Annotated in this window: 50 protein-coding genes and 7 tRNA genes (1 of these 57 running past the window's edge); 42 read left to right on the forward strand and 15 right to left on the reverse strand. The window is 43.2% G+C overall.

Annotated elements, in window-relative coordinates; genetic code table 11:
• The first annotated feature begins 177 nt into the window (after window positions 1-177).
• Both WKT01_RS03360 and WKT01_RS03365 read left to right on the forward strand, forming a co-directional pair.
• On the forward strand, window positions 178-1392 hold the full coding sequence (locus WKT01_RS03360; protein ID WP_147337195.1) for a hypothetical protein: 1215 nt from the start codon (window positions 178-180) through the stop codon (window positions 1390-1392).
• Window positions 1382-3424: a hypothetical protein gene (locus tag WKT01_RS03365; protein WP_340311445.1), complete on the forward strand. Its 2043-nt coding sequence runs from the start codon at window positions 1382-1384 to the stop codon at window positions 3422-3424. Before WKT01_RS03360 ends, WKT01_RS03365 begins: the two co-directional genes overlap by 11 nt.
• 257 nt (window positions 3425-3681) lie before the next feature.
• On the opposite strand, the gene WKT01_RS03370 is transcribed toward WKT01_RS03365, so the two are convergent.
• Window positions 3682-4944, reverse strand: coding sequence for a Glu/Leu/Phe/Val family dehydrogenase (locus tag WKT01_RS03370; RefSeq protein WP_059068020.1), 1263 nt, complete (start codon window positions 4942-4944; stop codon window positions 3682-3684).
• A 3-nt stretch (window positions 4945-4947) separates the two neighbouring features.
• Entirely contained in the window at window positions 4948-6237 is a 1290-nt protein-coding gene (locus WKT01_RS03375; protein ID WP_059068022.1) for an aminotransferase class I/II-fold pyridoxal phosphate-dependent enzyme, read from the reverse strand.
• Between the two features lie 140 nt (window positions 6238-6377).
• On the opposite strand from WKT01_RS03375, the gene WKT01_RS03380 reads away from it, so the two are divergent.
• Together WKT01_RS03380 and WKT01_RS03385 are read left to right on the forward strand one after the other, a co-directional pair.
• On the forward strand, window positions 6378-7328 hold the full coding sequence (locus WKT01_RS03380; RefSeq protein WP_340311446.1) for a LysR family transcriptional regulator: 951 nt from the start codon (window positions 6378-6380) through the stop codon (window positions 7326-7328).
• A gap of 52 nt (window positions 7329-7380) precedes the next feature.
• A complete protein-coding gene (locus tag WKT01_RS03385) occupies window positions 7381-9267 on the forward strand; it encodes a PEP/pyruvate-binding domain-containing protein (RefSeq protein ID WP_117974129.1) in 1887 nt (628 codons plus the stop codon).
• A gap of 23 nt (window positions 9268-9290) precedes the next feature.
• Here the strand turns inward: WKT01_RS03385 and WKT01_RS03390 are convergent, their stop codons facing one another.
• Window positions 9291-10178, reverse strand: coding sequence for a LysR family transcriptional regulator (locus WKT01_RS03390; protein WP_340311447.1), 888 nt, complete (start codon window positions 10176-10178; stop codon window positions 9291-9293).
• Between the two features lie 160 nt (window positions 10179-10338).
• On the opposite strand from WKT01_RS03390, the gene WKT01_RS03395 reads away from it, so the two are divergent.
• From WKT01_RS03395 to WKT01_RS03480, 18 genes are all read left to right on the forward strand, one after another.
• On the forward strand, window positions 10339-11118 hold the full coding sequence (locus WKT01_RS03395) for a carbon-nitrogen hydrolase family protein (protein ID WP_270395136.1): 780 nt from the start codon (window positions 10339-10341) through the stop codon (window positions 11116-11118).
• Between the two features lie 23 nt (window positions 11119-11141).
• Window positions 11142-12458, forward strand: a complete 1317-nt coding sequence (locus tag WKT01_RS03400) for a purine-cytosine permease family protein (protein WP_117974042.1) — start codon at window positions 11142-11144, stop codon at window positions 12456-12458.
• Window positions 12459-12496: 38 nt separating this feature from the next.
• Entirely contained in the window at window positions 12497-13564 is a 1068-nt protein-coding gene (locus WKT01_RS03405; RefSeq protein ID WP_270395137.1) for an aminopeptidase, read from the forward strand.
• A 57-nt stretch (window positions 13565-13621) separates the two neighbouring features.
• Window positions 13622-14686: a hypothetical protein gene (locus WKT01_RS03410; RefSeq protein WP_117974044.1), complete on the forward strand. Its 1065-nt coding sequence runs from the start codon at window positions 13622-13624 to the stop codon at window positions 14684-14686.
• A gap of 93 nt (window positions 14687-14779) precedes the next feature.
• Window positions 14780-16375, forward strand: a complete 1596-nt coding sequence (locus WKT01_RS03415) for an OPT/YSL family transporter (protein ID WP_117974046.1) — start codon at window positions 14780-14782, stop codon at window positions 16373-16375.
• A 78-nt stretch (window positions 16376-16453) separates the two neighbouring features.
• A complete protein-coding gene (gene pepD / locus WKT01_RS03420; RefSeq protein ID WP_117974048.1) occupies window positions 16454-17884 on the forward strand; it encodes a beta-Ala-His dipeptidase in 1431 nt (476 codons plus the stop codon).
• A 140-nt stretch (window positions 17885-18024) separates the two neighbouring features.
• Window positions 18025-18468: a DUF1700 domain-containing protein gene (locus WKT01_RS03425; protein WP_059068036.1), complete on the forward strand. Its 444-nt coding sequence runs from the start codon at window positions 18025-18027 to the stop codon at window positions 18466-18468.
• 248 nt (window positions 18469-18716) lie between these two features.
• Complete coding sequence (locus tag WKT01_RS03430) at window positions 18717-18902, forward strand: hypothetical protein (RefSeq protein ID WP_059068038.1); 186 nt, start codon at window positions 18717-18719, stop codon at window positions 18900-18902.
• A gap of 128 nt (window positions 18903-19030) precedes the next feature.
• Window positions 19031-20179 carry a THUMP domain-containing class I SAM-dependent RNA methyltransferase gene (locus WKT01_RS03435; RefSeq protein WP_117974050.1) on the forward strand — a complete coding sequence of 383 codons (1149 nt, stop codon included), beginning with the start codon at window positions 19031-19033 and terminating at the stop codon, window positions 20177-20179.
• 11 nt (window positions 20180-20190) lie between these two features.
• On the forward strand, window positions 20191-20805 hold the full coding sequence (rdgB, locus tag WKT01_RS03440; protein WP_117974052.1) for an RdgB/HAM1 family non-canonical purine NTP pyrophosphatase: 615 nt from the start codon (window positions 20191-20193) through the stop codon (window positions 20803-20805).
• Window positions 20802-21284 carry a metallophosphoesterase family protein gene (locus WKT01_RS03445; RefSeq protein WP_117974054.1) on the forward strand — a complete coding sequence of 161 codons (483 nt, stop codon included), beginning with the start codon at window positions 20802-20804 and terminating at the stop codon, window positions 21282-21284. Before rdgB ends, WKT01_RS03445 begins: the two co-directional genes overlap by 4 nt.
• 139 nt (window positions 21285-21423) lie before the next feature.
• Window positions 21424-21498: transfer RNA gene (locus WKT01_RS03450), tRNA-Pro, on the forward strand.
• Between the two features lie 7 nt (window positions 21499-21505).
• Window positions 21506-21576, forward strand: a tRNA-Gly gene (locus WKT01_RS03455).
• Between the two features lie 51 nt (window positions 21577-21627).
• Window positions 21628-21701: transfer RNA gene (locus WKT01_RS03460), tRNA-Arg, on the forward strand.
• A gap of 5 nt (window positions 21702-21706) precedes the next feature.
• Window positions 21707-21780, forward strand: a tRNA-His gene (locus WKT01_RS03465).
• 52 nt (window positions 21781-21832) lie between these two features.
• Window positions 21833-21904: transfer RNA gene (locus WKT01_RS03470), tRNA-Gln, on the forward strand.
• A 24-nt stretch (window positions 21905-21928) separates the two neighbouring features.
• Window positions 21929-22001 (forward strand) — tRNA-Lys (locus WKT01_RS03475).
• Between the two features lie 48 nt (window positions 22002-22049).
• Window positions 22050-22130 (forward strand) — tRNA-Leu (locus WKT01_RS03480).
• A gap of 468 nt (window positions 22131-22598) precedes the next feature.
• On the opposite strand, the gene WKT01_RS03485 is transcribed toward WKT01_RS03480, so the two are convergent.
• Window positions 22599-23822: a 6-phosphofructokinase gene (locus tag WKT01_RS03485; protein WP_117974056.1), complete on the reverse strand. Its 1224-nt coding sequence runs from the start codon at window positions 23820-23822 to the stop codon at window positions 22599-22601.
• A gap of 234 nt (window positions 23823-24056) precedes the next feature.
• On the opposite strand from WKT01_RS03485, the gene WKT01_RS03490 reads away from it, so the two are divergent.
• The 4 genes from WKT01_RS03490 to WKT01_RS03505 all read left to right on the forward strand — a co-directional run bounded on the left by WKT01_RS03490 (window position 24057) and on the right by WKT01_RS03505 (window position 28299).
• Window positions 24057-25073 (forward strand): glycosyltransferase family 2 protein, encoded by a 1017-nt coding sequence (locus WKT01_RS03490; RefSeq protein ID WP_059068065.1) that lies wholly within the window; start codon window positions 24057-24059, stop codon window positions 25071-25073.
• A 77-nt stretch (window positions 25074-25150) separates the two neighbouring features.
• Window positions 25151-25747, forward strand: coding sequence for a rubrerythrin (gene rbr / locus WKT01_RS03495; RefSeq protein ID WP_059068067.1), 597 nt, complete (start codon window positions 25151-25153; stop codon window positions 25745-25747).
• 65 nt (window positions 25748-25812) lie between these two features.
• Window positions 25813-27576 carry a S8 family peptidase gene (locus WKT01_RS03500; RefSeq protein WP_340311448.1) on the forward strand — a complete coding sequence of 588 codons (1764 nt, stop codon included), beginning with the start codon at window positions 25813-25815 and terminating at the stop codon, window positions 27574-27576.
• 48 nt (window positions 27577-27624) lie between these two features.
• Complete coding sequence (locus tag WKT01_RS03505; protein WP_340311449.1) at window positions 27625-28299, forward strand: zinc ribbon domain-containing protein; 675 nt, start codon at window positions 27625-27627, stop codon at window positions 28297-28299.
• Here WKT01_RS03505 and WKT01_RS03510 read toward each other — a convergent pair whose 3' ends face one another.
• Window positions 28300-28722 (reverse strand): XRE family transcriptional regulator, encoded by a 423-nt coding sequence (locus WKT01_RS03510; RefSeq protein ID WP_340311450.1) that lies wholly within the window; start codon window positions 28720-28722, stop codon window positions 28300-28302.
• 59 nt (window positions 28723-28781) lie between these two features.
• Here WKT01_RS03510 and WKT01_RS03515 point away from each other — a divergent pair, with 59 nt between their 5' ends.
• A complete protein-coding gene (locus WKT01_RS03515) occupies window positions 28782-29498 on the forward strand; it encodes a serine/threonine-protein kinase (RefSeq protein WP_340311451.1) in 717 nt (238 codons plus the stop codon).
• 60 nt (window positions 29499-29558) lie between these two features.
• Here WKT01_RS03515 and WKT01_RS03520 read toward each other — a convergent pair whose 3' ends face one another.
• Window positions 29559-29786 carry a helix-turn-helix domain-containing protein gene (locus tag WKT01_RS03520; RefSeq protein WP_340311452.1) on the reverse strand — a complete coding sequence of 76 codons (228 nt, stop codon included), beginning with the start codon at window positions 29784-29786 and terminating at the stop codon, window positions 29559-29561.
• Window positions 29787-29916: 130 nt separating this feature from the next.
• Between WKT01_RS03520 and WKT01_RS03525 the strand changes: the two genes are divergently transcribed.
• Window positions 29917-30381, forward strand: a complete 465-nt coding sequence (locus WKT01_RS03525; protein WP_117974062.1) for a zinc-ribbon domain-containing protein — start codon at window positions 29917-29919, stop codon at window positions 30379-30381.
• Between the two features lie 26 nt (window positions 30382-30407).
• On the forward strand, window positions 30408-31790 hold the full coding sequence (locus WKT01_RS03530) for a zinc ribbon domain-containing protein (RefSeq protein ID WP_059068080.1): 1383 nt from the start codon (window positions 30408-30410) through the stop codon (window positions 31788-31790).
• Window positions 31791-32018: 228 nt separating this feature from the next.
• Here the strand turns inward: WKT01_RS03530 and WKT01_RS03535 are convergent, their stop codons facing one another.
• Genes WKT01_RS03535 through WKT01_RS03555 form a run of 5 tightly spaced genes read right to left on the reverse strand, consistent with a single transcriptional unit; the run spans window position 32019 to window position 37268 of the window.
• Entirely contained in the window at window positions 32019-32603 is a 585-nt protein-coding gene (locus WKT01_RS03535) for an ANTAR domain-containing response regulator (RefSeq protein ID WP_059068082.1), read from the reverse strand.
• A 31-nt stretch (window positions 32604-32634) separates the two neighbouring features.
• On the reverse strand, window positions 32635-33846 hold the full coding sequence (locus WKT01_RS03540; protein WP_059068084.1) for a glutamine synthetase family protein: 1212 nt from the start codon (window positions 33844-33846) through the stop codon (window positions 32635-32637).
• Window positions 33847-33892: 46 nt separating this feature from the next.
• Window positions 33893-34615, reverse strand: a complete 723-nt coding sequence (locus WKT01_RS03545) for a GltB/FmdC/FwdC-like GXGXG domain-containing protein (RefSeq protein WP_059068085.1) — start codon at window positions 34613-34615, stop codon at window positions 33893-33895.
• A 53-nt stretch (window positions 34616-34668) separates the two neighbouring features.
• Complete coding sequence (locus WKT01_RS03550; RefSeq protein ID WP_267304083.1) at window positions 34669-36174, reverse strand: glutamate synthase-related protein; 1506 nt, start codon at window positions 36172-36174, stop codon at window positions 34669-34671.
• The gene (locus WKT01_RS03555) at window positions 36174-37268 is read right to left on the reverse strand and encodes a class II glutamine amidotransferase (protein WP_117974066.1); all 1095 of its coding nucleotides are present in this window, start codon (window positions 37266-37268) and stop codon (window positions 36174-36176) included. The genes WKT01_RS03550 and WKT01_RS03555 overlap by 1 nt, the downstream gene beginning before the upstream one ends.
• Window positions 37269-37670: 402 nt before the next feature.
• Here WKT01_RS03555 and WKT01_RS03560 point away from each other — a divergent pair, with 402 nt between their 5' ends.
• The 13 genes from WKT01_RS03560 (at window position 37671) to WKT01_RS03620 (ending at window position 54965) form a co-directional block, all read left to right on the forward strand.
• Window positions 37671-39767 carry a glutamine synthetase III family protein gene (locus WKT01_RS03560; protein ID WP_117974070.1) on the forward strand — a complete coding sequence of 699 codons (2097 nt, stop codon included), beginning with the start codon at window positions 37671-37673 and terminating at the stop codon, window positions 39765-39767.
• 30 nt (window positions 39768-39797) lie between these two features.
• The gene (locus tag WKT01_RS03565) at window positions 39798-41513 is read left to right on the forward strand and encodes an ammonium transporter (RefSeq protein WP_117974072.1); all 1716 of its coding nucleotides are present in this window, start codon (window positions 39798-39800) and stop codon (window positions 41511-41513) included.
• Between the two features lie 289 nt (window positions 41514-41802).
• Complete coding sequence (gene asnB, locus WKT01_RS03570; RefSeq protein WP_340311453.1) at window positions 41803-43383, forward strand: asparagine synthase B; 1581 nt, start codon at window positions 41803-41805, stop codon at window positions 43381-43383.
• 229 nt (window positions 43384-43612) lie between these two features.
• Window positions 43613-44911: an O-acetylhomoserine aminocarboxypropyltransferase/cysteine synthase family protein gene (locus WKT01_RS03575; RefSeq protein WP_117974076.1), complete on the forward strand. Its 1299-nt coding sequence runs from the start codon at window positions 43613-43615 to the stop codon at window positions 44909-44911.
• A gap of 187 nt (window positions 44912-45098) precedes the next feature.
• Window positions 45099-46712, forward strand: coding sequence for a CTP synthase (locus WKT01_RS03580; RefSeq protein ID WP_117974078.1), 1614 nt, complete (start codon window positions 45099-45101; stop codon window positions 46710-46712).
• A gap of 4 nt (window positions 46713-46716) precedes the next feature.
• The gene (purF, locus tag WKT01_RS03585) at window positions 46717-48132 is read left to right on the forward strand and encodes an amidophosphoribosyltransferase (RefSeq protein WP_117974080.1); all 1416 of its coding nucleotides are present in this window, start codon (window positions 46717-46719) and stop codon (window positions 48130-48132) included.
• A gap of 47 nt (window positions 48133-48179) precedes the next feature.
• Complete coding sequence (locus WKT01_RS03590) at window positions 48180-49367, forward strand: LL-diaminopimelate aminotransferase (protein WP_117974082.1); 1188 nt, start codon at window positions 48180-48182, stop codon at window positions 49365-49367.
• A 484-nt stretch (window positions 49368-49851) separates the two neighbouring features.
• Window positions 49852-50340: a MarR family winged helix-turn-helix transcriptional regulator gene (locus tag WKT01_RS03595; RefSeq protein WP_117974084.1), complete on the forward strand. Its 489-nt coding sequence runs from the start codon at window positions 49852-49854 to the stop codon at window positions 50338-50340.
• 10 nt (window positions 50341-50350) lie between these two features.
• On the forward strand, window positions 50351-50998 hold the full coding sequence (locus WKT01_RS03600; RefSeq protein WP_340311454.1) for a cytidylate kinase-like family protein: 648 nt from the start codon (window positions 50351-50353) through the stop codon (window positions 50996-50998).
• Window positions 50970-52301, forward strand: a complete 1332-nt coding sequence (locus tag WKT01_RS03605; RefSeq protein ID WP_340311455.1) for an MATE family efflux transporter — start codon at window positions 50970-50972, stop codon at window positions 52299-52301. The genes WKT01_RS03600 and WKT01_RS03605 overlap by 29 nt, the downstream gene beginning before the upstream one ends.
• Window positions 52302-52502: 201 nt before the next feature.
• Window positions 52503-53537 (forward strand): NUDIX domain-containing protein, encoded by a 1035-nt coding sequence (locus WKT01_RS03610; protein ID WP_117974088.1) that lies wholly within the window; start codon window positions 52503-52505, stop codon window positions 53535-53537.
• 140 nt (window positions 53538-53677) lie between these two features.
• Window positions 53678-54304 carry a GTP pyrophosphokinase gene (locus WKT01_RS03615; protein ID WP_340311456.1) on the forward strand — a complete coding sequence of 209 codons (627 nt, stop codon included), beginning with the start codon at window positions 53678-53680 and terminating at the stop codon, window positions 54302-54304.
• 73 nt (window positions 54305-54377) lie between these two features.
• Window positions 54378-54965: a nicotinate-nucleotide adenylyltransferase gene (locus WKT01_RS03620; RefSeq protein ID WP_117974090.1), complete on the forward strand. Its 588-nt coding sequence runs from the start codon at window positions 54378-54380 to the stop codon at window positions 54963-54965.
• 60 nt (window positions 54966-55025) lie between these two features.
• Here the strand turns inward: WKT01_RS03620 and trhA are convergent, their stop codons facing one another.
• From trhA to WKT01_RS03640, 4 genes are all read right to left on the reverse strand, one after another.
• Window positions 55026-55685, reverse strand: a complete 660-nt coding sequence (gene trhA, locus WKT01_RS03625; RefSeq protein ID WP_059068112.1) for a PAQR family membrane homeostasis protein TrhA — start codon at window positions 55683-55685, stop codon at window positions 55026-55028.
• 177 nt (window positions 55686-55862) lie between these two features.
• Window positions 55863-56792: a carbamate kinase gene (arcC, locus tag WKT01_RS03630; protein ID WP_117974092.1), complete on the reverse strand. Its 930-nt coding sequence runs from the start codon at window positions 56790-56792 to the stop codon at window positions 55863-55865.
• Between the two features lie 171 nt (window positions 56793-56963).
• Window positions 56964-57503, reverse strand: coding sequence for a prolyl-tRNA synthetase associated domain-containing protein (locus WKT01_RS03635; RefSeq protein ID WP_117974094.1), 540 nt, complete (start codon window positions 57501-57503; stop codon window positions 56964-56966).
• 14 nt (window positions 57504-57517) lie between these two features.
• On the reverse strand, window positions 57518-57671 hold the final stretch of the coding sequence (locus WKT01_RS03640; protein ID WP_117974096.1) for a DUF975 family protein. It continues 1424 nt past the right edge of the window; 154 of the gene's 1578 nt are visible here — the last part of the coding sequence; the start codon falls outside the window, past its right edge; its stop codon occupies window positions 57518-57520.

Here is a 57671-nt window from a genome sequence, read left to right on the forward strand (position 1 = left end):
ATTAAAACTATAGTATTCATAAAAAAGTACTTGCATTTTTACTTTTCTTAAAGTATGATACAAGTACTTTCTATTATTTCTATTTCATGTAAAGTATTTTCAATATCGGGTCTGATAAAATTTCAAAGAGGAAAATGAAAAAAAGATTGTTTGTAAACGTTGCGGCGGGAAAATGTATTGAGCAAAGAGCAGACATATGAGGTATTTCGGTTTATTGAGTATGGCACACAGTGCAGGCAGAGTCTGGATTGTGTACAGGGTTTTTTGCTGATCGACTATCTGAAAGAATATCCAAGAGTGGAGAAAGATTGTCTTTTCAGATGGTTCAGACAGCTGGGACATTTGTTGGAGCAGTATCAGTGCTGTAAAAAAGGGCGCTGCTACCGATATCTGAATCCATACAGTGTATTAGTGATGGATGGAAATGTATTTCTTCTGGATCTGGAGTCACCAGAGAATGAAGAGGCGCTTAAAAATATGCAGAAAAGGACAGTGAGCAGTCATTTTGTAAGGCCGATATTTGAACGGAAGACAGATACGGCAGTTCAGATCGATCTGTTCTGCATGGGGAAGATCATGCAGTTTATTCTGTCCTATGCAGAGGTGTATCCTGCGTTGGGAAGACGAGAAGAACATTTGCTCAGGCGGGTGATACAAAGATGTTTGGGAGAATCGGTGAGAAATTATGAGAGTTTTGCACAGCTGCAAAAGGCTTTGCCTCAAGTAAAGGAAAAAAGGAATAAAAAGGGCGTAAGGTACAGATACATTGTTTTTATAGGGAGTTTTGCGGCATTATGCATAGGAAGTGTTTTGTTTATATCCGGAAAAGACGAAGGAACTAAAAAAGAGGAAGCTGTGCAGAAAGACATACAGGAAGATGTGTCGGAACATATGCAAGAAAGCGGTACGGCTCAGCAGAGAGCGGAAAAGAAGAAGGATGAAACACAGATGGACAGTATGCGCGAGGAAGGGCAGGAAGACAAAATAAAAGAAGGGGAAGAAAGCCTGTCAACGGATGAGACTGAACAGATCGTCGCGTCATTGAAGGAAGGACTTTTGTTAAATACCTCTGCGGAAAACCAAGAGGTGATCGTAAAAGGAAAGGAATTGGAAGCAGAGATATTGCGGTGTTTAGCCGCTGCGTATGAGCGAGAAGAAATGTTATTGGAAGCGGCAGGGGCTTATGCAAGGCTGTGTGAAATAGAAGAACAGCCGGAGCGTGTGGAGATGGCAGGCATAAAGAAGATGAAGTTGGAAGCAGGGGCGGGACAGTATGCGCAGGCGATACTGACAGGTGAAGAATTGCTTAAGAAATTGGAAGATTCCGAAGAGATCGAGGCGTTGATCAGGGAGTATGAAAAAGAAGGAGGAAAAGAGCACAATGAGGAATAAAAAAGTACAGCGCATTTGTATATATGTTATCCATGTTATCTGCGCAGCAGTGGCAGTTTGGCTGTGCATGGGTCTTTCTCCTGTTAAGGAAGAAACGCACGGAAAAGAGAAGGAAGAAATGGAGGACACAGAAGAAAACTGTGAAAAACCACAGATCCTTTGCTCTTCACCGGACGGGGCAAATGGATGGTACCGGTCGGCGCCAAAGGTGCAGATCATCCATACGGATGAGAATACGGTCACGCGATATGAGATCAAGTCTGAGTCGGGCAAACAGATAGACGGAGAATTAAAGTGGGGAGAGGTGATAGAATACACCGTGCCGGAAGACTTCTGGGAGGAAGGGGAACATACGATCCGGGTGTGGATGACAGATGCCGAAGAAGAAATCTACAAAGAAGAACGGAGCGTGAGAGTAGACAGAATAGCTCCTGTGGTACCGGAAATCTCCTATCCGACTGTAAGTGAGTATATGTTCTGTACAAATACAGAGTTGGAGATTGCAGCGAGCAGCGCAGATCAAGTATCCGGGATCGAGAAGATTGTTTTTATGCAGGAGGAGACAGAGTTTGGATGTATAGAGGAAAAGAAGGGAAGCATAGTCGTCTCACCGCCGTTCTATGGAAAGCTGCATGTATATGCGGTAGATAAAGCAGGAAACAAGAGTATAGACTGTAGTACAGAAGAAATTTTGTGCGAGGCCGAGGAACCGGAGATTTCCATAAGCATGCCGGAGACAGAAAGTGGATGGTATACAGATGGAGTGGATATTATTGTGGATATATGGGAAATGGTCAGCGAAATGGAAAAATGTGCAGGGCTCAAAGAAGTCTGCTGTTTTGTCAATGGAAACGGCGTATGGGAAAAGTCGTATAATCGGGAAGACAATATTAAGCAGGAGCATATACTTCTGCGAGCAGAAGAAAGGTCGTTTTCAAAGGAGCCGGTTCAGATTGTGATAGAAGCAGCGGATCATGCAGGAAACACAGCGGTGCAAAGCAGAGAGATATACATAGACGGACAAACGCCTTTGATCAGGGCAGAAGGGCTCTATGAAGATATGATCACAGCACAGGCACAGACGGTCAGGATCTATATAGAAGATGAAAATATAGTAGAAGATTTTCATATAGAGATCAGCAGGACAAGTCCGGAAGGAGAAGTATATACAGAGGCCGGAGGAACACCGGTGGTTTATAAAGAGACGGAACAGGCAAGGGAGATCGGATATACATTGACAGAAGAAGGGGAGTATCGATGTGTGGTGACAGCGGAAGATCAGGCAGGGCATATGCATACAGAGGAATATCATTTCATTTTGGACAAAACGAGCCCGGTCATACGATATGTCAGTCAGCTCAATGGGATATATATTCCGTATTTTGAATGGAATTATGGAAAAGAGGAATTGATACAGGATTTTACAGACTATACCTATCATATATATATGGATGGCATGCCCTATCTTGCGGGAGAGAGGATAACAGAGGAGGGGGTGAAGATTTTGCAGGTGACAGCAGAAGACAAGGCGGGCAATGTATCAAATGCATATGCTGTATTTATAATCGATCATACAGCGCCGGATATTCGATGGAAAGGTGTGGAAAATGGGAAGATATATAAAGAAAAAGCGGTTCTTTCTGTCTGGGTAGACAAAGAAGGGGAATGGCTGCGAAAGATCGAGATCAATGATGAACAGCAGAAGATCGGCCCTGGCAGTCAGATCATACAATATGAGTTTTCTGCAGCCGGACAGTATCAGATCACGGCAGAGGCAGAAGACTTGGCAGGTAACAGAAGTAAGAGCGAGATGACCTTTACCGTGCAACAACAGATGACGGCGGCAGAACGTATGGCAGAGCCGGTGAGAAATCTGTTCAGAGAGGAGAAGGACAGTGGGCGAAGAAAGGAAAAAGATGTGAATGACAGCCTTCATGTTCTGTGGGGCTTGGGGATTCTTTTGCTGGGAAGCGTGCTGATAATTGTTGGGAGAATACATAGAGGCTGGCACAGAAAAGATCCTAAGGAATAAAGGGGATAAGAACCCCCATAAAAGGGAGGATGCCAGGCGGCTGGTCATCAGCCCCTGGCATGTATTATGAAAAAGTTTATTCAAAATAGTATGATTCATACTTGATAGCGTCAATCGTAATTGTTTCTTAATTGATATCTATAGTATAGGAAATATAGATGAAGAAACAATGATGAGAAAGTGAATGTTTTTTAAAAGATAAATGAACAAAATATGAACGTGAGACTGCCGAAGCAGTCTCACGTTCATTAGGGGATTTATGGCCAGATAGCTCTTGCTTTTTTTGCTTCTACGACCCGCTTAACTGCGATCAGATAAGCACCGGTACGTAAAGTAGTATTCTTGTTCTGTGCAATGTCCCAGACAGCTTCAAATGCCGGATCCATAATATTTTTGAGTTTTTCATTTACTTCAGCTTCCGTCCAGCTTACAGACTGGATGTTTTGTACCCATTCAAAATAGGAAACAACGACACCGCCTGCGTTGGCAAGGATATCAGGAACTACAGTGATACCTTTTTTGTTCAGGGTGTCATCTGCATCAGAGGCGATCGGTCCATTTGCTGCTTCAACGATGATCTCCGCTCTGATACGATCGGCATTCGAAGCGTTGATCTGGTTTTCTAAAGCTGCAGGAACTAATACTTTGACATCCAGTTCCAAAAGTTCCTCATTGCTGATTCTTGTCATGCCTGGTTCTTCATATCCGGAAAGCAGATTTTTCCTGTCTTTGGACAGATAGTCGATGATCGCCGGAATATTTAATCCGTCTTTATTATAGATGCCGCCGGATACATCACTGACAGCAACGACTTTCATTCCTTCTTTGTCAAGCAGTTTCGCTGTGATGCTGCCGACATTTCCCATACCCTGTACAGCCACAGATGTGCCTTCAACAGGGACATTTAATTTATGCAGGATATTTTTGGTTGTGAACATAACACCGCGTCCGGTCGCTTCATTTCTTCCGAGAGCGCCGCCCAGTTCGATCGGTTTGCCCGTTACGACGCCGTGTACACAATGTCCTTTGAGCATACTGTACGTATCCATCATCCATCCCATAACAGTGGCATTGCTTCCTACGTCCGGAGCTGGGATATCCTGTTCTGGTCCGATCAATGGAGCGATGGCAGCTGTAAAACGGCGTGTGATCGCGCGAAGCTCGCGTTCGGATAATTTTGTCGGATCACAGACAACGCCGCCCTTGCCGCCGCCGTAAGGAATGTTCACGACTGCGCATTTGAAAGTCATCCATGCGGCAAGTGCTTTTACCTCGTTTTCATTGACTGCCGGATGAAAACGAATTCCGCCTTTTGCGGGACCTCTGGAAGTGGAATGTTGGATGCGGTAGCCTTCAAATACACGTGTAGTTCCGTCGTCCATACATACGGGAATAGCAACTTTGAGTTCACGCTCCGGATATTTGATGGCTTCTATATCACTGTCTGAATAGCCAAGGATATCTGCTGCGTCTTTTACTGTTTTCAATACGTTATCATAAGGATTATATGTATTTGCCATGATTTATTCTCCTTTATCATTTAATAATTTTTCGATTCCTGCAATTTGTACACATACAGTGAAAATATCCATTGCCTGTTCCAATTCGCCAAGAGTGGGATAGGTAGGAGCAATACGGATATTGCTGTCTTTGGGATCCTTTCCGTAAGGATAGGTGGCTCCGGCTCCCGTCATGATCACGCCGGCCGTCTTGGCAAGCTCAACGGTACGTTTCGCGCAGCCCGGGATCGTATCCAGTGAGACAAAATAGCCTCCTTTTGGATGACTCCATGTGGCAAGTCCGCTTTCTGCTAGGTTTGTTTCCAGTTTATCTAGTACAGCGTCGAATTTAGGCCGAAGCTGTTTGGCGAGAAGTTTCATATGAGCCTTCAAGTTTTCCGGAGTTTTAAAAAATTGTACATGCCGCAGCTGGTTTAATTTATCGTGACCGATTGTTTGTGCAGACATATGCTTCTTGAGTTCTTTTATATTATCCGGACTGGAAGCGGTCAAAGCGATGCCGGCTCCTGGGAAACTGATCTTAGAAGTAGAGAAGAAGTAATACGCACGGTTTGGATTGCCGACGCGGCTACATTCATCCAGGATATTTTTTAATGGTACTTCCTCATAAATATGATGGATCCCATAAGCGTTATCCCAGAAGATACGAAAATCTTCTGCGGCAGTTTTCATAGAAGCCAGTTCTTCTACGACACGGTCACTGTAGCAGATACCCTGTGGATTGGAATGTAGAGGTACGCACCAGATTCCTTTAATGTAAGGATCACTGCCGACAAGTTCTTTGACTACATCCATATCAGGTCCGTCTTCAAGCAGCGGAACAGGGAGCATCTCAATTCCCAGTTCTTCACAGATTTTAAAATGTCTGTCATACCCGGGTACCGGACAGAGAAATTTAACCGGATGCCCGGCAAATTTGTGGAAGAGCCAGGGCTTTTCTCCTTGTGTCCCAAACATGCAGAGGAAAGAAAGTGTGTCAAACATGACATTTAGGCTGGAATTTCCTCCTATGATGATCTGTTCGGGAGCGATTCCCAGTGTCTCGCCTAAAAGCCGGCGGCATTCTGGAATGCCGTCCAGAATACCATAATTGCGCGCGTCTGTTCCGTCCTCTAATGTATAGGTGTCCATGGCTCCTAACAGAGGAGCGCTCAGATCGAGCTGTGAAGGCGCCGGTTTTCCGCGTGCCATGTTTAACTCCAGGTTTTGGGCACAGAAGGCATCATATTGTTTCTTGAGTTCACGAAGCATAGTTTTTAATTCTGTAGTAGAAGCCTCTGTAAATTTTTTCATAAGATCCTCCTTTGAAATATTCCGAAAATATCTATTTCGTTTTTTCTTGCTTTTATTATAAAAAAGCTCTAAAATAGAAGCAAATATTTATATTTATATGTTAAATATAACCAAATACTTATAATGAGGAGGAAGTCCTTATGTTTGGCGGAATGAATTACGTATATGAGGTGTATAAAGAAAGAAGTTTTTCAAAAGCAGCTGAAAAATTATACATATCTCAGCCGGCATTGAGCGCTATGATCAAAAAAATTGAGACGAAGATAGGGATGCCGTTGTTCGATCGCAGTATGACTCCTGTCCAGCTGACAGAATGTGGGAAGAAATATATCAAGACAGCAGAAAAGATTATGGATCTGGAAGATGAATTTGCCTATTATGTAGGGAATCTTTCTGAATTGAAGACAGGGCACTTGTCGGTGGGCGGGACATATTTGTTTTCTGCATTTATCATCCCCCCGATCATCAAGAAGTTTGGAGATACCTATCCTCACGTGAAAATCAGTTTGTTTGAGGGAGATACGCCGCTTCTGGAAGAAAAAATATTCGCGGGAGAATTGGATATACTGATCGATAACTACATATTGGATGAAAAAATCTATGAAAAGAAGATTTTTATGGAAGAACATCTTATCTTAGCAGTGCCTGCCGCGTTTGAGAGCAACAAAAAGGTGAGAAAATACCAGATGACAGCAGAGGATATACGAAACGATCTGCATCTGGATCCCATCTTTCCGGGAGTTCCCCTGCAGAATTTTAAAGAGGTTCCGTTTGTCGTGCTTCGTTCTCACAATGATACGCGGGAACGGGTTGAGGCAATCTGCCGCAGAGCGGGAATGCAGCCCAAATATTCTCTGAAACTCAATCAGCTCCTTACTACGTATCATCTGACAGAATACGGTATGGGTGCGTCTTTTGTCAGTGATACAGTGGTTAAGAGTCTGCCGGCCGATGCAGGCGTTGTGTTTTATAAAATAGATGACCCGAAAACGGTGAGGGAAGTGTATTTGTATTACCGGAAAAACAAATACCTGACACGGAGTATGTCGGAATTTATCAAGTTTGCGATACCAGAGATCGAGCTGCAATGAGAACAGGAATGAAGAGTATGTCATGAAATGGCGCAGAAAAGAGGAGGAAGAGATGACTGCATGGGAAAAATTATGGACAGATGAAAAACTGACAGAGGAAGAAAGGCGGGAAATATGCCATGAAATGCTGACTACAGAAGCGAGGATGGAGAGACTGATCTTAAAGAATTTTACGGAAAAAGATTTTCAAAAAATAGCAAAGCGCAGAATAGGAGACGGATTGATCGGCGGAAAGGCCTGTGGACTTCTGACGGCGAGGAAGCTGATCGAAAATATTCTGCCGGAATATATGCCCTTTCTAGAGCCCCACGATTCGTATTTTATCGGTTCGGATGTGTTCTATGGTTATGTGAAAGACAATGACTGTATCGAACTGCGGGAAAAGCAGAGAAGAGAAAAAGAACGCTTCAAAGACAGCGAAGTATTAAAAGAACGTCTTAGAAACGGCGGCTTTTCAGAGAAAATCAAAGAAGGATTTCGCAAGATTATCAGATATTATGATAAAACACCGATCATTGTACGCTCCAGCAGTTTTTTGGAAGATGGATATGGCAATGCGTTTTCAGGTAAATATGAATCGGTTTTTTGTATGAGTCAGGGAACGGAGGAAGAACGGCTGTATGAACTGGAAGAGGCGGTGCGGAAGGTATATGCCAGTACGATGAATCCGTCGGCGCTGGAATACAGAAGAAAGAGAAAGCTTTTGGGGGCGGATGAACAGATGGCCCTTTTAGTACAGAAGGTAGAAGGACAGAGGTATGAAAAATTGTATATGCCTGTAGCGGCAGGGATGGGGTGCTCTTATAATCCCTACAAATGGATGGAACATTTAAATCCGGATGCCGGAATGCTGCGCCTCGTAGCAGGGCTTGGCACAAGAGCGGTAGAGCGTACACCGGGAGATTATCCAAGACTGATAGGACTCGACAGAGCACAGGCGAACATGCGTACCACGATCGCAGAACGTCATAAATTCTCCCAAAGGCAAGTAGATGTATTAGATCTGGAGCAGGGAAAGCAGAATACGGTTTCTTTAGATAAGATCATAGAACTGCTTCCTTCATGGCAGAAGAAGATGATCCTAAGCCATGATACAGAGGCGGAATATCTTCTGGCGCAGAGAGGACGTTATCGAAAAATTTATTTTTCAGATTGTCAGGGAATCGTAGATAACACTGAGTTTATACGCATGATGCGAAAAATGCTTAAAATGCTGGAAAAAGAATATGAACGTCCGGTAGATGTCGAATTTGCTTTGTCCAGTCCACAAAAAGAAGTGTGGAGGGTAAATCTTTTGCAGTGCAGACCGCTGCAGACATCTGCGTCTGAACAGATAGAGATACCGGAAGAATGGGAAGAAGAATTTTTATTTGATGTGAGGCGCACTTCCATGCGCCGCTCAAAGAAAGAACGATTGGATCGGATTGTTTGGGTGGATCCACAGAAATATTATGAATGTCCGTATGTGAAGAAGCCGGATATAGGACGGCTGATAGGCAGGATCAACCAGTATTACGAGGAAGAAGACAAAAAACTAATGCTGTTGGTGCCGGGAAGGATAGGAACCTCATCACCGGAACTGGGGGTACCCGTCGTCTATGCGGATATCAGTCAGTTTGCCGCGATCTGCGAAGTAGCCTACAGCAAAGCAGGATACAGACCGGAACTGTCGTATGGGAGCCATATGTTTCAGGATCTGGTAGAGGCAGACGTATACTATGGAGCAATCAACGAAAACAGTAGGACAAAGATATACCGTCCAGAATTACTGAAAACATGCAAAGAAATCCTGCTGGATCTTTTCCCTGATGAGACAGAACTTTCCGAGATCGTAAAGATCTATGATATCTCAGACCGGGACGCTAGACTTATTTTAGATGCCAGAGAAGGCAGAGCGGTCTGCCTTCTCCACAAGAAAGAAGGAAACTGTTGTCCGTAAAAAGGCAAAAAGTTTAGCTTTTGTCATACGACGGTCTTGCATATTTCCAAAAATTTCAGACTGCCGGCGGTAAAAAAACTGTTCTTCATCCATGCAAAACTAAAAGTATTGCGGGAAGAAAAATTCCGGATATAAATTTGTTTTAGGGTTCCGTTATCTAAATTTTCCTGTACGACAAAACGATAGATAAAAGAAATTCCCATATTTTCCATGACTAGTTTTTTGACGGCATTGATCGTTCCGATCTCTATATAAGACTGAAAATTTCCCAATTCCTGATTGTGTGCCTGAAGGATATGCATCAGATTTCGATGAGAGTTTGTATCATTCTCACGGAATATGAGACGATAAGCGTTCAAATCCTGAAAATCCACCGTTTGTCCGGCAAGAGGATGCTGCGGGGAACAGACACAGATCGTTTCCACTTCAAATAACTCTTCACTCTCATAGGTAGAGGAAGGGCAGTAGGCATCTGTTAGACAGCATTGGACACGTCCTTCCTGGAGCCATGTGAGGAGTGTGTCGGCTTCGCCCAAATACAGGCTGACCTTCATGTCCGGATATTTTTTTAAGTATTGCGCGATCATATGCGGAACGAGAGACTCGCCGGCAGTTGTCACGGTGCCGAGTTTCAGTTCGTTGTCTTTTTCGGGAGGCGCCATCATTTTCTCCAGGATCAGAGCGGAATCCGAACGAATAGTCTGAGCAAAGGAACGGAGAAGTTTTCCTTTTTCCGTAAGATGGAGACGTCGCTTTTCATCATAATAAAAAAGTTTGGCGTCATAATATTTTTCCAGATATTTGATGTGCTGGGATACCGCCGGCTGTGTGATATTTAATTGGCTGCCGGTCTGTGTATAATTCCTTGTCTCACAGAGGGTTAGAAATGTTGCTAGTTTTAAATCCAACATAAAAGAACCGTCCTTTCCTTGCTATATCGACGTTATAAATCGTACTTATCAGGGTATAAAATAATACGATTTCATTTTAGATGAATCTTTTGGTATAATCAAGGAAAATGTAAAGGGTTTTACAGCAGTTTATTTGTGGAAATTGCGGAAAGAAGGAAAAATGCTGAAATTAGGGATTGTGCAATTTGCTGCAATAGAGGGCGATGTAGAAGGGAATTGTGCACATTTTGAACATGAGGTAAAAAAGTATTCGGGGAAAGACCTTGATCTACTGTGTTTCCCGGAGTTATGCATCAGCGGATACAAGTTTGAAAAAGGAAAGCTGTTGGACGAAAGGGCATATGTATCTGGTTTGGCGGCACGGTATGCGCAGCCGATCCTTGCAGGTGTACAGTCTGTCCATGAAGGGAAATGCTACGATGCAGTCTGTCTTTGGGATGAGACAGGAGAACTGGTAGGGGAATATAAGAAGATTCATCTGTGGGCTACGGAAAATGATTATTTTGACAGAGGCGATGAATTAATCACAGTGGACTTCAGAGGCTGGAAGATTGGCATGCTGATCTGTGCAGATCTGGGCTTTGCGGAGATTTCTACCCCTTTGGCGCTTGATAAAGGCGCGGATGTGATTTTTTATCCGAGTGCATGGGGATATGGATGGGAAGAACTGTTTTCTGGATGCGGAAGGACGAGAGCCGCGGAAAATCAAGTCTATACAGTGGCTTTAAACCGTGCATGCGGGGATGAAAAATATTGTGGCAATTCAACGGTATCAGGACCGGACGGGACAGTGCTTTTGCGTCTGCAGACAACAGGAGAGGCTTATGGAGAAGTAATCCTTGAGAAAGGAAAGCTGGAGGAAGCAAGAGAAGGAATTCCATGGAGGAAGATGAAACAGCCGGAAATCTATAGACAGATAGCTGAAAATACAAAATCTTAGTAGAAAACAGGAGAAAATGAGATATGTTTGATGAAAAACCGATGAAAAATGAGGGGGCGGTTGCGGCAGACGAGCCAATGACTCCGATACCGCTGGAACAAAGAGAAAAATGGGTGACTCCGGCGGTCGTATTCGGCGGCTTGGAGTTTAGTGTATCCGTGCTGATGATCGGGGCGACATTGATCGGCGCATTCGGGCTGAAAGGAATGATACCGGTCGTATTATTTACATTTCTGGTCCTTACATGGGGTGGAAATACAATCAGTGGGTATATGGGAGCAAAAACGGGTTTGTCATCCTCTGTTATCGCGAGGCAGGGGTTTGGAGATAAACAGGCAAAATTCATCATTGCCCTTGTGATCGGTGTGATCAGTATGGGATGGTGGGCAATCCAGACATCTGTGACAGGAAATGCCCTTTGCGTGATCTTGGGGATCGACTATACGGTAGAAAAAGTACCGTGGGCAATCGTGACGATCATAGTAGGCGCATTGTTTGCGGTTCCGGCGATCATCGGATATTCTTCTATGAAATGGACAGATTATTTGGCGGTACCGTGTGGACTTTTGCTTTGTATTGTAGGAATCTACCTGGCTTTAAAGAATGTTGGCTGGTCTCACATTATGAGCTATCAGGGAAGCGGGGAACTGACTTTTGCAGCAGGTGTTACAACACTTCTGGGAATGAATGTTTCACAGTTTGTTATATCCGCAGACTATACAAGATATGCAAAACCAAAATGGAAAGATAATATTTTGATCCCGCTGGGAATTATTGCTATTGGTATTCCGCTTGTGTTTATCGGAGGAATTATGGCAGCAGGAAACGGAACGGCGGACATCGTAGCAGTTATGCAGGGCTTGGGCTTCCCGATCTGGGGCTTCATTGTACTGTGGTTGGCTTCCTGGACAAGTCAGCTTGTCAATAACTATACAATGGGACTTTCTTTTTCCAATATCCTGAATGTAAAGACAGGAAAAGGAAGAGCAATGGTAACATTGGGCGCTACAGTCATCTCTATTATTCTTTCTTTGTGGGGGATCTTGGATCACTTTACAGATTTGCTGAATCTGGCTGCGCTGCTGTATCCGGCTATTGCAGGTGTTATGTTTGTAGATTTCTTTGCGAGAAAAGAAAAATGGGAAGACAAAACAGGTTGGAACTTTATTGCTACATTGGCAATGGTAATCGGCGCGGCAGTCGGCTATGTGACAACTTACGTAGTAAGTGTTGGAATCCCACCTCTTCAATCTTTGCTTGTTACAGGAATCGTATATTATGTTGCAATGAGAATTAAAGCAAAAGCAGCGCCGGATAAATTTACAGAAGGCATGTTTTAAGATTTATTAATAGGAAAAAACAGAGAGGAAGGATGATTATGGAATATCCAATAGGGATCGAGATGACAGAAGAGTATCTGTCCTATGAAGTACAGAGCGCAGCTATGAAGCTTGTGCGGGATGTGATGCTTGTAAAGCCCGGAGAAAATGTTGTGATAACAGCAGATACATCGACAGATATGCGGGTGGTAGAAGCTGCTATGAAGGCGGCCTACACAATTGGGGCATTTCCGGTATTGATCAAGTATCCGACGACAGGCAAGGCATTTGAAGAACCGGCGCTTCCGGTAGCAAATGCAGTAGCGGCTGCGGATGTATGGATTGAATTCGCATATTACTGTGTGATGCATTCTCCTTGCTTCCAGAAAGCGATTGCGAATGGAGCGAGATATACATGTCTGTGCGGTATGGATACGATCATGCTTGTTAATACAGTCGGAAAGATTAATTATCCGTTGGTGGTAGAATTTGGCGAATACTTGACCCAGAGAGTACAAAAAGCGGATGAGGTAATCATACGGGATGCTAATGGAACAGACTTAAAAGCCTATAATCGCGGAAGAAAGGTAAAACATTCCGGACAGTTAGCAACGAAGAAAGGCTATCCGATCATGCTGGGCGGACAGGTAAGCTGGTGTCCGGTGGAAGAGACGATCGAAGGCACGATCGTATTTGACGCGGCATTATTCCCGCCTGCTGAGATCGGGATTTTAAGAGATCCTGTAAAAGTAACTTTCCACGAAGGAAGAGTAACAGATATAAGCGGCGGAGCACAGGCGCAGATTTTCAAGAAATGGATCGATTCCTTCAATGATCCGAATATGTATCGTCTGGCACATTATTCTATCGGTTTTAATCCGGGCGTACGCAAGGCGACGGGAAGGATTGTGGAAGACGAACGAATCTTTGGCTGTATCGAATTTGGAATCGGAAGCCAGGGAGCCAGCTTAAACGGTGCGTTCTGGGATGCGGCTGCGCATACGGACGGCGTAGTATCCAAACCAACGATCATCCTGGACGGCGAAGTGATTGAAGAAAACGGCGTCTATAAAGATCCGGTGTGTGCAGAGTACTGCAGAAAACTGGGGATTGCGGAATATCAATAACCGTAGTATAGAGGAAACAGAAAAAAAAATAAATTTATATAAAAGGAGGATTTCATTATGGAGTACCCAATTGGAATCGAAATGTCACCAGATTATTTGTCTTATGAAGTGAGCAAGGCAGCCTACAAGCTCGTAAAAGAAATGATGCTTGTAGAGCCTGGCGAGAACGTGGTAGTAACAGGAGATACTTCCACAGACAAGCGAGTATTGGACGCGATCATGAACGCAGCGTATATCGTAGGCGCTAATCCGGTACTGGTATATTGCCCGACATCAGATGCTGCATATGCAGAACCGGTCGCTCCACTTGGAAATGCAGTGGCAGTAGCAGATGTATGGATCGAGCTTTCCTATGCATCCATTATGTTGTGTGAATCCTGGAGAAAAGCAATCGACTTTGGCTGCCGTTATATCAACCTGACAGGTATGGATGTGACGATGATCGTAAACTGTATCGGAAAAGTTGACGTAGCAGGAGTTGTAGAATTAGGAGAAGCATTGAAGGCAAAAATGGAAGCCGGCAATGAGATCATCATCAAAGATGAAAACGGTACATACCTGACAGCAAAGAATGAAGGAAGAAAAGTACGTCACTCCGGACAGCTTGCTACATTTAAAGGGTATCCGTTCATGATGTGCGGACAGATCAGCTGGTGCCCGATCGAGGAGACGATCAATGGAACATTAGTATTTGACGCAGCGATCTTCCCGCCGACAGATATGGGAATCCTTTCCGAACCAGTGAAGCTGACGCTGGAAAATGGTCGTGTGACAAAGGTAGAGGGCGGCAAAGAAGCAGAACGCTTTGACGCATGGCTGCATTCCTTCAATGACCCGAATATGTTCCGTCTGGCGCACTATTCCTTAGGATTTAATCCAGGTGTATCCAAAGCGACAGGAAGAATCGTAGAAGACGAGAGAATCTTCGGCTGTATGGAATTTGGAATCGGAAGCCAGGGCAAGATGATCAGAGGAAGTTACTGGACAGCAGCATCTCATACAGACGGTGTAGTATCTAAACCTTCTATTATACTGGACGGCAAAGCAATTGAAGAAAACGGAAAATATGTAGACCCTGAACTTGCGGCAATCTGTAAGAAAATGGGTGTAGCAGGATATTAAGATCCTGCCAAAGAGGGAAGAAGGAAGGAGGGGTACCCGTATTTTTTACGCGTACCCTTCTTTTGAAAATGGGATGGTTAGAAAGGAGAATGTATGAGGGATAACAATACAAATACGGAAAAGACGACGTTTGAAAAAATAAAATTTTCAGAGCCGGTAACAATTATTTTTGGTTCTCTTCTGGCAGTTTTATCAGGTATCATCTGTATGCAGATCATGGGAAAAGTAGGCGTATCTGCCAACACATCTATTCTGGGGGCAGTATTCGCAATGTTGATCGCCAGAATACCAATGACGATATTCAGTAACTTTAAGAGTAAAGAGCGTCAGAATTATATTCAGACGATTGTATCAGGAGCAGGTTTTTCAGCGGCAAACTGTGCGTTTGTGGCTGTTGCGATCTTGTTCGTGATGGGAGAGACGAAGGCGATCATTCCGATGGCAATCGGAACGATTTTCGGAACCGTTGTTTCTGTTTATACAGTCGGAGCACTTTTTGATTCTCCACTGTTCCCGGCAAAAGAAGCGTGGGCGCCGGGAGTAGCGACTGCAGAAGTGATCGAAGCCGGAGATGAAGGCGGAGAGAAAGCGAAAAGAGTTGTACAGGGAATCGTAGTCGGTATCGTGGGCAGTATCTTCAAGCTTCCTGTAGGCGCGGTTGGTATTGTATTTATTGCAAATATTGTTTCTATGCTTGCGCTTGGCATAGGACTTCTAATCAGAGGCTATGCGATGCCGATAGCAGGCTTTGATATTGGCGCGACAAATATTCCGCAGGGTATCATGGTAGGTGCCGGACTGGTTGCATTGGTGCAGTCGGTATATTCTATCTATCAGAGTTCTTCTAAGAAAAAACGTGCGCAGGCAGAACGTATGGAAATGGAAGAAGGACTTACGGTATCAGCAGCCAGCACAAAAAAGACATTGGTCATCGCATTGCTTACCCATGTGGGAGGCGGTGTACTCACAGGAATCATCTGCGGTATTTTCACAGGAATGTCACCGGCTACAATGGTTCTGTGGATCGCATGGACGGCATTTTCTTCGATCGCTTCCATGGTCATCATCGGAAAAGCAGCAATGTATTCTGGATGGTTCCCGGGATTTGCCGTTACAACGATCTTTATGACACTCGGCGTCCTGATGGGATTCAACCCGATCGCAGTAGCGGTTATGACAGGGTACATCAGCGCTGTAGGTCCATGTTTTGCGGATATGGGATATGACCTGAAAACAGGATGGATACTTCGTGGAAAGGGCGAGAACAAAGACCGGGAAGTATACGGAAGAAAACAACAGGTGTATATTGAGATGCTTGGCGCAGTGATCGGTATCATCGTGGTTATGTTCTTTGCGGACATGACGATGAAAGACGGACTGATCCCGGCTACAAGTTATGTATTTGCTACTGCGGCAGAAGCGGGAACGAACCTGGCATTAGTTAAAGAACTGGCGATCTGGGCAATCCCTGGAGCAATTATTCAGTTTATCGGAAGAAAATATATGTTCGGCGTACTGCTGGCAACAGGTCTTTTGATCAACAATCCAATCTATGGAATCGGCGTTGTTATCGCAGTCATCATCCGTAAGATCATTGGAGATGAATTTATGAATTGTCGTGACGCTGGTTTGATCGCAGGAGATGGTCTGTACGGCTTTTTCTCCAGTCTGATTAAGATGTTTATGTAATAAAGGCGTCCTTTTTGCCTGAAGGAACAGGAAAAGTCATAGAAAGGGTTAACATAAAAATACAGGAAGGGAAAAGACATGGACGTAGAGAAAGTAATTTCTTATTTTAAAAAGGTATGTTCTATACCAAGAGCCTCAGGTGATGAGACGGCAATCGCGGATTATATTGTCGCTTTTGCAAAAGAACGTAATCTGGATGTCTATCGGGATGAGGTGAATAATATCATCATCCGTAAGCCGGGTACTGTAAAAGGTGCAGAGCCGGTGATCCTGCAGGGACATCTGGATATGGTATATGTAAAAGAAGAAGGCTGCAGCCATAGTTATGCAGATGGGATCGAAGTCAAAGAAGACGGAGAATACTATTTCGCAGAAGGAACTTCTCTTGGAGCGGATAACGGCATAGCAGTAGCATATTGTCTGGCGATTTTAGACAGCACACAATTACAGCATCCAGATCTGGAAGTGATCTTTACTGTACAGGAAGAAACGGGACTGATCGGTGCGGATAAATTGGATATTTCTTCTTTAAAAGGAACACGGTTTATCAATCTGGATTCTGAAGAGGAAGGTGTTTTTTATACAAGCTGCGCGGGAGGTCTGCGCTGCCGTATGATATGGAATCTGGAAAAAGAAATCTGGAAAGAAGAAAGTATTCCTGTAACTGTAAATGTAAAAGAATTGGCTGGAGGACACTCTGGAATCAATATAGGAAAAGGTCTGGGAAATTCAATCGTGCTTTTGGGCAGACTGTGCTATGCCCTGCGAAATACCCAAGCCAGAGTCAGTGACATAGAGGTGCAGGGAAAGGCAAATGCGATCGCCAATACAGGCAAGATCAGTTTCTATGTAAAAAAGGATGAAAAAGAGACTGTCGAGGCACTGATCCGCGATACACAGGAAGTATTTCGGACAGAACTGCAGTATACAGATTCTATTTCCTTAGAGATTGAAGAAGGCGATCCTGTAAAAGAAGCCGAGGTGTATACAGAAAAATATCAGAGCGAGATCACAAAGAGCCTTATGCTGCTGCCGTATGGTGTGTTTGGATATTCGTTTGCCATCGAAGGACTGATAGAGACTTCTATGAGTATGGGATCTTTGACTACGGAAGATGGTAGAATGACGCTGCTTATGTCTATGAGAAGTTCTGTAGAATCACAGAAATATTTCTTAAGAGATAAGATTCAGATCATTGCAGAGCAATTCTGTGATGAATGTATATTTGAAAGCGATTATCCGGGATGGCAGTATCGTGCAGAATCACCTCTTCGTGAGACGGCGATCGCGCTTTATGAAAAACTTTCCGGTAAGAAAGCCGAATTGGCTGCGATCCATGCTGGGTTAGAGTGTGGATACTGGGATGGAAAGAGACCGGGAATGGATATTATTTCAGTAGGTCCTAATTTATATGATGTACATTCTACGAAAGAAAAAGTGTCAAAAGAATCCATCGCTAACATGTGGAACTGGCTGACAGAACTTCTAAAAGAATTGGCAGAAGCATAAAGAACGTAGAAAAGATAGAAAAAGTAAGAACCTTGTACTTGGAATAGCAAAAAGAGTATGCTATTCTAAGTGCAAGGTTTTATTGTTGCAGTAAGAATAGTTCCGGTAAGACCGGACAGAACGGTGCTAAGGAGGTATAGATGACACGGACAGAATTTTTGGTGAAGCTAAGGAAGGCGCTGTCGGGAAATATAAGCAGTGCGCAGGTGCAGGAAAATCTAGAATATTATGAACAGTATATAGACGAAGAAATACGAAAAGGAAAAAGCGAAGAAGAGATTTTGGCAGTATTAGGAGAACCGTGGATCCTGGCACGTACGATCATCGACGCAAGCGACGGAACGGATAAAGAGACGGTATATGAAAATAGCCGGAAGACTTCCGGATCAGAAGAGAAAAAGAATACGACGCATATATTGGGATTGGATACGTGGTGGAAGAAACTGTTTCTGGTATTTTGCATTTTACTGTGTATTGTGGTTATTGTATTGATCGTAACAGGACTCATACGTATTTTTCTGCCAGTCATAGTACCGTGTATTCTTGTTGCCATATTGCTAAGAGCGTTTCGACGCAGACGCTGAAAAGTAAAAGACCGATGGGGGAGCCATCGGTCTTTTGAGGGGAGTATAAATAATTAATAAGGGGTTGTAGAAAGTAACCTTTCTACAAGAGATAGTATAATATATGAAATTGGAAAAAGCAAGCAAAAAAAGAAAAAAACTGTAAAAAATCTGCGTCAAAATTTATCGTTTATTTATAGATTTTCTGCATAAAAAATCTTTTGTCTTCTAATAATAAGAGTGTACCAAATAAACAGGAGGGAAATACAATGGCAAAGAATTACAGCAATACGAATAATGTAAACAAAAATGCGAACAACAGCTCTTATTCATCCTATGAAAATGAACAAAGTAAGAATAAGACATCAAACTGCGGAAAGAATTCCAATAGTACGTCTTCCAAAAATAAGAACAGCAAAAATATGGATGCGTATGATGAGAAGGACAACTACTAACGGTATACACGGCTGGCAAAAGCAGTGACAGATAATCTGTCAAACAGGAGGCATAGGAAAGTTCAACTTTACTATGCCTCTTTTTTATAGTAAGATGGATAGAGATAAATTTTAAAACGGAGGAGTTCATGGAGAATATGGAATGGATCGCTCCCTGCCATTTTGGACTGGAAGCTGTGTTAAAAAAAGAGATTCAGGATCTGGGATATGAGATTATACAGGTAGAGGACGGCAGGGTTACATTTTTAGGGGATATAAACGCCCTATGCAGAGCGAATATTTTTCTTCGGACAGCGGAACGTATTTTGCTGAAGGTAGGAAGCTTTCAGGCAGTTGCCTATGACGAACTTTTTGAGGAAACGAAAAAGCTTCCCTGGGAGGCATACATACCAAAGGACGGGAAATTTTGGATCACAAAGGCGGCATCTGTAAAGAGTAAGCTGTTTAGCCCTTCGGATATACAGTCGATCATGAAGAAAGCAATCGTAGAACGCCTGAAAGGAAAATACCATAAAGAATGGTTTGAGGAAACCGGATCCTCGTTTCCGATCCGGGTCTTTCTTATGAAAGATATTGTGACAGTCGGAATCGATACATCGGGTGTCTCTTTGCATAAAAGAGGATACCGCAGGCTGCAGTCTAAAGCTCCTATAGCAGAAACTCTCGCAGCAGCGTTGATTCTCTTGACTCCGTGGAAAGGAGACCGGATCTTGGTGGACCCGTTCTGCGGAAGCGGTACTTTCCCGATTGAAGCGGCTATGATCGCAGCGAATATAGCTCCCGGTATGAATCGTAGTTTTACTGCAGAAAAATGGGATAACCTGCTCAACAGAAAAGCCTGGTATGAAGCAGTAGATGAAGCCAATGCTCAGATCGATGATTCGGTGGAAACGGATATACAAGGCTACGATATCGATGGCGAAGTGATAAAGGCGGCAAGGCAGAACGCAGAGGATGCCGGAGTCTCACATCTCATACATTTACAGCAAAGAGCGGTAAAAGAATTAAGCCATCCAAAAAAATATGGGTTTATCATTACCAATCCGCCGTATGGCGAACGGATTGAGGATAAAAGATCACTTCCGGGGATATATCGGGAATTTGGAGAGGGGTTTGCAGGGCTTGACAGTTGGTCGGCATATGTAATTACAAGTTATGAAGATGTGGAGAGGTATTTCGGGAGAAAAGCAGATAAAAACCGTAAGATATATAATGGTATGATAAAGACGTATTATTATCAGTTTTTGGGACCGAAGCCTCCCAGACAAAAGAGATAGAAGGTAAGAAGATGGAGAGAAGAATAATTTTTGCTACTGGAAATCAAAATAAGATGAAAGAGATACGCATGATACTGGCAGATCTGGGGATGCCTGTGTATTCTATGAAAGAGGCGGGGGTGGAAACCGAGATCATAGAAGATGGGATGTCCTTTGAAGAAAACGCAGAGATTAAGGCCAGGGCTGTTTCTAGGATTTTGAAAAATGATATTATTCTGGCAGATGATTCCGGGCTTGAGATAGATTATCTGGATAAGGCACCTGGAATATATTCAGCGCGCTTTGCGGGAGAGGATACTTCTTATGATGTGAAAAACAGGATTTTCTTGGATCGGCTCGAAGGAGTGCCGGAAGAAGAACGTACAGCACGTTTTGTTTGTGCTGTGGCAGCTGTTTTTCCTGATGGGACGGCGGAAACTGTGCGAGGAACCATTGAAGGGCGTATTGCCCATGAAATACTGGGAGAGAATGGTTTTGGCTATGATCCCATATTTTATGTGCCGGAATATGGATGCACGACCGGTGAAATGTCTCCTGAGTTAAAAAACGAATTAAGTCATAGGGGAAAAGCATTGCGTGCGATGAGAAAGATTTTGGAAGAGAAGTATGGGAAGGATGAACGATGAGGATATTGATTGTCAGTGATACACATGGAAAACACAAAAATCTAGACTGCGCACTTGAAAAGGCAGGAGCGGTGGACATGTTTATCCATCTTGGAGATGTGGAAGGTGGGGAAGAATACATTAATGCAGTGATCGATTGTGAAACACATATGGTCAGAGGCAACAATGACTTTTTTTCTGAACTTCCTCCAGAAGAGGAATTTTATATTGGAAGATATAAAGTGTTCATTACGCATGGACATAATTATTATGTTTCGTTGGATACGGAGTGTATTCGCGAGGAAGGCGTAGCCCGGAATGCAGATATTGTCATGTTCGGACACACGCATCGCCCATTTCTGGAGTGCCGGGATGGAGTTACTCTTTTAAACCCAGGTAGTTTGTCCTATCCGCGTCAAGAAGGAAGAAAAGGCAGTTATATGATCATGGAAATGGATGAAAACGGTCATCTTGCATATACACATTATTATCTGGAATAGCCAAAATACAAGGAAAAAGGGTAAATCCAGAAGGAATTAGAAAATTGTATAAAAAAAATGAAAAATTTTATTGACATGTGCCCTTGTCTATAATATAATAACTATTGCGTCACGGGAAGACAGTGTCGGCGAACAATATCGGGGTGTGGCTCAGCTTGGCTAGAGCGCCTGGTTTGGGACCAGGAGGTCGCAGGTTCGAATCCTGTCACCCCGATGGATTTGCGGGTGTAGTTCAATGGTAGAACACCAGCCTTCCAAGCTGGATACGTGGGTTCGATTCCCATCACCCGCTCTCTCACATCAAGGTGTGAGGAGTCTGATATAACAGGGGATACTATAATGTGAGTCTGTAGCTCAGCTGGATAGAGCAACGGCCTTCTAAGCCGTAGGTCGAGGGTTCGAATCCCCCCAGGCTCGTTATGGTGGGTATGGTGCAGTTGGTTAGCGCGCCAGATTGTGGTTCTGGATATCGTGGGTTCGAGTCCCACTACCCACCCTTTTTCTTGTATAAGAAAAGCTGGCATGCAGTGTCAGACACAAGTCTTTAATGGGCTATCGCCAAGCGGTAAGGCACAGGACTTTGACTCCTGCATTCGCTGGTTCGAATCCAGCTAGCCCAGTTTACTTAAAAAATTATAAAATGAGGGCGTGTAGCTCAGGTGGTAGAGCACTTGACTTTTAATCAAGTTGTCCGGGGTTCGAATCCCCGCACGCTCACTCTGGACAAGCGAGAGCTTGTTCTATTTTTAAATTTAAACCAAATAAGCGGATATGGCGGAATTGGCAGACGCGCCAGATTTAGGATCTGGTGTCTACGACGTGCAGGTTCAAGTCCTGTTATCCGCATTGAACAAACCTCTAGATATGCTGTGAAACGGCGCGTCCAGAGGTTATTCTTTTGGAAAAAATAAAAAATGGAGCAGAAAAGGGGCGGTTTTTAATTTTTACGAATTTTTTGTAATAATGCTTTTTGTAAAATGTGAGAAAAATTTATATTTCATTCTAATGTGTCTGCATTTAACCATTCTGGAAGTGTAACCGGGTAGGCGTAGGCATTTCTTCACCATTTTCCTTGGCTACAAACATTACATATCCAAATAATTCACGAGCGGATAAAAGCGCATCATGCTCATGGACGCCGTTTGCGCTGAAAAGCGATAGAGCGGTTGATTATATATTAGACAAGCTGGAAGATTTTGAAATGGAGATCTGTAAAGGGGAAGTCCGGGCAAAAAGGCAGCCTCGCTAATGGTGGAAACCCAAAGTGAGGCTTTTCTTTATGATAAATAAAACAGAAGGATAAAATGCGCTTCCTTATCTTCGATATGCAAATTTCGGGATTCCATTTTCCTTAGGAATCGTGACTTCTCCTTGCACAAGTGGAGCGGCATACCGGATAAATGCATCTGTCACATCACAGCCGTCTGTGGTGATCCATTCTGCCGGAACGGCTTTTTCCTGATTACAGATTATATTGACATCTTCTGGCATGTAAGTGATCGTATATGGAGTTTCTTCCGTACGTTTAAATGCGATCATCTTTCCAGTTTCTCCGTCTAAAGCGCACTTCACGCCATAGGCGCCAGAGGCGATCGCTTCTTTGAGATCTGTGGCGGAGAGCATGGCAGAGGAACATCTCTGGCATACATTTAGTTCGATTGACCGTACTTTTACACCGAGTTTTTCTTTGACAAGGTTTTCCAGATATTTTCCGGAACCGGTCAACATCTTGTGGCCAAAAGTATCCACACTTACGTCGCTGGCAAATTCACAGATGAATGTACCATCTGCCGTGTGGATCCCTTCTGATATGCAGACAACAAGGTTGGGAGTTGTCTTAAGAGCCTGTTCTGCCTGTTTTAAGAATTCGTCTTGTGAGAAGGAGGTTTCTGGAAGATAGATCAATAATGGATTGTCTCCCTTGTATCGGCGAGCCAGAGCACTTGCCGCTGTCAGCCAGCCGGCATGCCGTCCCATGATCTCCACGATGGTAACAGATTTTTTATTATCATATACGGAGGCGTCAGTAACGATCTCGCGGACCGTAGACGCCACATACTTGGCTGCGCTTCCAAAGCCCGGAGTATGATCGGTCAGGACAAGGTCATTGTCGATCGTCTTTGGGATGCCGATAAAGCGGATATCACTGTGTATCTGCTCTGCATAGCGGGAAAGCTTACTGACAGTATCCATAGAATCATTCCCTCCGATATAGAAGAAATAGCCGATCTGATAGTCGGAGAATTTCCGGAACAGAAGAGGATATACAGCGTCATTTAAATCCTCCGGCAGCTTATAGCGGCAGGAACCTAGATAAGAGCCGGGGGTAGTTTTTATCAATTCCAGTTCACCGGATGCATCCAGTGGTTTCATATCCATGATCTTATCCTGCAAAAAGCCTTCAATGCCATTTATCATACCATAGACAGTACCGAATGAATCTTCCCGGTTAAGCGCTTCATAAACGACTCCGTAGAGGCTTGCGTTGATAACGGCAGTGGGGCCGCCGGACTGTCCTACGATTACATTTTTTTTCATTTTGTCTCCTCCTGTCTAGATTGTCAGGGCATGACCGTACTGTTTTTGCATTCCCAAATGGAGGTGCATTACGGGATGCCCGCATGGGTATGTAATAACTATATAGGAAAGTGGATAAATTTACAATAAAATAAGAAAAAAAGATTATTGTGTAGGAGCAGAGAGTATTTTTCTTTTAATCGGGGAAAAACAATGCTATAATAAATTCGTATATCAAGGAAAGGACGAGAAAGAATGAAATATATATCATTTGCAATCCCCTGCTATAATTCAGAGAGCTATATGGAAAAAGCGATCCAGTCTATTCTCGCAGGAGGAGAAGATGTAGAGATTATTATTGTTGATGACGGTTCCAAAGACGGTACTCTGGAAATTGCGAAGAAATATGAAAAGGAATATCCGACGATCGTCAGGGCAGTGACGAAAGAAAATGGCGGACATGGAGATGCGGTGAATTGTGGACTTCAGTTTGCCACAGGAAAATATTTTAAAGTGGTAGACAGTGATGACTGGGTGGACAAAGAGGCTCTTCTGAAAATATTAGGAACGATAAAAGGTTTTGTGGATGCTGAGACAGAAGTGGACATGGTGATTGCGAATTATGTATATGAAAAAGTAGGAATGGAACATAAAAAGGTAATCCGGTATAAGAATGTTTTGCCTCAGAACCAGATATTTAAGTGGGACGATATCGGAAGATTCCATCTGGATCAATACATTTTGATGCATTCCGTCATATATCGCACAGAGATGCTGAAACTATGTCAGCTCAGGCTTCCCAAACATACCTTTTATGTAGATAATATCTATGTATATTACCCACTTCCGCATGTTCGGACACTGTACTATATGGATGTGGACTTTTACCGGTATTTTATTGGGCGGGAAGATCAGTCTGTAAATGAAAAAGTGATGATAAGCAGGATAGACCAGCAGATATTTGTGAATAAAACAATGATTGGTATGTACGAACTGAAAATGATCACAAGCAAGAAGCTTAGAAAATATATGATCAATTATCTTGCCATTATGATGACTGTTTCCTCCATTTTGTGCATTCGGTCTAAAAAGCAGGAAAACCTGGATAAAAAGAAAGAATTGTGGAATTACCTTAAGAAAAAAGATTATAAGACATATCTTAAGATCAGGTATGGTATTTTGGGACAGACCATGAACCTGCCGGGAAGATCGGGACGTAAGGTTTCGTCACTTGCCTACACGGTTGCCAGGCGTCTGATCGGCTTTAATTAAGTAAAAATATTCCAGAATAAGAATAAAATGCAAGCCATGATATATACTACTAATAAAAAAGAAAAGAGGTATGTATCATGGCTTGTGATTTTTTACAGAGCAGAACAAAAGAGAATCTTATGAGAGCGTTCGCAGGGGAAAGTCAGGCGAGAAATCGATATACGATCGGGGCTGAAAAAGCAGAAAAAGCAGGGATGTATGCAGTATCAGACATTTTCCGGTATACGGCAGAGCAGGAGCGTGCCCATGCAGAACGTTTTTATCATCTTTTGAAAGAAGTGTCTGGACAGACGATTCAGATCGACGGAACATATCCTGTTGATCAGCAGGATATACTTGCAGATCTTTTGCGGGCAGCAGAGCACAATGAACGAGAAGAATATGAGGAGGTCTACCAGAAGTTCGGCGATGAAGCGAAAGAGGAAGGTTTTTTAGAAGCTGCATCGGCCTTTTATCAGATTGCGCAGATTGAACACATTCATCAGGAACGATTTGGGAAACTGGCACAGATGCTAGAAAATCATACGTATTATGAAAGGGAGGAAGTCAGTACATGGATGTGCACGAATTGTGGGTATATCCATGAAGGAAAACAGGCGCCGAAAGTATGTCCGGTCTGCAGACATGAACAGGGATATTTCCTGCCGGAGGAATTTGTCCCATATAAAGGTTAGCGGAGAAAATATGAGCTTGTATGTCGGAATAAGAGGTATAGAAAGGGGAAATAAGGAGTCAGGTCATGAGCCAGAAATCGGAAAATCTATTGAACCTTGCGCTGGAGGCAACAGAGGAAGAACGTACGAAATCTCTGGAATTAGAAGTCGGATATTACCCGATAGAAAGACAATGGGATCTGATCATAAAGTATTCTGGTTCTCTGTCTGAAATACGTAAGATCGCAATATCCGTCACAGAACTGTTAAGCGGATATGCAGTTTTGACAATAGAAGAAAAACAGATAGAAAATCTGGCACGCTTCCCGGAAATTGAATTTATAGAAAAGCCTAAGAGATTATTCTTTGAGGCAGAGAACGCAAGGAGGGTCTCCTGCATAGAATCTGTGCAGCGTCCTCCTTTTTCTCTGTCAGGGAAGGGGATATTGATCGCTGTCATAGACAGCGGGATCGATTATGCGAATCCGGATTTTTGTAAGAAAGATGGAACGACGAGGATAAGGGCGCTGTGGGATCAGAGTATACAGGGTAGTCCGCCGGCAGGATATGCGCTGGGGACAGAATATACGGAAGAAGAGATCAATAGAGCGCTTGCGCAGAGAGGGGATATAGCCGCCATGAAGACCATTGTTCCAAGTACGGACACATCAGGGCATGGCACGGCTGTGGCAGGCGTGGCAGCAGGAAATGGAAGCAGAAGTGAAGGAAGCCGGTACAGAGGCGCTGCCTACGAAAGTGATCTGCTTATTGTAAAATTAGGAAATGCCAGACAAGACGGTTTTCCCAGAACAACAGAGATGATGCAGGCAGTAGATTATGTGATCCGAAAAGCATTGGAATATCGGATGCCGGTGGCGGTCAATATAAGCTTTGGCAACACATATGGCTCACATGATGGAACAACGCTGTTGGAAAGATTTATAGATGCGGTTTCTGACGTATGGAAAAGTGTGATCTGTGTGGGCAGTGGAAATGAAGGAAACAGTGCGGGGCATGCGTGGGGCAGAGTAAATGAAGAGGAAACCGCGCAGATACAGCTGGGAGTACAGATGAATGAGCCGGCTCTTAATCTGCAGATATGGAAATCCTATGTGGATGAGATCGATATTTCTGTAATCAGTCCGTCCGGCGTACAGACAGGACCGGTCAAAGAAACATTGGGAGCGCAGAGGTTTGTTCTGGGAGGGACGGAGTTGCTTTTATACTATGGGGAGCCAAAGCCATTCAGTGTCCGCCAGGAGATTTTTTTGGATTTTCTTCCACGGGAGCAGTACATTGAAGCAGGTGTGTGGAGAATCATGCTGGAACCACGGAAGATCACGGATGGAACTTACCAGATGTGGCTGCCGAGCGAAAATGTTTTGAACATTGGAACGGCATTTCTAAAGCCGTCTGTAGAAATGACACTGACGATCCCCTCTACGGCATCTAGAGTAATCACTGTAGGAGCTTATAATGCTTTAACATTTACCTATGCAGATTTTTCAGGACGCGGAGCGGAAACAGAAAATCCCGCAGAGATGCAGAAGCCGGATCTGGTGGCTCCGGGAGTAGATATTATGGCACCTGCAGGAGACGGATATGCGAAATTCAGCGGCACATCCTTTGCCGTACCCTTTGTGACAGGAAGCGCGGCGCTTATGATGGAATGGGGGATTGTAAAAGGGAACGATCCATATCTTTATGGAGAGAAGGTGAAGGCCTATCTGAGAAGAGGGGCGAGACAACTGCCGGGATTTGAGGAATACCCGAATAATCAGGTGGGGTATGGGGCGCTGTGTGTGGAGGAGAGTATACCGAATTTTATAAAAGGTATTGATAACATATAAAAACAAGATATAATTATATCATAAAATAAAGGGCAAAGAGGTGGGCTGATGAAAGAATGTCCAAATTGTAGTATGGAATTGCCGGATGAAGCACATTTTTGTCCGAGGTGTATGTTTCACTATGAGAAACAGGAAATACAGATAAAGGACACGCATAAAAACCATATGTTATTGTGGGTATTTGGAAGCGTCTTGATCATTGGAATGTTGCTCATGATTCCGCTGGTGAAGCTTGTAATGCAAAGTCGTGTAAATAAGGACTACTTAGAGGAAGCAGAGATCCAAAATATCATGAATGAACATTTTAGGACAGATGATAATATTACCTACGATTCTGAAGTGAAACAGGATTTAAGAGATGTGCTTGGAAATGAGTTTGCTAATATGAAATCAACATTAGGCAAAGAAACGGATGCAATGTACCACGAAAATGGAATGGATATCTATACATTTGGAATGATAACGGTTGCAGTCAATCAAGAAGCGGTTGTACAGGATATTTTGATTGATTATACAGCGAGAGAAAATAAAGAGGAATATGGAATCTATGGGATTGACGGCACATCTGATATCAGCAGTATAAAAGCAATATTAGGAACACCGGATCAGGAGTATGAAAAAGAACTCTGCTATCGTTTTGACAGAGCGCTCAATCCGGGATTAAATATCACTTTTTCGGATGACGGCATGGTGGAACAGCTGGAATACTATTATGTGCAATAATTACAGAGTGTCTTCGTTTTCGGTATAAAGTAACTCGTTGATCTGATAAACGGAAAACTGATGATTCTTGCCCCAGATCAGCAGGCTGTCACGCTTTTGTTTGGGATATAAAGGGGCAAAACCCGCATATTTTAAAAGCGCTTGTGTCTCATCGAGAGAAAGATTCATTCCAAAGGAAATGGAAATCAATTTGTCACGGGAAGGAATACGCTTTCCTGAAAAAATCTGATATCCATAGATTTCATTGAGTTCCGAATTTTTAATCACTGTAGATTTTTTCAAAGATTTTTCTTCTAATAGTTGGTTCAAATAGTCGGAAACAGTAGAATCGATCAAATAATCTTGTTCGTTGTTCATATATTCTTCGACAGACGAACATTGGTTTAATGCGTCCATCAATTCATCAGTTGGTTTTTTTATCACCTGTATCACCTCGTAGAGAGTATAGCATGAGAAAATCAGGTTTGCAATGGGAGAAAGGTATGTATCAGTGGCTGCAGGAGAACTTGGAAAAGTATTATATTTTTGTGAAAGTATTAAAGAAAAAAGAGAGCGGGGAGGTGCTTTTATATAAGCATAAGCAGTTGGAAAATTACGTGGTAGTTAAGAAACTAAGAGGGCTTTATCCTGCGTATGAAAGACTGCTTGGGGTGAAGCAAGAACATCTTCCCTTAATTTATGAGGTGTGTCGGAATGAAGGAGAAACGATGATCCTGGAAGAATTTATACCGGGGATCACGATCGCGGAACGATTGGAACAGGAAACATTATCAGAAAGGTATGTGAAAGAAATCATAAGTCAGGTGTGCGACGGATTATATGCGCTGCATTTGAATCAGATTATCCACAGGGATATCAAACCTGAAAACATCCTGGTTATGAAAAACAGAGAAGTGAAGATTATGGATTTTGACGCTGCTAAAATCTATAAGATGTATTCGCAAAAAGATACGAGAACAGTAGGCACGATTGGATATGCCGCACCGGAGCAATACGGAGAAGCACAATCGGATGAAAGAACGGATATCTATGGGTTAGGAATTCTGATGAACGTCATGCTGACCGGAAAACACCCTGTGAATGAAATGGCAATCGGGAAAATCGGAAATATTATAGAAAAATGTATTATGGTAAACCCGAATAAACGCTATAAACATGTAATGGAAGTGAAAGAAAAATTGAATAAACTACGTTTCTAAGCAGCGTGCATAGTACAAAAGAACTGCCTGTCATTATAATGATGATAGGCAGTTTTTCTGCTAATTGGATGAATGGGAACGTGGGTAAGGTTTCTTTTCATCCGTCAGTCCGGAAAGATAGTCCATGCTTGTGCCAAGGGCGAGGGCTATCTTCCGGCATTGTTCAAAGGTATAGTAGCGTTTGCCATTTTCTATCTTGGAGTAATCACTTTGGTCTATACCAGTTAAATGCTGCATTTTGATTTGCGTGTAGCCACGTTCTTTGCGTAAGTCTTTTAAGCGTGACAATAGACATTACACCTCCTTTTTGTGGAGTGTTGAAATATAATTAAATTATGGCATGATGACCTATTGACTATTAGGGACTAATTGACCTAAAATGTAATAAGAATGAAAGTATACGAAGGAGAAAGGATTTATGGATCACTTAATGAAAGAAGAAAGAGAAATTTTCAAGGGTGCTGCAAATATACAGTATCAAAAAGGGCCTGCAAGCGTATTGGGATATAACAAAGGAGGACATTTGACACTGACGAATCAAAGGCTGATTTTTATAGCGCACGCTTTGAATATAGGTCAAAGAGAATATTATATACCATTGAGTGAGATTAAATATGCACAAAATGGTTTTCATATTTTAACACCGACCCCCAATATGATAAAAATTGAGTGTAATAGTGGGGAAATATATAAATTTGTCGTAAAAGGGAAAGAAAAAGAAACATGGAAAAGATTGATCATGCAGTATGCGTTGGAAGTAAAACAAAAGAAGACGGTAGAATCAAATACTAATGTGTCAGTAAAATTCTGTAGTAACTGTGGGAATCAAATTTTGGCGAATGCAAAATTTTGTGGGAATTGTGGAATGAAGATACAACAATAGATAGAAGTAAGAAAAGAGGGGTAAATATGGGAAAAATATGCGTAAAGTGCGGCAATGAATTAAGTGATAATGCGAAATTTTGTACTAAATGTGGGATGCAGTGTGAAAACAGTATAAAAACAGTTGGAGTTGTAAAAGGGAGTAAGAAGAACAAGAAAAAAGTTATTTTAGTGGGAGTTAGTATCGTGGCGGTTGTATTGGTTATAGTTGGTATTGCAACCGGTTTTTTTTCGGATTTCAAAAAGGGGTATAAAGAAGTGGAAAAAGGCAATGTTGAGAAAGGGCGAGAGTCGGTCTTAACAAAAGATGGAAAAGCATATAAGATGACAGTACAAGAATATTGCGATAGATTTAACGAAATGGCAAATGAATCTTGGTGCAGTGGCGATGAAGAAATTTTTCGTATGGAAGTATATGAGGAAACTTTAGATTCACTACAAGAAGCAGCCGCCTATGATTCAGAGGTGGAAGAATTGATGGTTCAAACTATGACACCCCAGATGATACCTGGAACCACTTTGTTGGAGAGTGAGGATACAGAGGAACTTCCAAGTGGAGAAAATTACTTAAAATATACGTATACGAATCAGTATTCTTTTATTCCGGACAATATAGGGGTTCAGATTTTAGCTTTAAAAGATACGGACCAGATTGTAGGAATTACAGCACAATTTCCAATGGAGTATCGAAATGTCGGAGACAGATTCGGAAAATTAATTTGTGATTCATTTGGTGAAGATACAGATGAATTTCAAGAGCTGTATCTTAAAATGAAAGAAGCGGGCGGCTATGGCCATATGTATAAAGAGGGAACAGTGTTTGAGTTAATGTATTATAATAATTCGGAAGAAGCTGCTTTGTTTAAGATGAGTGCCTGTACGAAAGAGCATTATGAAGAAGCATGGGTAAATAATCCTGATTTACCGAGCAAAGAAAATCCGATTGTACATGATGAAGAAAATGCGGAAATTACTGATGAAGAAAATGCGGAAATTACTGATGAAGAAAATGCGGAAGTGAGTAATACAGAAGAAATTACTCATTCGGATTCAGGAACACAGTCAAATGAAATTCTTGAAATGTTCGATAATTTAATCTTCTATGAGGGAACATGGGGAGACTTTGGAGCACATGTGAATGAATATCAGGGCATGGTGGAAAGTACAATTAAAAATGCCATTTCCCTTTCAGAGTATTTTAGCGATGCGAATAGTACATATATGATTCTAGAAAAGAGAGTATTAAACGATGATGTGTTGGAGAATGGACAATCGGCAACAAATCAATTATATACGATTACTTTTGAAGGTCCGAGTATGACGGGAACAGGAGGAGCAAGATATTTGGAGTGTACGGTAAGCAGCCCGGATGGTGTGAATTTAGTTTACAATGAAATTTCTTATTATTGATTGCTGAATAGAAAATGCTTATAAAAGCATGGATGAAATTTCTTATTATTGATTGCTGAATAGAAAATGCTTATAAAAGCATGGATGAAATGCTGAATTAGTGATTTACAGAAGGCTGGCTACTGCCGGCCTTCTTAGTGTAAGAGCCGTTGCAATGGGGCTGCTTTGGCAGCACATATGGATCACATGACAGAACAACGCTGTTAGAAAGAAGATAAATGCAGAAAACTAAGTATAAGTTTTAATAATTTCTTCGGCAATCATCCGTTTCGTGATACAGCGGTCCATTGCCTGTTTTTCTATGTAACGGTGGGCCTCCGGCTCACTCATGGAGAGTTCACTGATCAGAAACCATTTCGCTTTGTTGACCAGGCGGATCTCAGCCATTTTTTCTTCAATGGATAAAGATTTTTTTTCAAATTGCCGTAAGTATCCTCTGGCACTTTCCATCCAGTTCAGGGCATGGAGCAAGGTGGATTTTGAGATTGGCTTTGGCAGTGTGAAGACTCCATATTCAGCAACTTTGTCATGAATACTGTCATGAATATCATTTTTTACCATGAGAAGTACGATAGATTGTTTGGCGGTACAGATATCAATCGCGAAACGAGTACCGGCATCGTCCGGTAAAGGAGCGTTGATGAGAACAAAATCAAAAGTCTTTTCTGCAAGCACTCGTTTGGCGGCGCTGACACTTGCGGCGGTATGGATGAGAGAATATCTCGTTTCGGGGAGAATGGCGGCAAAGGCCGAGTTAAAATTATCTGCTGCGGATACAACGAGTATACTGTAAACACGTTCTTTTAAACTCATTTTGCACCTTCTCCTTTTTTATTCATATAAACTAGTGTCTGCGATAGATATCTAAGATGGCGTCCGGTATATATTTCTTGATGAAATCGCTGTCGGCGGCAACCTCACAGGCAGATTTAAAATCTTGCGGAAGCTGTCTGAAACCTGCTAGTATATCTGCATCTGCCGTGTACAGATTAATATCGGCAGGGCTCGGAAGCTTTTTGGGGTTTTGGATTCCGTCAAGAACTGCATAGATCAATAGTGCAAATGCCAGGTAAGTATTTGCGGATGGATCCGGCGAACGAAGTTCTGCGCGCTGGTACTTATCCGCGGCGGCAGGCACTCTGACAAGCTGGGAACGGTTTTCACGGGACCAGGAAATATATTTTGGAGCCTTATTGTTGCCCAGACGTTCATAGGAATCTTCGGATGGATTTAAAAATACAGTCATATCTGACACTTTATCCAGAATACCTGCTATCATATCATACATACGATCTGTATCATCCGGGGATTTTACGGATATATTGATGTGGAATCCGTTTCCCGGTTTGTTTTTCAGTGGCTTTGGGCTGAAATCGGCAAAGATTCCGTTGACCCGGGCGATTGTTTTTACGACGGTTTGGAAAGTCATGGCATTGTCAGCAGCAGTCAGCGGATCTGAATAGCGGAAATCAATCTCGTTTTGTCCCGGTCCTTCTTCGTGGTGTGAACTTTCCGGCTGTATCCCCATCTGTTCCAACATCAGGCATACCTCGCGGCGGATATTTTCACCTCGGTCTTCAGGAGCAATATCCATGTAGGACGCTTCATCATAAGGCTCTTTGGTCGGATTTCCGTTGTCATCCAATTTAAACAGATAAAATTCCTGTTCTGCGCCAAAGAAAAAACGATATCCCGCATCCGTGGCTTCTTTTACTGCATTCTTTAAAATAGAACGGGTATCACATGCGAATACTTCTCCGTTTGGATGTGTGATGGTACAGAACATCCGCACTACACGTCCATGTTCTGGTCTCCACGGCAAAGGCATCAGTGAGTCTGCATCCGGATGAAGAAAAAGATCAGAATGGTTTTCATCACCAAAACCGTCAATGGCGGATGCGTCAATGGCAATGCCATACTCAAAAGCGCGAGGTAGTTCCTCTGGCATGATGGATATGTTTTTTTGCTTCCCAAATACATCACAAAAGGCAAGGCGGATGAATTTTACATCCTCTTCCTGTACATATTGGATAACCTCTTCTTTTGAATATTTCATAAATCTACCTACTTTCTTTTCTAACATCATTTTGAGGGATGTGAAATTAATTCGCAACATACATCTGTTTATATGGATTTTTGCTGTCCGGTGTGATGACTGTAAAAGGAGCAGACAAAAGCTTGTCCAAAGAATAGCCAAAATCTGCGCAGTATTCGGACAGATACTCCTGGATCTCGTCCAAATCCTTTGCGGATGCACATCTTGCCGTCACTTGTTTCGGAAAGAGGATGTTTTCGCAGCTGCCGCGCAGGAACATCTTGCCGCCATGCATGCCAGTACATGGAAAATTGCCCACGATCTGCCTGCCGTCCGTATGGAGTCCAAGAACGACGATTATGCCGCCTGCCTGATATTCTCCCAGAAAGCTTCCCGCATGCCCGCCGATGATCATAACAGGAACCTTTTCTTTGTAAGCTTTCATATGGATTCCAGCGCGGTATCCTGCGTTGCCCTGTACATAGATCTTTCCGCCTCGCATGGCGTAACCGGCAGCATCGCCGATATTGCCGCGGATCAGTATTTTGCCTTCGTTCATTGTGTCACCTACAGCGTCCTGCGCATTGGCATTTACAGTAATATGAGCATTATTTAAATATGCGCCCAGCGCATTTCCCGGTATTCCGTGAATGGTAAGTTTTTTATCCGACATGCCAGCTGCGATAAATCTCTGACCGCAGCATCCGTCGATCAAACAGTCGCTGTCTGAAGTGCGCAGCGCCTTATTTATAGCTCTGGAATCTAAACTTGTCGCATGGATGATTTCCATATTATATCACACCTTTCCCTAAATGTTTACATATTTTCGCGAATACATACGCATTATTCTCCGGCATGAGAAATACCAAGTATCTCCAACTCTTTCGATGTCAAGCCAATGCCGCGCAACATCAGCCTGTTCCCACGCAGAGCTTCGATGGAATTGATGCCCATGCCGCCCATCAGTTCTTTGATCTCGTGTTTCCACGCGGACAACAGATTGATCAGCCGTTTACTTCCGATTTCCGGGTCCAGCCTTTCTACGAGTTCGGGACGCTGGGTCGCGATGCCCCAATTGCATTTACCGCTCTGACAGGAGCGGCAGAGATGACAGCCCAGGGCTAAAAGGGCACCGGTGGCTACATAGCAGGCATCCGCGCCAAGGGCAACGGCTTTTACCACATCGGCGGCGCTTCGGATACTTCCGCCGACTACAAGAGATACAGTATTGCGTATGCCCTCATCACGCAGACGCTGGTCAACCGCTGCCAGGGCAAGTTCGATTGGAATGCCTACGTTATCACGGATCCTGGTAGGAGCAGCCCCCGTCCCACCCCGGAAACCGTCGATGGCAATGATATCAGCGCCGCTTCGCGCGATTCCGCTTGCAATGGCGGCAATATTGTGAACTGCGGCAACTTTTACGATAACAGGTTTTTTATATTCCGTAGCTTCTTTTAGAGAGAAGACAAGCTGACGTAAATCTTCAATCGAGTAGATATCATGGTGAGGGGCGGGAGAGATTGCGTCTGAACCTGTGGGGATCATACGGGTACGGGATACATCTCCTACGATTTTTGTTCCCGGGAGATGACCGCCGATACCCGGTTTTGCGCCCTGTCCCATTTTAATTTCAATCGCAGCACCTGTCTTCAGATATTTTTCGTGGACACCGAAACGTCCGGAAGCTACCTGGACGATCGTGTTTTTGCCATAGCAGTAAAAATCTTCATGCAGACCGCCTTCCCCGGTGTTATATAAGATATTGAGTTTGTTTGCAGCCACTGCCAGAGCTTTATGTGCATTGTAACTGATAGATCCGTAACTCATGGCAGAGAACAAGACCGGCATAGAAAGTTTTAGCTGTGGCGGCAGCGTACAGTCTAATTTTCCATCTTCTGTACGACCTGCCTTTTGTGGCTTTTTCCCAAGATACACCCTGGTTTCCATAGGTTCCCGCAGAGGATCGATGGGAGGGTTAGTGACCTGGGAAGCATTGATCAGGATCTTATCCCAGTATACGGGAAAAGATTTCGGATTGCCCATAGAGGATAAAAGGACACCGCCGCTGTTGGCCTGTTTGTAGATCTCTTTGACGATATCGTTCTGCCAGTTGGTATTTTCACGAAGCGTACAGTCGGTTTTTACTATTTTTAATGCCCTGGTCGGACAGAAGGAAACACAGCGCTGGCAGTTTACACATTTGGTTTCATCACACTGCATAATCTTGTATTCTTTATCGTAGCTGTGGACTTCATTGGCACATTGGCGTTCACAAATGCGACAGGCAATACATCTGTTTTCATTTCTGATGATCTCAAATTCCGGATAAATAAATTCTATACTCATTAAAACGCACCTTCCTTTACTTTCACAATGACAGGTTCTCCACCGGAAGGAGACCAGATATTTTCTGCGTCTGGTTCCATAGTCCGAATAGCGGCTTCTTCGCTGGCGATGAATACTTTATCGTCTTTTTCGCCGACTACTGTCGAGCGGAGTTTCAGGCGGTCGTTCAGCGCCATCAATCCGCCGTTAAATCCCAACACAATAGAAAAAGGTCCGGTCACGAGCAGGCTTGGAAAGAGTGTTCTGAGATAGATATGCTTTCTTTGGTCTTCCAAATCTGTTTTTGCGGAAATCGTACTCCAGAACGGAGCGGCAATAACACTTGCTGCCTCGCCAAGGGTGAGACCCTGGACACGAAGAAGATAGTCCATGATATAAGTAATGACTTCTGTGTCGGTCTGAAGGGTACATTTATACCCAAACATTTCGATAAATCGACGGTTGGCATCATAGGAAGAAATTTCTCCGTTATGTACGACAGAATAATCGAGCAGTGTAAAGGGGTGTGCGCCGCCCCACCATCCGGGAGTATTCGTCGGGTAACGCCCGTGAGCAGTCCAGGAATAGCCTTCATATTCCTCCAGCTTATAAAAAACACCGACGTCTTCCGGGAAACCTACTGCCTTGAAAGTCCCCATGTTCTTGCCGCTGGAAAATACATAGGCGCCGGGCAGTTTGGCGTTGATCTTCATAACTGTTCTGGCGACAAATTCTTTTTCATCCAGCTGCAGAGAAACTAAGACGGATTTCAGCGGAGCAATAAAATATCTCCATATAATAGGCTCATCTGTAATTGTTGGGATCTTGCGGGTCGGTATGATCTCAGACTGAACGATTTCAAACTGCTCTTTTAAGAAAGCCTCACATTGCTTTCTCGTATCTCGAGTATCAAAAAACATATGTAGCGCATAAAACTCTTTATATGCGGGATAAATACCGTAACCGGCAAAACCTCCTCCCAAACCGTTGGAGCGATCATGCATGGGCTTCATAGAATTTGTGATCATTTCACCGGACATCTTATTTCCGTTTTTGGAAATCACTGCCGAGATCGCACATCCGGAAGGAATCCTTACTTCACCCTCAATCTTCATAACCCTTTTACCTTCCTTTCAGAATAAATAAAAAAGCAAACGCATTCATTTTAGGACAGAGAGAATCTGCTCTAAAAATGAACGCCTTTGCTCATATCCAATATTTATACAGCGGATGGCAGGTTTTGTCAAGAAAAAAGAAAAATTATGGCATGATTCAAAAAAAATTAAAAAAAGATACGGCGAGAAAATAAAAAAAGGGATTGACAAACGATTTTTTCAGGTGTATTATCCAACACGTAAAGGCAAGGGCGTCTTTGAGAAAAAGTTCTCAGAGGCGTCTTTTACTTTATAAACGAAAATATATAGAAGTTGATGGAAAAGGCAAGGGTGTCTTTTAAGTGCGTAAAAAGAGCATAAGACCCCTTGCCTCTTTGTTTTCAAATTGAGAGGAGTGGAAGTATGAAGAGTGTACCAGATTTTTTCGGATGTAAAGTATTTGATGACAGGGTGATGAAGGCAAAGTTGTCAGCGGCAGTCTATCAGTCGTTGAGAAAGACGATCGATGAGGGCGCAAAACTGGATATCAGTGTGGCGAACGCAGTCGCGGCAGCCATGAAAGACTGGGCGGTCGCCCATGGAGCAACGCATTATACCCACTGGTTTCAGCCGCTTACTGGTGTGACGGCAGAAAAACATGATAGTTTTATTTCGCCGTCACCGGATGGCGGAGTGATCATGGAATTCTCCGGAAAGGAACTGATCAAAGGTGAACCGGATGCGTCTTCTTTCCCATCCGGCGGACTTAGAGCGACCTTTGAAGCAAGAGGGTATACTGCATGGGATCCAACCTCTTATGCATTTATCAAAGAGAAGACCTTATGTATTCCTACGGCGTTCTGTTCCTACGGAGGAGAAGCGTTAGATAAGAAGACACCGCTGCTGCGTTCGATGGAAGCACTGAATAAACAGGCCATGCGTATCCTTCATCTGTTTGGAAATGACGAGGTAAAATGTGTACGTACTTCAGTAGGACCGGAACAGGAATATTTCCTCATCACAAAAGAAATGTATGAGCAGAGAAAAGATCTTCGCTTTACAGGACGTACCCTTTTTGGAGCAAAACCGCCAAAGGGACAAGAAATGGATGATCACTATTTTGGCGTGATCAAGCCCAAAGTAGCCGCATATATGGAAGAATTAAATGAAGAACTTTGGAAACTGGGTATCTTGGCTAAGACGGAACATAATGAGGTGGCTCCGGCACAGCATGAACTTGCGCCAATCTATACAACAACGAATATCGCTACAGATCATAATCAGCTGACAATGGAGATCATGCAGAAAGTCGCGGAAAAACATGGGCTTGTCTGCCTTCTTCATGAAAAACCATTTGCAGGAGTAAACGGAAGCGGCAAACATAATAACTGGTCGCTTACCACAGACAAAGGGACAAATCTGCTATCTCCGGGTGAAACTCCGTATGAAAACGCGCAATTTTTGTTGTTTTTGTGTGCTGTGATCAAAGCGGTCGACGATTATCAGGATCTGCTCCGCCTATCTGTGGCAACAGCCGGAAATGATCATAGACTTGGCGCGAATGAAGCGCCTCCGGCAGTAGTATCCATATTCCTTGGAGATGAGTTAAACGCGGTATTGGAAGCGATCGAGGAAGGTACGCTATACACGGGGACTGAAAAAACACAGATGAAACTTGGCGTGAATGTACTTCCGAAGTTTAACCGGGATACCACAGATCGTAACCGTACTTCACCATTTGCCTTTACCGGAAATAAATTTGAGTTCCGCATGCTGGGATCGTCCAACAGTATTGCCTGCGCGAATATCATGCTGAACAGCGCGGTGGCGGAAAGCCTGAAGATTTATGCGGACAGACTGGAAAAAGCGGAAAACTTTGAAGATACGCTGCATGCAATGATACGAAAGACGATCAAAGATCATAAGCATATTATTTTTAATGGGAACGGATATGACGATACATGGATCATGGAAGCGACAGAGAAGAGAGGGCTTCTTAATTATCGCACGACACCGGATTGTATGCCGCATCTTTTAGATGAAAAGAATGTACGCATGCTGACATCTCATAAGGTGTTCTCAGAGGCAGAATTAAGATCCAGATGTGAGATCATGCTGGATAATTATTGTAAAACGGTACTGATAGAAGCAAATACCATGATCGATATGGCAAAGACGGAGATCGATCCGGCAGTAAGCGCCTATGTATTGGAACTTGCCAAAACAGCGGCAGCAAAAAAAGAAGTAGACGCGTCTATTTCCTGCAGTTATGAAGCAGTACTGCTGAAGAAGCTGACAAGGCTGGAAGAGCAGATAGCAGTCAGAGCTGAAGAACTGAAGGAAGCCGTGATGAAGGTAGAGGAAATAAAGGACGTCAGTGAAGAAGCTTATATGATCCGTGATATCGTATTGGGGAAAATGGGGGAACTGCGGGTTGCCTGTGACGAGGCAGAAACGATCACAGCAAAGAAATACTGGCCGTTTCCGACTTATTCTGATCTGTTGTTCGGCGTAAAATAAGTGTGTATTGCAAAGAAAGAAGGAATGATTATGACATATAGTGCAGTGAATACGATTTGGGTATTGATAGGGGCAGCGTTAGTGTTTTTCATGCAGGCTGGGTTCTCTATGTGTGAAGCAGGATTTACCAGAGCAAAGAATACAGGGAATATACTGATGAAGAATCTGATGGATTTTTGTATAGGTACACCGGCATTCTGGCTGGTAGGATTTGGCCTGATGTTTGGAAGCGGTTCTGCGGTCATAGGGACTTTTGATCCGATGATCAAGGGAGATTATAGTTCTATTTTGCCTGCGGGAGTTCCGCTGTGGGCATTTGTGATTTTCCAGACTGTTTTTTGCGCGACATCTGCTACGATCGTGTCCGGAGCAATGGCTGAGAGAACAAAATTCAGTGCGTACTGCATATATTCAGCAGTAATTTCTCTTTTGATTTACCCTATTTCAGGACACTGGATCTGGGGAGGCGGATGGCTGTCCCAGATGGGCTTTCACGATTTCGCGGGCTCTACGGCCGTGCATATGGTAGGGGGGCTCTGCGCGCTGATCGGGGCAAAGATCTTAGGACCTCGTATTGGAAAATACGATAAAGACGGGAAACCACAGGCTATCCTCGGGCATAACCTTACCTTTGCGGCGCTTGGCGTATTTATTCTCTGGTTCTGCTGGTTTGGGTTTAATGGCGCTTCTACGGTAGGTATGGACAGTGACGCTTTGGTGGAAACGGCGGGAAGAGTATTCTTTAACACAAACATGGCAGCTGCCGTAGCCTGCTGTACAACTTTAGTCTTCACGTGGATTCGTTATAAGAAGCCGGATGTCTCTATGACATACAATGCGGCTTTGGCGGGACTCGTAGGCATTACGGCAGGATGTGATGCGGTAAGCCCGGTGGGCGCCGTAGTCATTGGTATCGTATGTGGCATTTTAGTTGTATTATCTGTTGAGTTTTTTGATAAAATAGCAAAAGTCGACGATCCGGTCGGAGCGGTATCTGTTCATTTTGTATGCGGCGCGACAGGAACAGTTCTTACAGGATTATTTGCGACAGGCGTGACGACAGAAGCCGGACTTTTCTATGGAGGCGGAGGACATTTCCTTGGCGTGCAGGTAATCGGGGTTCTTTCTGTTGCCGTTTATGTGGCTGTGATCATTACCATTATATTTTTGGCGATCAAGCATACGATCGGACTTCGTGCAGACGCAGAAGATGAGATAGCCGGACTGGATGTATCTGAACATGGCCTGTTGACGGCATATGCCGGTTTTGCAATGTATCCGGATACAGTGACAGAGGACGAAGGCGTTGCCCCGGTGATGGTAACAGGAGATATTCCCGAGGCAGAAGCAATCCCGGTGAAGAAAGTTCCGGCTTTTGAGGAAGGAACAGCAAAGTTTACAAAAATAGAGATCGTATGTAAAGAATCCCGATTTGAGGTATTGAAGAGTGCAATGATGAGCATCGGTATTACCGGAATGACTGTCTCTCATGTTTTGGGATGTGGTGTGCAGAAAGGAAAACCGGAGTATTACCGAGGCATACAGGTAGAAGCGAATCTGCTTCCCAAAGTGCAGGTAGATATGGTCGTCAGTGCTGTTCCGGTTCGCAGAGTCATCGAGACTGCAAAGAAGGCGCTTTATACCGGACATATCGGCGATGGGAAGATATTCGTCTACGATGTGGAAAATGTTGTCAAGGTAAGAACCGGTGAAGAGGGCTTTGATGCCCTTCAGGACGTAGAATAAAACAAAGAAACTGCATATAGCAAAAGCGTTTGAGAAAAGAGAAGTAATACAGGTGATCACTTACAGAGAGTGTGGAATAGTGAGAACCATGCGGCAGAGCCTGTATGAATAACACTTTTTGAGCTGCAATCTGAACGGGATTTTACCTTAGTAGGTGCGACGCTGCGCCAGGCGTTAATGGCAGAACCGTCAGAAGGTTTGGAAATGAGGGGAAAAATAGGTGGCACCGCGAGCACAGCACTTGCCCTATAGGATGCTGAATTATATATATTTACGGAGGTACAGATATATGTGTTCTATTATGGGATATTGCAGCTGCAGTGCTGCCATTGATGTTTTTATGGAAGGATTTAGAAAAACGATATCCAGAGGTCCGGACGACAGCAGAGTGGTCGATACGGGAGACGGGATCCTGGGGTTTCACAGATTGTCGATTATGGGACTGACGCCGACGGGTATGCAGCCATTCCAGCGCGGAAAAAGCTATGTGGTCTGCAATGGAGAAATTTACGGCTTTAAAAAGCTAAAAGAAGAACTGTCAAAGAAATATACATTCCAGAGCGATTCGGATTGTGAGATCCTTTTGCCGCTTTATCAGGAATATGGCGTCGATATGTTTGCTATGCTGGATGCGGAGTTTGCATGCATCATCTACGATGGAGAAGCCGGAGAATTTATCGCGGCACGAGATCCGATCGGGATCCGGCCGTTATATTACGGATATGATAAAGAAAGAGCCGTTATTTTTGCCAGTGAAGCGAAAAATCTGGTAGGACTGACAGATAAGATCATGCCGTTTCCGCCGGGATATTATTATAAAGGCGGGCAGTTTATCTGTTACTGTGATATTTCTAAAGTGGATACGGTCTGTCACGATGATCTGGAAACCGTCTGTGGGAAGATCCATGATAAACTGTCTGCCGGTGTAGAAAAACGCCTTGTAGCCGACGCAAAAGTAGGCTTTTTGCTTTCCGGCGGACTGGACTCTTCTTTGGTATGTGCCATTGCAGCGAAGAAGAACAAGGAACCGATTAAAACATTTGCTATAGGTATGAGTGAAGACGCTATCGATTTGAAATACGCGAAACAGGCAGCGGATTATATCAAAAGCGACCATACGGAGATTTATATGACACCGGAGGAAGTGATCTCTTCACTGGAAACGGTCGTTTATCTGCTTGGGACCTATGATATCACAACGATCCGTGCCTCTGTGGGAATGTACCTGGTATGTAAGGCCATCCATGAACAGACCGATATCCGGGTACTCTTGACCGGCGAGATATCCGATGAATTATTCGGATATAAATATACAGATTTTGCGCCGGATGCGAAAGCTTTTCAGGAAGAATCACAGAAAAGGCTCCATGAACTTCATATGTACGATGTTTTGCGCGCGGACCGCTGCATATCCGTAAATTCGCTGGAAGCAAGAGTCCCGTTTGGAGATCTGGATTTTGTGAAATATGTGATGGCGGTAGATCCTAAATTAAAGATCAATACGTATGGAAAAGGAAAATATTTGCTGCGCCATGCATTTGAGAGGGACGGGTACCTGCCGGATGAAATCCTTTGGAGAGAAAAAGCTGCGTTTTCAGACGCGGTAGGTCACTCTATGGTCGATTACCTGAAGGAATATGCAGAAACTAAGTATACAGATGTAGAATTTAAAAGCAGATCTGCAAGCTACTCCTATGCCAGACCTTTCACGAAAGAATCTTTATTATATAGAGAAATTTTTGAAAAATACTATCCGGGACAGGCGGAGATGGTGACTGGTTTTTGGATGCCGAACAAGGAGTGGGAAGGCTGCGATGTAGACGATCCGTCTGCCAGAGTACTTTCTAACTATGGAGACAGCGGAAAATAAGTAGTGAAAAATAAATGGAAGTAATCCTTAAATACCTATTGACATAGTAGGAAAATGTACATATAATAACAGGAAAATATATACCCACTAAAAAGATGGGAATAAGGAGGATCTATGGAAGTTTATTTCGAAAAGCTTGTACGAGCAAACTTTCGTTTTGGTCGAATGTGATGATCTGGTGTAACTGCTGATTGAGATCATAAAATGAATAAACGAAAGGAAAGATAATATGTCAAAATACAGATTTGAAACACTCCAACTCCATGTAGGACAGGAAACTCCGGATTCTGCTACAGATGCGCGCGCAGTTCCTATTTATGCAACCACGTCTTATGTTTTCCACGATTGCGCCCACGCAGCGGCGCGGTTTGGACTTACAGATCCTGGCAATATTTACGGACGGCTAACGAACTCTACGCAGGAGGTTCTGGAAAAGCGTGTGGCTGCTTTAGAAGGAGGAGCTGCAGCTCTGGCTCTTTCTTCGGGAGCAGCTGCCATTACATATACCTTACAGGCTCTGGGACAGAACGGCGGGCACATTGTGGCACAGAAAACAATCTACGGAGGCAGCTATAATCTATTGGCACATACACTGCCTGGTTTTGGAATAACGGCTTCCTTTGTCAATATACATGACCTGCATGAAGTAGAAGCTGCTATTCGGGAAGACACAAGGGCGATCTACATAGAAACACTGGGCAATCCAAACAGTGATATTCCGAATATAGATGCATTGGCGGAACTTGCGCATAGACATGGGGTGCCGCTTGTCGTAGATAATACTTTTGGCACACCGTATTTCATACGTCCCATTGAGCACGGAGCAGATATTGTGGTACATTCTGCCACGAAATTCTTAGGCGGGCACGGAACTACGCTTGGCGGGATTATCGTAGACGGAGGAAATTTCGATTGGACTGCTTCCGGGAAATATGGGGCGATTGCTGAAGCAAATCCAAGTTATCATGGCGTTTCCTTTGTGAAAGCCGCAGGACCGGCAGCCTTTGTTACCTATATCCGCGCAATTCTGCTTAGAGATACGGGAGCAGCCATTTCTCCGTTTGCCGCGTTTTTATTGCTGCAGGGAATCGAAACATTATCGCTGCGCTTGGAGCGCCATGCGAAAAATACGAAGAAGGTGGTAGAATTTTTAGATGGTCATCCACAAGTTGAAAAAGTAAATCATCCCGCTCTTTCCTCCCATCCTGACCATGCTCTTTATCAGAAGTATTTCCCGAATGGCGGAGCCTCTATTTTTACATTTGATATTAAAGGCGGGAAGGAAGAAGCTTACAGGTTCATAGATAATCTGCGGATATTCTCACTGCTTGCAAATGTAGCTGATGTGAAGAGCCTTGTGATTCATCCGGCGACCACAACACACAGTCAGCTTTCCCCTGAGGAACTGGCCGAGCAGGAGATTAAACCAAACACGATACGACTTTCGATCGGAACAGAACATATAGAAGATATCATTGATGATCTGCGGCATGGTTTCCGTGCGGTACAAGAAAATAAAGAAGGATAAAAGTACTACTTGTTTTTGCTGCCACGTGTTTTTTGCAATAAATAGATTGACAAGATAAAAGGGAAGCGGTAAAATAGCATGGGTAAAGGCAAAGGCGTCTTTAAGTTGAGAATACACTTAAAGGGGCTTTTGCCTCTTTTTGCATTCAAAAATACAGAAAATGCTTTTATTTTGGAGGAGAAGTGTGATGACAAAATATATTTTTGTGACCGGAGGCGTTGTATCCGGTCTGGGGAAGGGGATTACAGCAGCTTCTCTCGGGCGGCTTTTGAAAGCAAGAGGGCTGAAAGTGGCGGCACAGAAACTGGATCCATATATTAATGTAGATCCCGGTACCATGAGTCCGTACCAGCATGGAGAGGTATATGTGACGGAAGACGGCGCGGAAACAGATCTGGATCTCGGTCACTATGAGCGGTTTATTGATGAAGATCTGAATAAATATTCTAATCTGACGACCGGAAAGGTATATTGGAACGTACTGAATAAAGAACGCAGAGGAGAATACCTTGGCTCTACGGTGCAGGTCATTCCTCATATCACAAATGAAATTAAAGAATTTGTATACCGCGTAGGGAAAAAGACAGATGCAGATGTGGTGATCACAGAAATCGGCGGTACGATAGGAGATATTGAATCGCAGCCGTTTCTGGAGGCGGTACGTCAGATATCTCTGGAGGTTGGCAGGGAAAACAGTCTGTTTATCCACGTGACACTGGTTCCTTATCTGAGCGGTTCAGAAGAACATAAATCCAAACCTACGCAGCATTCGGTCAAGGAACTGCGGGGAATGGGGATCAATCCTAATATTATCGTACTGCGTTCCGACAAGCCATTAGAGAAATCAATCTTTCAGAAAATCTCTCTTTTCTGCGATGTGAAGCCGGATTGTGTGATTGAGAACAGAACAGTATCAAATCTTTATGAAGCGCCGCTTATGCTGGAAAAATCAGGTTTTTCTTCGGTTGTGTGCAGAGAACTGCATATGGATGTTCCGAAACCGGATCTAAAAGAATGGGAGCAGATGGCAGAACGTATACGAAATCGTTCCAAAGAGGTACATATCGGACTTGTAGGAAAGTATGTAAAACTTCATGACGCATATCTATCGGTGGCGGAAGCTATGAGCCATGCAGGCTATGAACTGAATGTTTTTGTCAGGATCCACTGGATTGATTCGGAGACAATTTCCGAAGAAAACGTGCAGGAGATATTCCATGGCCTGCATGGGATCATAGTGCCGGGAGGCTTTGGAAACCGCGGTATTGAAGGAATGCTTCTGTCTGCTAAATATGCCCGTGAAAATAATCTGCCTTATTTTGGCATTTGTCTGGGGATGCAGATCGCTGTCATAGAATTTGCGAGAGATGTCGCCGGGTTAAGCGATGCACATTCCGGAGAATTTGACGAACAGTGTGCCGATAAGGTGATCGACTTTATGCCCGGGCAAAGCAATGAGATCGATAAAGGAGGTACTCTGCGTCTGGGAAGCTATCCGTGTGTCATCCGCCCGGGAACACAGATGGAAAAATGTTATGGATCTGACGTGATACGCGAACGTCACCGCCATCGGTATGAGTTTAACAATGAATATCGTGAGAAGCTGACAGTAGCAGGACTTGTGTTAAGTGGAACTTCTCCGGACAATAGACTGGTGGAAACCGTGGAACTGCCTGAACATCCTTTTTTTGTAGGAGTACAGTTTCATCCAGAATTTAAGAGTCGTCCGAATCAGGCGCATCCACTGTTTAAAGGCTTTATTTCGGCTGCATTAAAGCAGGCGTGTGAAAAGAAGGAGTAGAAAGATGGCTATTCATGAAGAATGTGGCGTATTTGGAATGGTGAGTACCAAAAAAGAAAACGTTGCGGAAATTGTTTATTATGGTTTGTATGCCCTGCAGCACAGAGGGCAGGAGAGTTGTGGAATCGTCGTAAATGACGACGGTGTATTTTCTTCTTATAAAGATATGGGGCTTGTAAGCGAGGTGTTTTCTAAAGATATTTTATCCCGGCTGCCGGAAGGAACTATGGCGGTCGGGCATGTTAGATATGGAACGACCGGAGGTACTACGAGAAATAACTGTCAGCCTATTGAAGTCAATCATCAGAAGGGGAAAATGGCGTTGGCACACAATGGAAATTTAAGTAATGCATTAGAACTCCGTGACAGACTGGAGTTATCGGGAGCGATTTTTCATACCACCAGTGATACGGAAACCATTGCTTATGTGATTACCAGGGAAAGACTGAAGACATCGAGTATAGAAGAAGCTGTCAGTAATGCGATGCATGTACTGGAGGGAGCCTATTCTATGGTTTTGCTGTCCTCCACAAAGATGATCGCGGTAAGAGACCCGTACGGATTCAGACCGCTTTGCTATGGAAAGATGCAGGACGGCGCTTATGTAGTGGCATCAGAAAGCTGCGCATTATCAGCAGTGGGAGCGGAACTTATCCGAGAATTACTGCCAGGCGAGATCTTGGTATTTAGTGCAAATGGTGTGGAATCTAGGCGGGAACACTGCGGAAAACAGAAGAAAAAAACTTGTATTTTTGAATATATTTATTTTGCAAGACCGGATTCTGTCATAGACGGTGTGTCTGTCCATCAATCTCGGATGAAAGCGGGCGAACTGCTGGCAGAGAGTTATCCTGTGGATGCGGATATTGTGATCGGAGTTCCGGACAGCGGGCTGGACGCAGCTCTGGGATATGCGAAAAGAGCAGGAATTGCCTACGGGATCGGTTTGATAAAAAACAAATATATAGGGAGAACGTTTATTTCTCCGGGACAGCATGAGCGATTGGATCAGGTGAAAATAAAGCTTTCTCCTGTGAAAAGTGTCATTGCTGGGAAACGGGTAGTTCTTATTGACGATTCCATCGTAAGAGGTACAACCAGCAGGCGGATCGTAAAGCTTTTGCGCGAAGCGGGGGCAAAAGAAATCCATATGAGGATTTCGGCTCCCCCATTTCTGCATCCTTGTTATTATGGTACCGATATTGATTCGGAAGAAAATTTGATCGCCTGCCATCATAGCATGGAAGAGATCGCAAAGATCATAGGTGCGGATTCTTTGGGATATCTGGAGGCAGATAATCTGTGCAGGCTGGCGGATAGCACAGAATACTGTGCCGCCTGCTTTAACGGAGAATATCCGACGAAGATCCCGACAGATCTTAGGAAAGACCGTTTTGAAAGGAAACTGTCAGAAATTTAGACAAAGTGATACAGATAGCAATACAGAATGATCGAAGGAGGATTGTCATGATCAGACCGAATATGCACTATAAGGAATTAAAGGATTCTTATCTTTTTTATAATATTGCCCAGAAAACAAAAACTTATATAGAGGAACATCCGGGAACAAAGCTTTTAAAAATGGGTATTGGAGATGTTTCACTGCCGTTATGTGACGCCGTGATCCAGGCGCTGCATGAGGCGGTGGAAGAGCAGGCTTCCCCAAAAAGTTTTCATGGATATATGCCGGAGTGTGGCGCCGCATTCTTAAGAGAAAGAATTGCGAAATATTATGAGAGCCGAGGCGTTTCTGTATCTCCCGAGGAAGTTTTTGTATCGAGCGGAGCAAGTGATGAACTGGGAGATATTCTGGATCTATTTGCTTGTTCCAGTTCTGCGTTAGTCGTTGAGCCGGCATATCCTGCATATGTGGACGCGAATGTCATGGCGGGCAGAAAGATCGTACATCTGGATTCAGGGGAAGAAAATGGCTTCCTTCCCAAACCGAATGAGGAAGTGAAGGCAGATCTACTCTATATCTGTTCTCCGAACAATCCGACAGGAGCTGTTTTTTCGAGGAAGCAGTTGCAGGCATGGGTGGATTTCGCGAATAAACATGGCGCAGTCATTCTTTTTGACGCGGCTTATGAGGCCTTTATTGAGGATGAGACACTTCCTCACAGCATTTTTGAACTGGATGGTGCCAGGACTTGTGCGATAGAAATCTGCTCTTTATCCAAGACAGCCGGATTTACGGGAACGAGATTAGGATATACGATTGTTCCAAAAGAACTAGAAAGAAATGGGATGTGTTTGCATGAGATGTGGGTGCGCAACCGTACCACCAAAACGAACGGGGTCTCCTATATCATTCAAAAGGGCGGAGCCGCAGTTTTTACAGAAGAAGGACAAAAACAGATCCATGAGAATATACAGGTCTATAAAAATAATGCAAAAGTTTTAATGCAAGCGCTCGACAAACTGGAGGTATGGTATTGCGGCGGAAAGAATGCCCCCTATATTTGGATGAAATGCCCGAATGGAATGGGAAGCTGGGAATTTTTTGACTACCTGCTTCATGAAATTCAAGTAGTGGGAACACCGGGAGAAGGTTTTGGAGCCTGTGGGGAAGGATATTTCCGTTTTTCTACCTTTGGTTCGCTGGAAGATACAAAAGAAGCGGCAGAAAGACTTGTGAAATTGCTCTCGAAATAAAAACACAGATCGAGAGGTGATCAAAATATTGATGACAGATCTGGTCGGAGGAAAGGCGAGGCTAAAACCCAGAGGTTATCGGCAATTATGTGACACAAGAGGGTATCGTCAGAGAAAATACTCCGTATCTCTATGGAGAAAAGGTGAAAGTATATCTTCGGCGGGGAGTATAGAAACCGTCAGGATATGACCGGCGGCCAAATCGACAGCTGGGATATGGGAGTTTCCCAAACAAAAGGATAGTAAGAAATAACCTATGTTTATCTGCTTGCAGAATATTGATGTATAAGAGAATGGCACTTGAAATATAGTGTCTTTTTTTCATGTTGGAATTGTATTGAACTTAATATGAATACACGAGCGAGGAAATAGGTCTTATTTATATATTTCAAATAAATGAATAATTGTTCTTGACATGAGTCTGAAATCGGACTAAAATAAGTCCGAAAACGGACGAAAATGATCAGCTGATAAAGGAGGGTTTATGATAAACGATAAAAGTATTACGAAACAAATGACAGAAATTAACAGACTTAGTAACGAGTTGGATTGTCTGTATCATAACATCGCACAAAACTATGGGATTTCTGATACGATATTCTGGATCTTTAGTGTTCTTTCCGATATGGAAACAGATATATCCCAAGCGGATTTGTGCAATAATTGGTATTATTCCAAACAGACGATAAACTCTGCTGTTGCGGCTATGATTAAGAAAGGTTGGATTGAATTAGAAGCAATTCCAAATACCAGAAATAAAAAAAGAATCATTTTAACAGAAGAAGGTGCGGAGTTTTGTCATATAGTTATTGGTGAAACCGTAGAAATAGAATTCGCTGCATATTCTGAATTTACGCAGGATGAGCGGGAAAATTTTATAAGAATGTTTGAAAAAATGAATGGGTATATGAGAAAAGAATATGACAAAAGACATCCTAAAAAGTACATTTCTGTTGAGAAGCAGAAAAAGTAGGAGGAATATCATGAGAATTATAACAATCAGTCGTGAATTTGGCAGCGGTGGCAGGGAATTGGGAAAACGTTTGGCAGAGGAACTAGACTTTGCCTATTATGATAAAGAGATATTATCCATGATTTCAGAGAGAATGCAGATGGATGAGGATTATATTGAAAAAGAACTTAATAAATCCATTACAATTACTTATCCCTATACGATAAGACGCAGTTTTTATCAGACACCATCTCAAGTAAATCAGGTTTCGAAACTGTTGGCGGAACAGAATAAAATCATTTGTTCTCTTGCAGAAAAAGAGGATTGTATCATTGTTGGACGGGGTGCAGATGCGATTTTGCGGGAACATGGTCCTTTTTCTCTTTTTATTTACGCAGACCAGGCATCTAAAGTTGCCCGCTGCAGAAGCCGAGCACATAAAGAGGAAAGATTAAGTGAAAATGAATTAAAACGAAAAATGAAACAGATAGATAAAAGCAGAGCGGCTGTGTATGCACTTGTTTCAGAATATTCGTGGGGAGATAAAAAAGCATATCAGCTTTGTATTAATACATCAGGAATCATGATTCCCCAGATGGTATCCTCTCTGGCGGATTTTGCAAAAATATGGTTTGAAAGGAATAAAACAGATGGCAATTCAATTATCGGATCACTTTAATTATAAACGGCTTCTTAAATTTGTTTTCCCATCCATCATTATGATGGTATTTACCTCTATCTATGGTGTTGTAGACGGACTGTTCGTTTCAAATATCGTTGGGAAAGCTGCATTTGCCGCAATCAATTTGATTATGCCTGTCAATATGATTTTCGGCGGTATAGGCTTTATGCTGGGAACCGGCGGTAGCGCCCTTGTTGCAAAAACATTAGGAGAAAAAGAGCCGGAAAAAGCAAACCGTTATTTTACGATGATGATTTTGATTACTGTCATTATAGGTGTGATTATTTCTGCCATTGGTATTGGAATCATGCGTCCTGTGTCTATTTTTTTAGGTGCGGATGAAGCCATGCTTCCCAACTGTATTCTTTATGGGCGTATTATGATGGCTTTTAATGTGTCGTTTATGCTGCAAAATGCCTTTCAGGGCTTTTTGATTACCGCCGAAAAACCTTCGCTGGGACTGGCAGTAACGGTTATTGCAGGTATCACAAATATGGTTCTGGATGCCTTGTTTATCGGGGTGTTTCACTGGGGCGTCGCAGGTGCGGCACTTGCTACAGGAGTGAGTCAGTGTGTGGGAGGATTGATTCCTTTGTTTTATTTCCTCAGACCGAACCGCAGCCTTTTAAGACTTGTCAAAACAAAGTTAGAAATAAGACCGATTGTAAAAGCCTGTGTCAATGGTTCTTCAGAAATGGTATCCAGCGTTACATCCTCTGTGGTAGGTATTCTTTATAATTTTCAACTTTTGAAGTATGCAGGGCAAAATGGCGTTGCTTCTTATGGAGTTCTAATGTATGTCCAGTTTACGTTGGCAGCCATATTTATCGGATATTCCATGGGGATCGCACCTGTCATTGGATACCATTATGGCGCAGATAATCATAGTGAGTTGAAGAATCTGCTGAAAAAAAGCACACTGCTTATGGTAGGGATCGGAGGCATTATGGTATTGAACGCAGAGGTTTTTGCGGTGCCACTGGCAAAGATATTTGTTGGATATGATATGGATTTGCTGAATATGACGGTTCATGCACTTCGCATTTCATCCCTTGCATTTCTGATTACAGGATTTAATGTCTTTGCTTCTTCATTTTTCACAGCATTGAACAATGGTGGTATTTCTGCAGCAATTTCATTTCTTCGTACTTTTATTTTTAAGTTTGCTACAGTTTTGATTTTACCGCTGATAGTAGGACTTGATGGAATATGGTGGGCTGATGTATCTGCGGAAATCTTTGCGTTTTTGCTTTCTATCATATTTTTAGTTACTCAAAGAAAGAAATATCACTATTTTTAATAATGAATCAAACTGGTTTGATTCTTAAATTTGTAAATATAACTTTAACTATTATTACAAAGAAGTTGATAGTTTTGAAGTGATAGGCATTCCTAGGAATGCAGTATATGCGTAGAGAACAGAACGGTTATTTTTAAGCTTGCAAGAACTTCAGGAAAGGATTACTATTACATCATAAGTGATGGGAAAAGGATGAAAACAATGGAAAGAGCAAGTACTTTATGTTACATAGAAAAAGACGGGAAATATCTGATGCTGCACAGGACAGTGAAGAAAAAGGATGTCAATAAGGACAAATGGATCGGGGTAGGAGGACATTTTGAGCATGGAGAGAGTCCAGAAGAATGCCTGCTGCGAGAGGTAAAGGAAGAAACGGGGTATACGCTGACCTCATGGAACTATCGGGGGATCGTGACATTTGTATATGGGGAGGATGTCGTGGAATATATGTCCTTGTATACAGCGGATGGATTTATAGGACAGCCGATTCCCTGTGACGAAGGAGAACTTGCGTGGGTGGATAAAGAGAAAATATCTTCTCTGGAGCTTTGGGCAGGAGATAAAATCTTCTTTCGCCTTCTGGATGAGATGGAAGGCTTCTTTTCTCTAAAGCTTGTATATGACACGCAGGATGTGCTTCGGTATGCGGCGCTTAACGGAGCACCGATGGAATTATTTGACATCATACATGAAGATGGCACAAAGAGCGGAATGATACAGGAAAGAGGAGTGGTACATCGGGAAGGACTGCTGCATGGTACGGTGCATATATGGATCGTAAGAGAAAATGATAAGAGCGGATATGATGTACTTTTACAGAAACGGAGTGTGCAAAAAGATTCGAATCCGGGGTGCTATGATATTTCCGCAGCAGGACATATAGAGGCAGGGGCAGAACATTTAGAAAGTGCGCTCCGTGAATTGCGGGAAGAATTAGGGATTGCGGCGAAAGATGAGGAACTGCGGGAAATTGGAAGTCACAGAGGCAGATATGAGGCAGTATTTCATGGTCTGCCATTTAAGGATAATGAGTTGAGCAGGGTGTATTTATACGAGAAACCGGTCCATATCTCCAGGTTAAAACTCCAGGAATCAGAGGTAGAAGAAGTAATTTGGATGGATTACGAAGAATGCAGAAAAAAGATCACGGAGGGGAGTCTGCCAAATTGTATTTACACAGAGGAATTTGCGATGTTGGGAAAAGCCTTAAATATATGTCCGGTTAAAAACTTTTAACGAATTATTTACAAGAAAATAACCATTTTCTGCTGTTCGCATGAAAACAGATCTGCTAGCATATAGTAGTAAAAGACTGCGGGAGAATATATACCTATAAATATAGTGTGAATCAGGAAACAGTAGAAAGAAGTGAAAGTTTGGAGCAGAATAAAGAGCAGTTAAGAGAATTTCTTACAGAGGGAATCTTCCCTGTAAAGGGGCAATGTGTCATCCAGCTTCTTCTCACAAAGCTTGAGATGATAGATATGGAATTATCTATGGTTCTGGGAAGAAATGTGATACAGGCAAAAAGCGGACGGATGAAATCCTACAGGAGTACCTGTAAAAAGTTGGAAAAAAAGGGGTTAAAACAGAATATACCCGCAGCGGTAAAGAAAATACACGATCTGATCGGTGTGCGGGCTGTCTGCTACTATGTGGATGACATATACAGGATTGAAAAAAAACTAAAAGAACAGTCTGATATTCGTATCACCAAGGTGAAAGATTATATACAAAAACCAAAATCATCGGGCTATCAAAGCCTTCATGTGATCCTGCAGGTTCCAATCGGTGGTCAAAAGGAAGTACAGTGGATGGATGCGGAACTGCAGCTGCGGACAGTTGAGATGGATTTTTGGGCAAGTTTGGATCACCAGCTGCGGTATAAAAAGGAAGGGGAAAATATGCAGACGATGGATGCGGAATTAAAGGAATGCGCCCGTATGATCCAGAAATTAGATGCAAAGATGCTGCATATCCGAAAAAAGATAGAACAGATATAGGTGAAATTTGCGTTATAGATAAAAACATATTATACTTGAAGAATAAATAAAAGCACAGAAGGAGATCGGTCAGATGACAGAAAAAGGTATGGCTCATGGGAGATTTCAGGTGCTGCATTTAAAGCATATGGAGTATCTGCTTGCCGCGAAGATGCGCTGCAAGAAGTTGTATATAGGCATTACACATCCAGATATTCAGGCCTATCCAGGCAGTTTTGCAGCGGATATACATGGGAGAACAAAGAGGGATAATCCTTTGACATATATAGAAAGATTTGAAATGATCAGGGATGCTCTGCTTGATTTTGGGGTGAAACGAGAAGAATTTGATATTCTGCCCTTTCCAGTCAGCCAGCCGGCTATTTTAAAGGAATATATCCCGGCAGATGCTGTTCACTATATGAATATATGCGGAGAATGGGATGAAGAAAGAAGACAGATTTTATTGGACTTAGGGCAAAATGTGGAGATCCTTTTTCAGAAAAAGAAGGAAGAGAAGGAGATCACATCGTCTAAACTCCGCGAGATGATCGCGGATGAAGAAGAATGGAAGACCTATGTGCCGAAAACAGTGTGTGCATATATTCTTGACCACGGGATTGAACAGAGGATCAGACAGCTTCAATACGTATATGCACCTCCAGAAAAGAAAAATACGTAAGTATAACAAGAATTTCCCGCAGCTGCGTCTTTATAAAAGCACAGCTGCGGGAAATATTTTTTAAGGAAGTACAAAGGCATACATGACAATAAAGTGGCATGCGCTGCCGCCCATCACAAAGAGATGGAAAATCTCATGGCTTCCGAAATTTTTGTGCTTGCTGTTGAACAGAGGTACTTTCAGCGCATAAATGATTCCACCGACAGTATAAATGATTCCGCCTGCCAGCAGCCATCCAAAGGCGGCAGGCGGCATATTATTGAGGATCTGTGTAAAGGCTAGTACGCAGGTCCATCCCATTCCAATATACAGGGCGGAAGAGACCCATTTCGGACAGAATACCCAGAAGGCTTTGATCAAAATACCTACAATTGCGATTCCCCATACAAGACTTAAAAGAAGAATGCCCGTTTTACCTTTTAGAACAAGAAGGCAGATAGGCGTATAGCTGCCTGCTATTAACACAGAGATCATCATATGGTCTATTTTTTTTAAGATAGTATTGATTTTCTTGGAAATATCAAAAGTATGATAGGTCGTACTTGCTGCATATAATAAAATAAGGCTGGCTGCATAAATAGCAAGTGAGATGATATATATTTTGCCGGGTTCATGTGCCGCTTTGATCAAAAGAGGGACAGCGGCAAAAATCGCCATTAACATTCCGATAAAATGTGTGATCGCGCTGCCGGGATCTTTAATATGCTGTTTCTTTTCCATAATATACGCCTCCTGTTATGATTGAATAACAATACGTAGTTTTAAAAACTACATTAAGTATATGTATATACTACGACATATATTCGAAAAAAGCAAGTAAATAGATATAAAAAAATAAAAAGCAGATCCCCTGTGAGCATATCGCGCTGCGGTGGTCTGCTTTTTCGTGCTTCTTATTTAACTGATGATCGTTCCGGTTTTTCCTTTTAATCCTTCTTTTACTTTATCAAAAGAAGTGATCAAAGCCTGGCGTCCGTCTCCTTCCTGTATGAATTCAATTGCCGCCTGGAATTTGGGAAGCATGTTATAGATACCGAAATGGCCTTCATCCATATATTTTTTCGCCTGTTCTACAGTGATCTTTCCGAGTTTTTCTTCTGTTTCCTGTCCCAGATTGATACATACCTGTTCTACACTTGTCAGGATCATGAGCAAGTCAGCGTTGACGCCTTCTGCTAATTTTCCTGCTATAAGATCCTTCTCGATGACAGCGCTTGCGCCCTTTAAGTGATTGTCCTGTTCCATGACAGGGATCCCGCCGCCGCCGGCTGCAATGACGATCTGGTCGGCGTCAAGGAGAGCTTTGACAGCGTCCAATTCTACGATCTTAACCGGATTTGGAGCGGAAACGACACGGCGATATCCTTTCCCCGGTTCCTCAATGACATAATTTCCTTTTTTTCGCTCTTCATTTGCCTCCTGTACATTCATATAACGTCCCAGTACTTTGGTCGGCGTATAGAAAGCTTCATCATAGGGGTCTACGATGACCTGTGTCAGTACAGTACTCACCGTGCGGTAGATACCGCGGTTTAAAAGTTCTTCACGGATCCCGTTCTGCAGATCGTATCCGATATACCCCTGGCTCATAGCGGAGCAGACAGACATCGGAGCCGCGGTATAGTCGGGATGCGCTTTTCCGAATTCATTCATAGCAGCGTGGATCATACCAACCTGCGGCGCGTTACTGTGCGTAATGGCAACCTGGTATCCTTCCTCTATCAGATCTGCGATAGATTTTGCAGTAGCTTTTACGGCGATTTTCTGTTCCGGCAGGGTGGTTCCCAGCGCACGGTGCCCTAAGGCGACAACAACTCGTTTTTTCATAGTATTCCTCCAGTTTTTTTCGGCTGTCTGAAAAGACGATCTATGTAAAGAACAGAGAGAAAGGCATTGACGGCGCCTGCTGTTTGAGCAGGCAGGCTTCCTCTCGTTTCCGGACAGCGAGAACTTCATGATTAATAAAAAGTATAATATTTTTTCATAAAAAATGCAAGATTATAAATGTACGGCTGTATAAGGATGTCCTGTATATTTTATAAATTTTTCTACTATATCCGCCGTCTGTATTTTCAAACTGGTTGTGTTGATACAGGGATGGCAGCCGATCGATTCTTCTGCAAGGATTTCTTCATCTATCAAAAGATGCACACGGTGTTGGCCGTCATTCATAAGTCCCAGGATACTGGCGCTTCCGGGTGTGATATCCAGAAATTTTTCCATAAATTCCGGTTCGGCAAAGGAAAGGCGGGAAATCTGCAGTTGGCGGGATAAATCTTTTGTGACAAATTTTTTGTCTCCCGGCAGTAGGAGGAGATAAAATTCTGTTTTCTGGCGGTTCCTGAGAAATAGATTTTTACATGGCATAACGCCCAGCACATCCTTGATCTCCCGGCATGCCTCGATGGTAGGAGCGACATCATGATCGACCCCGATAAAAGGGATGGCGAGCGTATATAAAAGATCATATACCCGTTCTTCCTTGGGAAGGCGGTCTGTACAATCGGGTTTTTCTGTAAAAAGTTCTGTGTGTACCATAAGAATTCCTCCGTTTATAGCAATGAAAGTGAAAATACGACATCTGCGGCAAAAAGAATCGTCAGAAGAAGGCACAGCCAGATTCTTTTTGTCTGCGTAAGTTTTAAAAATAAGCGGTTCCATCTAGGGGCAAGGGAATACAGAAACGCACAGCCCAGAAGGGCAAAC

The sequence above is a fragment of the Mediterraneibacter sp. ICN-202921 genome (assembly GCF_037890075.1).
In the GTDB taxonomy this organism is placed as follows: domain Bacteria; phylum Bacillota; class Clostridia; order Lachnospirales; family Lachnospiraceae; genus Mediterraneibacter; species Mediterraneibacter massiliensis.

What these genes read in the sequence shown, in the direction of transcription:
- WKT01_RS03365 (WP_340311445.1), top strand. Translation starts at nt 1,382, where the DNA reads ATGAGGAATAAAAAAGTACAGCGCATTTGTATATATGTTATCCATGTT.
- WKT01_RS03370 (WP_059068020.1), bottom strand. Translation starts at nt 4,944, where the DNA reads ATGGCAAATACATATAATCCTTATGATAACGTATTGAAAACAGTAAAA.
- WKT01_RS03375 (WP_059068022.1), bottom strand. Translation starts at nt 6,237, where the DNA reads ATGAAAAAATTTACAGAGGCTTCTACTACAGAATTAAAAACTATGCTT.
- WKT01_RS03380 (WP_340311446.1), top strand. Translation starts at nt 6,378, where the DNA reads ATGTTTGGCGGAATGAATTACGTATATGAGGTGTATAAAGAAAGAAGT.
- WKT01_RS03385 (WP_117974129.1), top strand. Translation starts at nt 7,381, where the DNA reads ATGACTGCATGGGAAAAATTATGGACAGATGAAAAACTGACAGAGGAA.
- WKT01_RS03390 (WP_340311447.1), bottom strand. Translation starts at nt 10,178, where the DNA reads ATGTTGGATTTAAAACTAGCAACATTTCTAACCCTCTGTGAGACAAGG.
- WKT01_RS03395 (WP_270395136.1), top strand. Translation starts at nt 10,339, where the DNA reads ATGCTGAAATTAGGGATTGTGCAATTTGCTGCAATAGAGGGCGATGTA.
- WKT01_RS03400 (WP_117974042.1), top strand. Translation starts at nt 11,142, where the DNA reads ATGTTTGATGAAAAACCGATGAAAAATGAGGGGGCGGTTGCGGCAGAC.
- WKT01_RS03405 (WP_270395137.1), top strand. Translation starts at nt 12,497, where the DNA reads ATGGAATATCCAATAGGGATCGAGATGACAGAAGAGTATCTGTCCTAT.
- WKT01_RS03410 (WP_117974044.1), top strand. Translation starts at nt 13,622, where the DNA reads ATGGAGTACCCAATTGGAATCGAAATGTCACCAGATTATTTGTCTTAT.
- WKT01_RS03415 (WP_117974046.1), top strand. Translation starts at nt 14,780, where the DNA reads ATGAGGGATAACAATACAAATACGGAAAAGACGACGTTTGAAAAAATA.
- pepD (WP_117974048.1), top strand. Translation starts at nt 16,454, where the DNA reads ATGGACGTAGAGAAAGTAATTTCTTATTTTAAAAAGGTATGTTCTATA.
- WKT01_RS03425 (WP_059068036.1), top strand. Translation starts at nt 18,025, where the DNA reads ATGACACGGACAGAATTTTTGGTGAAGCTAAGGAAGGCGCTGTCGGGA.
- WKT01_RS03430 (WP_059068038.1), top strand. Translation starts at nt 18,717, where the DNA reads ATGGCAAAGAATTACAGCAATACGAATAATGTAAACAAAAATGCGAAC.
- WKT01_RS03435 (WP_117974050.1), top strand. Translation starts at nt 19,031, where the DNA reads ATGGAGAATATGGAATGGATCGCTCCCTGCCATTTTGGACTGGAAGCT.
- rdgB (WP_117974052.1), top strand. Translation starts at nt 20,191, where the DNA reads ATGGAGAGAAGAATAATTTTTGCTACTGGAAATCAAAATAAGATGAAA.
- WKT01_RS03445 (WP_117974054.1), top strand. Translation starts at nt 20,802, where the DNA reads ATGAGGATATTGATTGTCAGTGATACACATGGAAAACACAAAAATCTA.
- WKT01_RS03485 (WP_117974056.1), bottom strand. Translation starts at nt 23,822, where the DNA reads ATGAAAAAAAATGTAATCGTAGGACAGTCCGGCGGCCCCACTGCCGTT.
- WKT01_RS03490 (WP_059068065.1), top strand. Translation starts at nt 24,057, where the DNA reads ATGAAATATATATCATTTGCAATCCCCTGCTATAATTCAGAGAGCTAT.
- rbr (WP_059068067.1), top strand. Translation starts at nt 25,151, where the DNA reads ATGGCTTGTGATTTTTTACAGAGCAGAACAAAAGAGAATCTTATGAGA.
- WKT01_RS03500 (WP_340311448.1), top strand. Translation starts at nt 25,813, where the DNA reads ATGAGCCAGAAATCGGAAAATCTATTGAACCTTGCGCTGGAGGCAACA.
- WKT01_RS03505 (WP_340311449.1), top strand. Translation starts at nt 27,625, where the DNA reads ATGAAAGAATGTCCAAATTGTAGTATGGAATTGCCGGATGAAGCACAT.
- WKT01_RS03515 (WP_340311451.1), top strand. Translation starts at nt 28,782, where the DNA reads ATGTATCAGTGGCTGCAGGAGAACTTGGAAAAGTATTATATTTTTGTG.
- WKT01_RS03525 (WP_117974062.1), top strand. Translation starts at nt 29,917, where the DNA reads ATGGATCACTTAATGAAAGAAGAAAGAGAAATTTTCAAGGGTGCTGCA.
- WKT01_RS03530 (WP_059068080.1), top strand. Translation starts at nt 30,408, where the DNA reads ATGGGAAAAATATGCGTAAAGTGCGGCAATGAATTAAGTGATAATGCG.
- WKT01_RS03535 (WP_059068082.1), bottom strand. Translation starts at nt 32,603, where the DNA reads ATGAGTTTAAAAGAACGTGTTTACAGTATACTCGTTGTATCCGCAGCA.
- WKT01_RS03540 (WP_059068084.1), bottom strand. Translation starts at nt 33,846, where the DNA reads ATGAAATATTCAAAAGAAGAGGTTATCCAATATGTACAGGAAGAGGAT.
- WKT01_RS03545 (WP_059068085.1), bottom strand. Translation starts at nt 34,615, where the DNA reads ATGGAAATCATCCATGCGACAAGTTTAGATTCCAGAGCTATAAATAAG.
- WKT01_RS03550 (WP_267304083.1), bottom strand. Translation starts at nt 36,174, where the DNA reads ATGAGTATAGAATTTATTTATCCGGAATTTGAGATCATCAGAAATGAA.
- WKT01_RS03555 (WP_117974066.1), bottom strand. Translation starts at nt 37,268, where the DNA reads ATGAAGATTGAGGGTGAAGTAAGGATTCCTTCCGGATGTGCGATCTCG.
- WKT01_RS03560 (WP_117974070.1), top strand. Translation starts at nt 37,671, where the DNA reads ATGAAGAGTGTACCAGATTTTTTCGGATGTAAAGTATTTGATGACAGG.
- WKT01_RS03565 (WP_117974072.1), top strand. Translation starts at nt 39,798, where the DNA reads ATGACATATAGTGCAGTGAATACGATTTGGGTATTGATAGGGGCAGCG.
- asnB (WP_340311453.1), top strand. Translation starts at nt 41,803, where the DNA reads ATGTGTTCTATTATGGGATATTGCAGCTGCAGTGCTGCCATTGATGTT.
- WKT01_RS03575 (WP_117974076.1), top strand. Translation starts at nt 43,613, where the DNA reads ATGTCAAAATACAGATTTGAAACACTCCAACTCCATGTAGGACAGGAA.
- WKT01_RS03580 (WP_117974078.1), top strand. Translation starts at nt 45,099, where the DNA reads ATGACAAAATATATTTTTGTGACCGGAGGCGTTGTATCCGGTCTGGGG.
- purF (WP_117974080.1), top strand. Translation starts at nt 46,717, where the DNA reads ATGGCTATTCATGAAGAATGTGGCGTATTTGGAATGGTGAGTACCAAA.
- WKT01_RS03590 (WP_117974082.1), top strand. Translation starts at nt 48,180, where the DNA reads ATGATCAGACCGAATATGCACTATAAGGAATTAAAGGATTCTTATCTT.
- WKT01_RS03595 (WP_117974084.1), top strand. Translation starts at nt 49,852, where the DNA reads ATGATAAACGATAAAAGTATTACGAAACAAATGACAGAAATTAACAGA.
- WKT01_RS03600 (WP_340311454.1), top strand. Translation starts at nt 50,351, where the DNA reads ATGAGAATTATAACAATCAGTCGTGAATTTGGCAGCGGTGGCAGGGAA.
- WKT01_RS03605 (WP_340311455.1), top strand. Translation starts at nt 50,970, where the DNA reads ATGGCAATTCAATTATCGGATCACTTTAATTATAAACGGCTTCTTAAA.
- WKT01_RS03610 (WP_117974088.1), top strand. Translation starts at nt 52,503, where the DNA reads ATGGAAAGAGCAAGTACTTTATGTTACATAGAAAAAGACGGGAAATAT.
- WKT01_RS03620 (WP_117974090.1), top strand. Translation starts at nt 54,378, where the DNA reads ATGACAGAAAAAGGTATGGCTCATGGGAGATTTCAGGTGCTGCATTTA.
- trhA (WP_059068112.1), bottom strand. Translation starts at nt 55,685, where the DNA reads ATGGAAAAGAAACAGCATATTAAAGATCCCGGCAGCGCGATCACACAT.
- arcC (WP_117974092.1), bottom strand. Translation starts at nt 56,792, where the DNA reads ATGAAAAAACGAGTTGTTGTCGCCTTAGGGCACCGTGCGCTGGGAACC.
- WKT01_RS03635 (WP_117974094.1), bottom strand. Translation starts at nt 57,503, where the DNA reads ATGGTACACACAGAACTTTTTACAGAAAAACCCGATTGTACAGACCGC.